General features: G+C 63.7%; 49 protein-coding genes (1 of these 49 only partly in view). 30 read left to right on the top strand and 19 right to left on the bottom strand.

What is annotated here, in order from left to right:
- Positions 1-375: the 3' portion of a ferric iron uptake transcriptional regulator gene (gene fur / locus J9889_RS00245; RefSeq protein ID WP_010674102.1), read on the top strand. The gene continues 54 nt to the left of window position 1, outside the view; 375 of the gene's 429 nt are visible here — the last part of the coding sequence; its start codon lies off the left edge, out of view; its stop codon occupies positions 373-375.
- Between the two features lie 99 nt (positions 376-474).
- On the opposite strand, the gene glnS is transcribed toward fur, so the two are convergent.
- Entirely contained in the window at positions 475-2,136 is a 1,662-nt protein-coding gene (gene glnS, locus J9889_RS00240) for a glutamine--tRNA ligase (RefSeq protein ID WP_041215537.1), read from the bottom strand.
- Between glnS and J9889_RS00235 the strand changes: the two genes are divergently transcribed.
- On the top strand, positions 2,053-2,352 hold the full coding sequence (locus J9889_RS00235) for a hypothetical protein (protein WP_201873064.1): 300 nt from the start codon (positions 2,053-2,055) through the stop codon (positions 2,350-2,352). The genes glnS and J9889_RS00235 overlap by 84 nt on opposite strands.
- 344 nt (positions 2,353-2,696) lie before the next feature.
- On the opposite strand, the gene J9889_RS00230 is transcribed toward J9889_RS00235, so the two are convergent.
- On the bottom strand, positions 2,697-5,360 hold the full coding sequence (locus J9889_RS00230) for a beta-N-acetylhexosaminidase (protein ID WP_113977974.1): 2,664 nt from the start codon (positions 5,358-5,360) through the stop codon (positions 2,697-2,699).
- Between the two features lie 122 nt (positions 5,361-5,482).
- Entirely contained in the window at positions 5,483-6,937 is a 1,455-nt protein-coding gene (nagE, locus tag J9889_RS00225) for an N-acetylglucosamine-specific PTS transporter subunit IIBC (protein ID WP_039039841.1), read from the bottom strand.
- Positions 6,938-7,209: 272 nt separating this feature from the next.
- Here nagE and nagB point away from each other — a divergent pair, with 272 nt between their 5' ends.
- The 3 genes from nagB to J9889_RS00210 are packed head-to-tail and all read left to right on the top strand — an operon-like array spanning position 7,210 to position 10,384.
- Positions 7,210-8,010 carry a glucosamine-6-phosphate deaminase gene (gene nagB, locus J9889_RS00220; RefSeq protein WP_010674098.1) on the top strand — a complete coding sequence of 267 codons (801 nt, stop codon included), beginning with the start codon at positions 7,210-7,212 and terminating at the stop codon, positions 8,008-8,010.
- Between the two features lie 9 nt (positions 8,011-8,019).
- Positions 8,020-9,165, top strand: a complete 1,146-nt coding sequence (gene nagA, locus J9889_RS00215) for an N-acetylglucosamine-6-phosphate deacetylase (RefSeq protein WP_039039842.1) — start codon at positions 8,020-8,022, stop codon at positions 9,163-9,165.
- Between the two features lie 4 nt (positions 9,166-9,169).
- Positions 9,170-10,384 carry an ROK family protein gene (locus tag J9889_RS00210; protein ID WP_010674096.1) on the top strand — a complete coding sequence of 405 codons (1,215 nt, stop codon included), beginning with the start codon at positions 9,170-9,172 and terminating at the stop codon, positions 10,382-10,384.
- A gap of 69 nt (positions 10,385-10,453) precedes the next feature.
- Here J9889_RS00210 and J9889_RS00205 read toward each other — a convergent pair whose 3' ends face one another.
- From J9889_RS00205 to aspS, 4 genes are all read right to left on the bottom strand, one after another.
- Positions 10,454-10,609 (bottom strand): hypothetical protein, encoded by a 156-nt coding sequence (locus J9889_RS00205; protein WP_193550722.1) that lies wholly within the window; start codon positions 10,607-10,609, stop codon positions 10,454-10,456.
- An 80-nt stretch (positions 10,610-10,689) separates the two neighbouring features.
- Positions 10,690-12,315, bottom strand: coding sequence for a phosphoethanolamine--lipid A transferase (locus J9889_RS00200; protein ID WP_113977973.1), 1,626 nt, complete (start codon positions 12,313-12,315; stop codon positions 10,690-10,692).
- A gap of 444 nt (positions 12,316-12,759) precedes the next feature.
- Positions 12,760-13,500: a YebC/PmpR family DNA-binding transcriptional regulator gene (locus J9889_RS00195; protein WP_010674094.1), complete on the bottom strand. Its 741-nt coding sequence runs from the start codon at positions 13,498-13,500 to the stop codon at positions 12,760-12,762.
- 100 nt (positions 13,501-13,600) lie between these two features.
- Positions 13,601-15,367: an aspartate--tRNA ligase gene (aspS, locus tag J9889_RS00190; protein ID WP_043155207.1), complete on the bottom strand. Its 1,767-nt coding sequence runs from the start codon at positions 15,365-15,367 to the stop codon at positions 13,601-13,603.
- 428 nt (positions 15,368-15,795) lie between these two features.
- On the opposite strand from aspS, the gene J9889_RS00185 reads away from it, so the two are divergent.
- The 8 genes from J9889_RS00185 (at position 15,796) to J9889_RS00150 (ending at position 23,816) form a co-directional block, all read left to right on the top strand.
- Entirely contained in the window at positions 15,796-16,644 is an 849-nt protein-coding gene (locus J9889_RS00185; protein ID WP_113977971.1) for a DUF72 domain-containing protein, read from the top strand.
- A 333-nt stretch (positions 16,645-16,977) separates the two neighbouring features.
- Positions 16,978-17,715, top strand: coding sequence for a carboxy-S-adenosyl-L-methionine synthase CmoA (cmoA, locus tag J9889_RS00180; RefSeq protein WP_042882621.1), 738 nt, complete (start codon positions 16,978-16,980; stop codon positions 17,713-17,715).
- A 3-nt stretch (positions 17,716-17,718) separates the two neighbouring features.
- Positions 17,719-18,696 (top strand): tRNA 5-methoxyuridine(34)/uridine 5-oxyacetic acid(34) synthase CmoB, encoded by a 978-nt coding sequence (gene cmoB, locus J9889_RS00175; protein ID WP_053288620.1) that lies wholly within the window; start codon positions 17,719-17,721, stop codon positions 18,694-18,696.
- A gap of 82 nt (positions 18,697-18,778) precedes the next feature.
- Positions 18,779-19,537, top strand: a complete 759-nt coding sequence (locus J9889_RS00170) for an ATP-dependent zinc protease (protein ID WP_010674089.1) — start codon at positions 18,779-18,781, stop codon at positions 19,535-19,537.
- Between the two features lie 3 nt (positions 19,538-19,540).
- Complete coding sequence (locus J9889_RS00165) at positions 19,541-21,079, top strand: inactive transglutaminase family protein (protein ID WP_041215543.1); 1,539 nt, start codon at positions 19,541-19,543, stop codon at positions 21,077-21,079.
- A 3-nt stretch (positions 21,080-21,082) separates the two neighbouring features.
- Positions 21,083-22,048 carry an alpha-L-glutamate ligase-like protein gene (locus J9889_RS00160; RefSeq protein WP_039039849.1) on the top strand — a complete coding sequence of 322 codons (966 nt, stop codon included), beginning with the start codon at positions 21,083-21,085 and terminating at the stop codon, positions 22,046-22,048.
- Between the two features lie 297 nt (positions 22,049-22,345).
- Entirely contained in the window at positions 22,346-23,260 is a 915-nt protein-coding gene (locus J9889_RS00155) for a hydrogen peroxide-inducible genes activator (protein WP_128274259.1), read from the top strand.
- 106 nt (positions 23,261-23,366) lie between these two features.
- Entirely contained in the window at positions 23,367-23,816 is a 450-nt protein-coding gene (locus tag J9889_RS00150; protein ID WP_210555797.1) for an NlpC/P60 family protein, read from the top strand.
- A gap of 54 nt (positions 23,817-23,870) precedes the next feature.
- Here the strand turns inward: J9889_RS00150 and J9889_RS00145 are convergent, their stop codons facing one another.
- Positions 23,871-24,164: a hypothetical protein gene (locus J9889_RS00145; protein WP_041212706.1), complete on the bottom strand. Its 294-nt coding sequence runs from the start codon at positions 24,162-24,164 to the stop codon at positions 23,871-23,873.
- Between the two features lie 212 nt (positions 24,165-24,376).
- Between J9889_RS00145 and J9889_RS00140 the strand changes: the two genes are divergently transcribed.
- From J9889_RS00140 to J9889_RS00125, 4 genes are read left to right on the top strand one after another with little or no spacing between them, the layout of a single operon-like run.
- Positions 24,377-25,807 (top strand): coniferyl aldehyde dehydrogenase, encoded by a 1,431-nt coding sequence (locus J9889_RS00140; RefSeq protein WP_113977968.1) that lies wholly within the window; start codon positions 24,377-24,379, stop codon positions 25,805-25,807.
- 8 nt (positions 25,808-25,815) lie between these two features.
- Positions 25,816-26,406, top strand: coding sequence for a TetR/AcrR family transcriptional regulator (locus J9889_RS00135; RefSeq protein WP_039039851.1), 591 nt, complete (start codon positions 25,816-25,818; stop codon positions 26,404-26,406).
- Positions 26,396-26,923, top strand: coding sequence for a hypothetical protein (locus J9889_RS00130; protein ID WP_113977966.1), 528 nt, complete (start codon positions 26,396-26,398; stop codon positions 26,921-26,923). The genes J9889_RS00135 and J9889_RS00130 overlap by 11 nt, the downstream gene beginning before the upstream one ends.
- A gap of 16 nt (positions 26,924-26,939) precedes the next feature.
- On the top strand, positions 26,940-28,124 hold the full coding sequence (locus tag J9889_RS00125) for an iron-containing alcohol dehydrogenase (protein WP_210555796.1): 1,185 nt from the start codon (positions 26,940-26,942) through the stop codon (positions 28,122-28,124).
- A gap of 15 nt (positions 28,125-28,139) precedes the next feature.
- Here the strand turns inward: J9889_RS00125 and cysM are convergent, their stop codons facing one another.
- The gene (gene cysM / locus J9889_RS00120; RefSeq protein WP_210555795.1) at positions 28,140-29,030 is read right to left on the bottom strand and encodes a cysteine synthase CysM; all 891 of its coding nucleotides are present in this window, start codon (positions 29,028-29,030) and stop codon (positions 28,140-28,142) included.
- Between the two features lie 154 nt (positions 29,031-29,184).
- Here cysM and J9889_RS00115 point away from each other — a divergent pair, with 154 nt between their 5' ends.
- The 6 genes from J9889_RS00115 (at position 29,185) to J9889_RS00090 (ending at position 34,473) form a co-directional block, all read left to right on the top strand.
- Positions 29,185-29,442, top strand: coding sequence for a GNAT family N-acetyltransferase (locus J9889_RS00115; RefSeq protein ID WP_041212700.1), 258 nt, complete (start codon positions 29,185-29,187; stop codon positions 29,440-29,442).
- The gene (locus tag J9889_RS00110) at positions 29,432-30,016 is read left to right on the top strand and encodes a nucleotidyltransferase family protein (RefSeq protein WP_042865187.1); all 585 of its coding nucleotides are present in this window, start codon (positions 29,432-29,434) and stop codon (positions 30,014-30,016) included. Before J9889_RS00115 ends, J9889_RS00110 begins: the two co-directional genes overlap by 11 nt.
- 70 nt (positions 30,017-30,086) lie before the next feature.
- A complete protein-coding gene (locus tag J9889_RS00105; RefSeq protein WP_182976443.1) occupies positions 30,087-31,910 on the top strand; it encodes a SulP family inorganic anion transporter in 1,824 nt (607 codons plus the stop codon).
- 122 nt (positions 31,911-32,032) lie between these two features.
- Complete coding sequence (locus tag J9889_RS00100) at positions 32,033-33,379, top strand: MATE family efflux transporter (RefSeq protein WP_045525276.1); 1,347 nt, start codon at positions 32,033-32,035, stop codon at positions 33,377-33,379.
- Between the two features lie 11 nt (positions 33,380-33,390).
- Entirely contained in the window at positions 33,391-33,981 is a 591-nt protein-coding gene (locus J9889_RS00095; RefSeq protein ID WP_210555794.1) for a hypothetical protein, read from the top strand.
- A gap of 276 nt (positions 33,982-34,257) precedes the next feature.
- Positions 34,258-34,473, top strand: coding sequence for a DUF465 domain-containing protein (locus J9889_RS00090; protein ID WP_005313020.1), 216 nt, complete (start codon positions 34,258-34,260; stop codon positions 34,471-34,473).
- 161 nt (positions 34,474-34,634) lie between these two features.
- On the opposite strand, the gene nifJ is transcribed toward J9889_RS00090, so the two are convergent.
- Together nifJ and J9889_RS00080 are read right to left on the bottom strand one after the other, a co-directional pair.
- Positions 34,635-38,210 (bottom strand): pyruvate:ferredoxin (flavodoxin) oxidoreductase, encoded by a 3,576-nt coding sequence (nifJ, locus tag J9889_RS00085; RefSeq protein ID WP_210555793.1) that lies wholly within the window; start codon positions 38,208-38,210, stop codon positions 34,635-34,637.
- Positions 38,207-39,868, bottom strand: a complete 1,662-nt coding sequence (locus J9889_RS00080; protein ID WP_210555792.1) for an NAD(P)-binding protein — start codon at positions 39,866-39,868, stop codon at positions 38,207-38,209. The genes nifJ and J9889_RS00080 overlap by 4 nt, the downstream gene beginning before the upstream one ends.
- Before the next feature lie 350 nt (positions 39,869-40,218).
- Here J9889_RS00080 and J9889_RS00075 point away from each other — a divergent pair, with 350 nt between their 5' ends.
- Positions 40,219-42,021, top strand: coding sequence for a hybrid-cluster NAD(P)-dependent oxidoreductase (locus J9889_RS00075; RefSeq protein WP_210555791.1), 1,803 nt, complete (start codon positions 40,219-40,221; stop codon positions 42,019-42,021).
- Between the two features lie 80 nt (positions 42,022-42,101).
- Here the strand turns inward: J9889_RS00075 and htpX are convergent, their stop codons facing one another.
- The 5 genes from htpX to bioB form a co-directional block, all read right to left on the bottom strand.
- Positions 42,102-42,974: a protease HtpX gene (gene htpX / locus J9889_RS00070; RefSeq protein ID WP_010674070.1), complete on the bottom strand. Its 873-nt coding sequence runs from the start codon at positions 42,972-42,974 to the stop codon at positions 42,102-42,104.
- A gap of 113 nt (positions 42,975-43,087) precedes the next feature.
- Positions 43,088-43,768 (bottom strand): dethiobiotin synthase, encoded by a 681-nt coding sequence (gene bioD, locus J9889_RS00065; protein ID WP_210555790.1) that lies wholly within the window; start codon positions 43,766-43,768, stop codon positions 43,088-43,090.
- A gap of 108 nt (positions 43,769-43,876) precedes the next feature.
- On the bottom strand, positions 43,877-44,680 hold the full coding sequence (gene bioC / locus J9889_RS00060; protein WP_041212694.1) for a malonyl-ACP O-methyltransferase BioC: 804 nt from the start codon (positions 44,678-44,680) through the stop codon (positions 43,877-43,879).
- Positions 44,670-45,866: an 8-amino-7-oxononanoate synthase gene (gene bioF, locus J9889_RS00055; protein ID WP_210555789.1), complete on the bottom strand. Its 1,197-nt coding sequence runs from the start codon at positions 45,864-45,866 to the stop codon at positions 44,670-44,672. Before bioF ends, bioC begins: the two co-directional genes overlap by 11 nt.
- Positions 45,863-46,951 carry a biotin synthase BioB gene (gene bioB / locus J9889_RS00050; protein WP_210555788.1) on the bottom strand — a complete coding sequence of 363 codons (1,089 nt, stop codon included), beginning with the start codon at positions 46,949-46,951 and terminating at the stop codon, positions 45,863-45,865. Before bioB ends, bioF begins: the two co-directional genes overlap by 4 nt.
- A gap of 193 nt (positions 46,952-47,144) precedes the next feature.
- Between bioB and bioA the strand changes: the two genes are divergently transcribed.
- Together bioA and J9889_RS00040 are read left to right on the top strand one after the other, a co-directional pair.
- A complete protein-coding gene (gene bioA / locus J9889_RS00045) occupies positions 47,145-48,419 on the top strand; it encodes an adenosylmethionine--8-amino-7-oxononanoate transaminase (RefSeq protein ID WP_210555787.1) in 1,275 nt (424 codons plus the stop codon).
- Positions 48,420-48,554: 135 nt separating this feature from the next.
- The gene (locus tag J9889_RS00040; protein WP_210555786.1) at positions 48,555-49,376 is read left to right on the top strand and encodes a HAMP domain-containing protein; all 822 of its coding nucleotides are present in this window, start codon (positions 48,555-48,557) and stop codon (positions 49,374-49,376) included.
- Here the strand turns inward: J9889_RS00040 and J9889_RS00035 are convergent.
- Entirely contained in the window at positions 49,364-49,738 is a 375-nt protein-coding gene (locus J9889_RS00035) for a hypothetical protein (RefSeq protein WP_223915971.1), read from the bottom strand. The genes J9889_RS00040 and J9889_RS00035 overlap by 13 nt on opposite strands.
- A 168-nt stretch (positions 49,739-49,906) precedes the next feature.
- On the opposite strand from J9889_RS00035, the gene asnS reads away from it, so the two are divergent.
- The 3 genes from asnS to J9889_RS00020 all read left to right on the top strand — a co-directional run bounded on the left by asnS (position 49,907) and on the right by J9889_RS00020 (position 53,787).
- Positions 49,907-51,307, top strand: coding sequence for an asparagine--tRNA ligase (gene asnS / locus J9889_RS00030; protein ID WP_039039869.1), 1,401 nt, complete (start codon positions 49,907-49,909; stop codon positions 51,305-51,307).
- A 352-nt stretch (positions 51,308-51,659) separates the two neighbouring features.
- Complete coding sequence (locus J9889_RS00025) at positions 51,660-53,003, top strand: anaerobic C4-dicarboxylate transporter (RefSeq protein ID WP_039039870.1); 1,344 nt, start codon at positions 51,660-51,662, stop codon at positions 53,001-53,003.
- Between the two features lie 127 nt (positions 53,004-53,130).
- Positions 53,131-53,787: an adenine nucleotide alpha hydrolase gene (locus J9889_RS00020; protein ID WP_210555785.1), complete on the top strand. Its 657-nt coding sequence runs from the start codon at positions 53,131-53,133 to the stop codon at positions 53,785-53,787.
- Between the two features lie 70 nt (positions 53,788-53,857).
- On the opposite strand, the gene J9889_RS00015 is transcribed toward J9889_RS00020, so the two are convergent.
- Positions 53,858-54,997 (bottom strand): M20 family metallopeptidase, encoded by a 1,140-nt coding sequence (locus tag J9889_RS00015; RefSeq protein WP_210555784.1) that lies wholly within the window; start codon positions 54,995-54,997, stop codon positions 53,858-53,860.
- A gap of 137 nt (positions 54,998-55,134) precedes the next feature.
- Positions 55,135-56,517, bottom strand: a complete 1,383-nt coding sequence (dcuC, locus tag J9889_RS00010) for a C4-dicarboxylate transporter DcuC (RefSeq protein WP_210555783.1) — start codon at positions 56,515-56,517, stop codon at positions 55,135-55,137.
- 285 nt (positions 56,518-56,802) lie between these two features.
- Here dcuC and J9889_RS00005 point away from each other — a divergent pair, with 285 nt between their 5' ends.
- Positions 56,803-57,117 (top strand): hypothetical protein, encoded by a 315-nt coding sequence (locus tag J9889_RS00005; RefSeq protein WP_010674057.1) that lies wholly within the window; start codon positions 56,803-56,805, stop codon positions 57,115-57,117.
- Positions 57,118-57,516: the final 399 nt, after the last annotated feature.

Here is a 57,516-nt window from a genome sequence, read left to right as displayed (position 1 = left end):
CGTGTCAAGATCCTGGAAATCCTGCAACAGCCGGACTGCCAGCACACCAGTGCGGAAGATCTGTACAAACGGCTGATCGATCAGGGCGAGGAGATTGGTCTCGCTACCGTTTATCGCGTTCTCAACCAGTTTGATGATGCCGGTATCGTCACCCGTCACCATTTCGAAGGGGGCAAGTCGGTGTTCGAGCTCGCCACCCAGGAGCACCACGACCACCTGGTCTGCCTCGACTGCGGCAAGGTGATCGAGTTCTCCGACGAGGTGATCGAACAGCGCCAGCGCGACATCGCCAAGGCGCACAACATCCGCCTGACCAACCACAGCCTTTACCTGTATGGCCACTGCGCCAACGGTGACTGCAAGCACGACGATTGATTCGGCCGGGTCGGCGCAATAAAAAAGCCAGCATGATGCTGGCTTTTTTGTGTCCGCAATCCGGACCAGAAGCGGCAGGGTCTCCCCTGCCCTCTTCTATCAGGCCTCGGCCTTGCCCCAGACGTCACGCAGGGCCACGGTGCGGTTGAACACCAGGTGCTCGGCGCTGGAGAGCTTGTTGTCGGCGCAGAAGTAACCTTCACGCTCGAACTGGTAGGCAAACTCCGGCTTGGCATCCTTCAGGGAAGCCTCCACCCGGGCCCCTTCGATGATCACCAGGGATTCCGGATTCAGGGCCGCTTCGAAGTCATCCTCGGCGCCCGGGTTCGGCACCTTGAACAGACGGTCATAGAGACGCACTTCGGCCGGCAGGGAGTGAGTGGCGCTGACCCAGTGGATCACCCCTTTCACCTTGCGACCGTCCGCCGGATCCTTGCCCAGGGTCTCGGGGTCGTAAGAGCAGTAGATGCAGGTGACCTTGCCGTCCGCATCCTTCTCGACCCGCTCGGCCTTGATGACGTAGGCGTTGCGCAGGCGCACTTCCTTGCCCAGCACCAGCCGCTTGAACTGCTTGTTGGCTTCCTCTTTGAAGTCAGCCTCGTCGATGAAGATTTCGCGGGAGAAATGCAGCTCACGGGTCCCCATCTCCGGCTTGTTCGGGTGCGCTGGCGCCGTCAGCACCTCGTCCGCCGCCAGGTTCTCGATCACCACCTTCACCGGGTGCAGCACGGCCATGGCGCGCGGGGCGTTCTCGTTGAGATCGTCGCGGATGCAGGCTTCCAGCATGCTCATCTCAACGATGTTGTCCTGCTTGGTCACACCGATGCGCTTGCAGAACTCGCGGATGGAGGCCGGGGTGTAACCACGGCGGCGCAGACCGGAGACGGTCAGCATGCGCGGATCGTCCCAGCCGTTCACGTGCCCCTCGGTCACCAGCAGGTTCAGCTTGCGCTTGGACATGACGGTGTATTCGAGGTTCAGACGGGAAAACTCGTACTGACGGGGGTGACAGTCGATGCTGATGTTGTCCAGCACCCAGTCATACAGGCGACGGTTGTCCTGGAACTCCAGGGTACACAGGGAGTGGGTGATCCCCTCCAGGGCGTCCGAGATGCAGTGGGTGAAGTCATACATCGGGTAGATGCACCACTCGTCACCGGTCTGGTGGTGGTGGGCAAACTTGATGCGATAGATGACGGGATCGCGCATCACCATGAAGGGGGATGCCATGTCGATCTTGGCGCGCAGGCAGGCGGAGCCTTCGGCCATCTCACCGTTTTTCATCTTGGCGAACAGGGCCAGGTTCTCTTCCACGCTGCGATCGCGGAACGGGCTGTTCTTGCCAGGAGCGGTCAGGGTGCCGCGGTATTCGCGCATCTGCTCCGGGGAGAGCTCGTCCACATAGGCCAGTCCCTTCTCGATGAGCTCGATGGCGTAGCCGTGCAGCTTGTGGAAATAGTCGGAGGAGTAGCAGATCTCGCCGCTCCACTGGAAGCCCAGCCACTGGACGTCCTGCTTGATGGACTCCACGAACTCGATGTCTTCCTTCGCCGGGTTGGTGTCATCGAAACGCAGGTTGCACTGACCCTGATAGTCGCGGGCGATGCCGAAGTTCAGGCAGATGGATTTGGCGTGGCCGATATGGAGATAACCGTTCGGCTCCGGCGGGAAACGGGTATGCACGCTGCTGTGCTTACCGCTGGCCAGATCTTCATCAATGATCTGACGAATAAAGTTAGTTGGGCTGTTCGCCTGACTCATGGCTCACCTCAAAAATGCGTCACTGGCGGACGTTGTGCCGGCTGGCACCCTCATACCCCCGCCGTCAAGCCGGGTATGATCCCTCATTACGCGCCCTGCCTCAACCTGAATTTGGCCAATTCGGGTCATTGGCGCACCAAAAACGGCGAAACGGGAGAAATTGCAGAGATCCTGGTCAAAAAAAGCCCCGCACGGGGCGCAATGCTGTTCACTTAAGAGAATTTGAGTTCCAGTCCACGTAGTATCAGGACAAAAAAGCGAGGGAGGCATGATGCCTCCCTCTTTCTATTGCAAGCCCCGCTGGATAAAGGCTGGAGGAAGATCGACTGGACACAGCCTTGCCCCCTCAACTCAAATCCAATTTATGAATAATCAGTCAAAAAAGTGCTTATCTGAACAGCATTGCCGCACGGGGCGGGGTCTCAAGTGATGAAAAACAGACAAAACACACACAACAAAGGTTCACACGCAGAGTCAACCTTTCCCAAACCCGATGGCCATCGATCTTGGGAAAGGCGGGTCTTGCGACCCACCTTGCGTTATGGATTGAAGGCTAGCTATCAGTTCAGCTCGGTGACGCGGCTGGTGCGCTTGCCATCGAAGCTGGTGGTACGCAGGTAGACCTTGCCATCCACGGTCGGCTTGGCGGCAGCGTCGTAGGCGCTCCAGCTCTTGCCATCCAGGCTGTACTGGATGGGCAGACCCGGCAGATCCACGTTCGCTTCCAGCACACCGTTCACCACCTTGGCACCCGGTACGGAGAGGCGATATTCCACCCCGGCCTGGTCCAGTTTGGGCAGCACGCGCTGGCCCAGCACGTTGGCCAACTGGTTCCACTCCTTGTTCAGGGTGGCCTTGTTGACATGCTTGGTGGTGCCGGAGAACTCGCGACCCTTCACGTAATCGAGCTCGAAGCCGGCCTTGTGCCAGGCGCGCTCGGCCACGGAGAAGATACGCGGATAGACCATGTACTCGTACTGGGCATCGGTGCGCACGGTTTCACTCCACTGCTGACCGGAGATCCCCTTGAACTTGACCGGATCCTGGTCACCCTTGGCCACGAAGGCGTTGCCGTCGCGGTCAACCGAGGTCTCGGCGTTCTGCGGCAGGTTTTCCGGGGCGAAGGCGAACACCTTGCGGGTGTCGTTGAAGCGGGTTGCCCAGTAGTAGCCGCGCTCGGCCGGGTGTACCTCGTTCGGGAAGTCGAAGTAGAGGTAATCCGGGTTGGAGAGCACCACGTCATAGCCCTTGTGCGCCCACTTCATCGCCTCGTTGAAACCACCCCAGTAGAGGGTTTCCCAGAAGTTGACCCGGGTCTTGTCGGTGGCGAATACGCTGGCATCCGTGGCGTACTTCAGGCCATCTTCCCACGCCTGCAGGGTGGAGAAGCCATGGCCCTTGACCATCTCGCTCACTTCCTTGGCAAAGTAGACCGGCAGCTCGGCCACGTCCTTGATCTTGCCATCGTCGATCATCTTCTGGCACATGGGGGACTTGCCGAACGGCTTGTCCTGCTTGCTGGAGTCGACGTTGCCCTTCCAGGCCACCAGATCTTCTTTCTTGGTGACGGCCGGATCCTGGTAACCACCGCCCTGCATGATGTTCTTCGCCTCGTCACCACCGTAGTGCCAGGCGGTCAGCGGCTGGCCGGCGGCCTGGTGCATCTGGGCCACTTCGTCCATCACCTTGGCCACGAAGGTGGCGGCACCCGGCTGGCAGGGGTTGATGAAGGACATCTTGTCGTAGAACTGCACCGAGGTGACGTTGGAGGTATCGGCCGGGTCAGTCAGACGGAACTGGTTGGCCTCGGCCTCTTTGCCCTCGCTCATCAGACGCTTGTAGCGCGCCTCCATGGAGACCACGGCGGCACGGGCGTGGGCCGGCATGTTGATCTCGGGGATCACGGTCACACCGCGCGCCTTGGCATAGCGTACCAGGTCGATGTAGTCCGCCTTGCTGTAGAAACCGGAGCCCTGGTTGTCGTTGGTCGGACCGGAGCCAAGCTGCGGCATCAGGCACTTGGTTTCGGACTCGTCGTGGCAACGCTGGCTGCCGACGTCGGTCAGCTCCGGCAGGCCCGGGATCTCCAGACGCCAGCCTTCATCGTTGGTCAGCCCCAGGTGCAGCACGTTGAGCTTCATGGCGGACATCTGGTCAACCAGCTTCTTCATGGTCTCCGGGCTTCTGAAGTGACGGGCCACGTCGGTCTGCATGCCACGGTATTCAAAGCGCGGCGCATCCTCGACGCTCATCTGGCTCACCAGCTTGTCGTCAACCCCCAGCAGAGAGATCAGGGACTGGGCGCCCCAGAAGGCGCCGTCAACGTCGTGCCCCTGAATGACGGTGCCCTTCTTGCCGATGGTCATGTCGTAGCCTTCGGCCTGCTTGAGCTTGCTGCCGAGCTTGATGGTGACCGGGTAGCCGGTGTCGGAGAGGGTAACACCCAGCTTGGTCAGTTGCGCCTTCAGGGCCTCGGCGCGATCGCTCGGCAGGTCAAGGGCATTGAGCTTGATGGTGGAGAAGTCGATTTGCGGGCCGGCCTTGACCACCTGCTTCATGGGGCTTGGCAGGATGCGGTCGTCAATCTTGCCGGCAGGCAGCAGGGTGCTGGTCTGGTTCGCGGCGAAACGGGTCTCGCTGTTCATCAGGATGTTGTTGTCATCCTTGGTGCGCTTCCAGCCATCGGCAGGCATCGGCTTCTCGTAGGTGCTGGCATCGTCGATGTTGCTCATGCTGGCCAGCACTTTCGGCTCGGCCCCTTCACTGGCGACATACCAGTTCGGCATGATGTCAGATTCGAACAATACCCAGTATTCCACCACCAGGGGCACCTCGACCGTGGCGTCCTTGGCAAAGCCCTGGAACTTCTCGGTCGGCGTCAAACGATAGAGGTCGCCGGTCAGGTGGGTGATGGTGAACTGGTCGTTGTCCACCCGCTGGATGCGGCGGATGGAGGAGACATAGATGCTCCAGTCCTTGGAGGTGACGTCGGCACCGGTATTGGTCAGGTGCAGCTTGGCAACGCCGCAGCTCGCCCACTCGGAGCCCAGCGCCTGGCAGTCAAGACCGGCGCCGGCACCGTCATTGGTGACGACTTCGTACTTGACGACGAGGTTGCTGGCGAGGGCGTCGACCACCGCTTGCCTGGCAGCATCGGCTGCAAGTGCGGGACCGGCGAAAACGGTAGACATGGCAATGGCTAACAGAGAATGTTTCAAGTTCATAACTGCTGCTCTCATTTGAAGTAAAGGTTGGATTTTCTTGGCTTTTTTTATATGGGGCCCCGAGGCGGGGCCCTTAGTTATGTCAACAATGGACTTAGACTTGAGGTGAGCGAGTCGCTCGATTAACGCAGGGCTTTCATCTCACCGGCGATGATCTCGGCCAATGGGCCCAGAATCACCTGCAGGTTCTGCTCACCGAGCTTGACCACACCGGCCGCGCCCAGAGCTTTGAGCTTGCGCTCGTCAACGATGCTGCGGTCTTTCAGGGTCAGACGCAGACGGGTGATGCAGGCATCGATGGTCACCAGGTTCTCCTGACCACCCAGCACTTCCAGATACTGCTTGGCCAGCTCGGTGCGGTCGGTGGTTTGAGCCTGTACCGGCACGGCTTCGTCATCTTCACGACCCGGGGTTTTCAGGTTGAACTTGGCGATCACGGCGCGGAAGACCACGTAGTAGAGGCCGAAGAAGACCAGACCCTGTACCAGCAGCATGTACCACTGGGTCGCCAGCGGGTTGCGGCTGGAGAGCACCATATCCACCAGACCGGCGCTGAAGCCGAAACCGGCGATCCAGTGCATGGAGGCTGCGATGAACACGGAGATACCGGTCAGCAGGGCATGGATGACGTACAGTACCGGCGCCACGAACATGAAGGAGAACTCGAGCGGCTCGGTCACCCCGGTGAAGAAGGCGGCAAAGGCGGCAGCGATCATGATGGACGCAACTTTCTCTTTGTTCTCTTTCTTCGCGCTGTGGTAGATGGCCAGTGCGGCACCCGGCAGACCGAACATCATGATGGGGAAGAAGCCGGCCTGATACATGCCGGTCACGCCCACGACAGCCTTGCCGGCGTCGATGGAGGACTGGCCACCCAGGAAGTTCGGGATGTCGTTGATGCCGGCCACGTCGAACCAGAACACGGAGTTCAGGGCGTGGTGCAGACCGACCGGGATCAGCAGACGGTTGAAGAAGGCATAGATGCCGGCACCGGTGGAGCCCATGCTGACGATGGATTCACCGAAGCTCACCAGGCCACCGTAGATGACCGGCCAGACGGCCATCAGGATGAAGGAGACGACGATCATCACCACGGAGGTCACGATCGGCACCAGACGACGACCGGAGAAGAAAGCCAGCGCCTTGTGCAGCTCCACGCTGCTGAAGCGGTTGTAGAGCTCGGCAGCGATGACACCACACAGGATGCCGACGAACTGGTTGCTGATCTTGGCAAAGGCTGCCGGCACCTGGTCGGCCGGGATACCCTTGATCTGGGCCACGGCGCCCGGGCTCAGCAGGGTGGTGACCACCAGGAAGCCGACCAGACCGGCCAGCGCGGCGGAACCGTCTTTATCCTTGGACATGCCGTAAGCGACGCCGACGGCGAACAGAATGGGCATACTGTCGATGATGGCGGCGCCCGCCTTGATCAGAAACGCAGCCAGAGGGCTTCCGCCACCCCAACCGTTCGGGTCAATCCAGTAGCCAATCCCCATCAGGATCGCGGCGGCAGGCAATACCGCTACCGGCACCATCAGGGCACGGCCGATCTTTTGCAAATAACCGAGAATGTTCACGGTTCCTCTCCTTAGTTGGTGTTTTTCTAGAAATTAAGTGCTTATCACGTTCGACGCATAAGCCATCAAGGCTTGATTGGCAGTCTATGTGTTTTATTTCGCTGCGCAAATTAATAAACCAGCTTTCGTGATCATTATCACTCAACAGAGATAAAGGTAGCCGATAGATGTGGCTTAGTTCGCAATCTTTATTTACGCTATAAAACAACTTGAATCCGTGTCTGGTCCCTTGCCGTCACTCCCTGTGCGGCAACCGTACTGAGGTATATAGAATGCGCCTGATCCCGTTGAAGTCTGCCAGCCAGGTGGGTCTCTGGTCTGCCCGTTACATCGTTGACCGCATCAATGCGTTCAAACCCACTGCCGAGCGCCCCTTCGTGCTGGGTCTGCCCACTGGCGGCACCCCGCTCAACACCTACAAGCGCCTGATTGAGCTGCATAAAGCCGGCGAGGTGAGCTTCCAGAACGTGGTCACCTTCAACATGGACGAGTACGTGGGGCTGCCCAAGGAACACCCGGAGAGCTACCACAGCTTCATGCACAACAACTTCTTCAATCACGTGGACATTCGCCCGGAAAACATCAACATCCTCAATGGCAACGCCGAGGATCTGGTGGCCGAGTGCCAGCGCTACGAAGACAAGATCAAGTCCTACGGCAAGATCCACCTGTTCATGGGCGGCGTCGGCAATGACGGCCACATCGCCTTCAACGAACCAGCCTCTTCCCTGGCTTCCCGTACCCGGGTCAAGACCCTGACCGAAGACACCCGCATCGCCAACTCCCGCTTCTTTGGCGGCGACATGGAGCAGGTGCCCAAGCTGGCTCTGACCGTGGGTGTCGGCACCCTGATGGACGCCGAAGAGATCCTGATCCTGGTGGTCGGTCACGCCAAGGCCCAGGCCCTGCAGGCCACCGTGGAGGGCAGCGTCAACCACATGTGGACCATCTCCACCCTGCAACTGCATCCGAAAGGGATTGTGGTGTGCGACGAACCTTCCACCATGGAGTTGAAGGTCAAGACGGTGCGCTACTTCCAGCAACTGGAAGCCGACAATATCAAGCACCTCTGAGGAGCTCCCATGTACGCTCTGACTAATTGCACTCTCTACACCGGCAGCTGCGTGCTGACCGGTTATGGCGTGGTCATCGATGGCGACAAGATTGTAGCCATCTCCCGCCAGGCAGAACTGCCCGCCGGCATCGAGCAGATTGACCTCCAGGGCGCCAACCTCAGCGCCGGCTTCATCGACGTCCAGCTCAACGGCTGCGGTGGCGTCATGTTCAACGGTCACATCACCACGGACACCCTGGCCACCATGCAGGCGGCCAACCTGAAATCCGGGACCACCAGCTTCCTGCCGACCCTGATCACCAGCCCGGATGCGGACATGAAGCAGGCCGTTGCCGTCACCCGCGACTACATGGCCGCCCACCCCAACGAGGTGCTTGGCGTCCATCTGGAAGGGCCCTATACCAACCTCAAGCGCAAAGGGATCCACCCGGCCGAACAGATCCGCCAGCCCGCCGACGAGATGATCGACTTCTTCTGCGACAACGCGGACGCCATCGCCAAGATCACCCTGGCGCCGGAGCGCAACAAGCCCGAGCACATCCGCCGTCTGGTGGAGGCCGGCATCCTGGTCTCCGCCGGCCACACCGCCGCCAACTACGACCAGGCCATGGCGGGCTTTGACAACGGCATGCGCTTTGCCACCCACCTCTACAACGCCATGACCCCGACCCTGAATGGTCGCGAGCCCGGCGTGGTCGGTGCCATCTACGATCGCAAGGATGTCTATGCGGGCATCATCGTCGACGGCCACCACGTACACTGGGCCAACGTGCGCCTGGCGCACAGGATGCTGGGGGAGCGGCTGGTGCTGGTCACCGATGCCACCGCGGCGGCGGGCGCACCGGAAGGCTTTGAGAAATTTGATTTTTGCGGCGCAACCGTCTATTTCCGCGATGGTCAGTGCGTCGATGAGAATGGTACACTCGGCGGCTCCGCCCTCACCATGATCGAAGGGGTGGAAAATCTGGTCAAACAGGTCGGATTGCCGCTCGACGAAGCACTGAGAATGGCCACCCTTTACCCCGCTCGCGCCATTGGATGGGACTCGCGTCTCGGTAGTATCCAGGTCGGAAAAATTGCCAACCTCACCGTCTTTGATCAGGCCTTCGCGGTCTGCGGGACCGTGGTTAACGGACACTACACAACACAGTGACACTATGACTGGCGGACAAATAGCAAACGTAGATCTTATCAAGCAGGTAAACAGTGCGGTCGTCTATCGCCTCATTGACCTGCAGGGGCCCATCTCGCGGGTCAAAATTGCCGAGTTGAGTCAGCTGGCCCCGGCCAGCGTGACCAAGATAACCCGGCAACTGATCGAGCACGGCCTCATCAGGGAAACCTCGCCGCAAGCCTCCACTGGCGGGCGCCGCGCCATCTCCCTGACCACCATCAAGCATCGCTTCCAGTTTGTGTCCGCCAAGCTGGGTCGCGGCTACCTGCAGCTCTCCCTGTATGACCTCGACGGCAAGGAGCTCGATCAGCACATCACCCAGGTGACCGAGATCGAGCAGCAACCGGTTGTGGACATGCTGCTGCGGGAGATTGGCGCCTTCATCGACGCCAATCAGGATCGCAGCCGCAACCTCATCAGTATCGCGCTGACCATGCCGGGTCTGGTCAACCCGGAATCCGGCATGGTCATCTACACCCCCACCTACCAGATCCGCAACCTGGGGCTCGCCAAGCTCCTGGAGCACCACTTCAACCTCCCCTGCTACGTGGGCAACGACACCCGTTCGCTGGCGCTGGCCGAGCACTTCTTCGGCGAGTCCCGCGACTGCATGGACTCCATCCTGGTGAGTGTCCACCAGGGGACGGGCTCGGGCATCATCACCAAAGGCAAGGTGTTTCTTGGCCAGAACCGCAACGTCGGCGAAATAGGCCACATCCAGGTCGAACCCCTTGGCAAGCGCTGCCACTGCGGCAACTTCGGCTGCCTCGAGACCATCGCCTCCAACGAGGCCATCGTCGACAAGGTGAAGGAGCTCATCAGCCGCGGTCACCTGAGTTCGCTGCAAGAGAAGCACATCACCATTCAGGAGGTGTGCAAGGCGGCGGTGGCCGGTGACGAGCTGGCCCGCAGCGTGATCGAGAACGTGGGGGAGCACCTGGGGCGCGCCATCGCCATCACGGTCAACCTGTTCAACCCCCAGAAGGTGCTCATCGCCGGTGAAATCACCGCCGCCGAAGAGATCCTGATCCCGGCCATCCGCCGCTGTGTCGAGCACCAGTCTCTGCCAAGTTTCCATCGCGGCCTGCCCATCGTGAAGGCGCGCTTCCAGAACCAGCCCACCATCGGCGGCTTCGCCCTGGTCAAGCGCTCCCTGCTGGAAGGGGATCTGCTGCAGATCATCATGGAGCAAAAGTAAGCTCCACCCCTTCGGACACGAAAACGGCAGCCAGTGGCTGCCGTTTTTTTATGGTCTGTTTTCGCCGGTTCACCCCGCCCGGCACGGTTTGAACAGATCCAGCTTGCCGTCATAGACCTGGGTCTGCACATCCATGGTGCGGGGCAACAGGTTGTCGTGCCGCTCAACCGTTCTGGCCCATTCACCCCGCCCGGCACGGCTTGAACAGATCCAGCTTGCCGTCATAGACCTGGGTCTGCACATCCATGATACCGAGCATGGTGCGGGGCAACAGGTTGCCGTGCCGCTCAACCGCTCGGGCCCATTCACCCCGCCCGGCACGGCTTGAAGAGATCCAGCTTGCCGTCATAGACCTGGGTCTGCACGTCCATGATACCGAGCATGGAGTGGAACAGGTTGTCGTGGGAGAAGCGCTTGCTGGCTGCCTCCTGTTGCAGGCAATCCAGATTGAGCTGACGGTCTGCCTGCAACTGGGGAGAGAACCAGGTCAGGAGCGGCACCCGGGTCTGATCGTCCGGTGCGAACTTGTAGGGGGTGCCGTGCAGATAGAGCCCCATGGCACCGAGGGATTCACCGTGATCCGACAGATAGACCAGCCCCACGTTGTACTGGCTCTCCAGGCTCTTGAGCTTGTCGATGAGCTGGGCCAGCACCTTGTCGGTGTAGCGGATGGTGTTGTCATAGGTGTTCACCAGCTCTTCGTTGCTGCAGTTCTCGATGTCGCTGCGCGGGCAGTCCGGCAGGAAGACGCGATCGGCGGCCGGGTAGCGGCGATAGTAGGTCGGACCGTGGCTGCCCATCAGGTGGAAGGCCACCAGCTTGCTGCCCTGCTTGCCCTGCATGTCGGCGATCTGCTGATCCAGCCCCTGCAACAGCACCTCGTCATGACAGGCATTGCCGGAGCAGTATGCGGGGAATGCCTTGGGCTCAATCTCGATGGTGGGAACGTTTTTGCACACCCCCTTGCAGCCGCCGTCGTTTTCCTTCCAGAGCACCGAGATCCCGGCATGTTGCAGCACGTCCAGCAAGCCATCCTGGGACTGGGCCCTGGCCTCGTCATAGCCGCGCCGGGTCATGTTCGAGAACATGCAGGGCACGGAGAGCGCCGTGGCGGTGCCGCAGGAGCGCACGTTCCTGAACGAGACGACATTGGCCTCCTTCTCGGTGAAGCCGTTGGTCTCCTTCTTGTAGCCGTTGAGGGAGTAGTTCTGGCTGCGGGCCGTCTCCCCCACCACCAGGAACATCAGGGTCGGCTTCTGATGCTGGCCGATCACCCTGGCATCGGTGCCGATCTGCTTGTAGGGAATGGGAGTGGCGAAGACCACATCCCGGGCGTACTTGTAGAGCCCATGCACATAGTTGGCGGGCACTATCTCCTTACCGAGAGACTTGTTGTTGCGCCCGACCGAGGCGTAATCCTGGTAATAGAGGGCGGCAGCCCCCACCAGAAACAGCAAGGAGAGGGCGATGGAACCGAGGCGCAGACCCAGTCCCTTGTACCAGGGACGGGGATACTCAATCTTCACCCACAGCAGGACCAGCACCGGCAGCAGGCCGGTCAGCAGGAACCAGAGCACCACGGAGCCGTTGAGGTAGGAGCCCGCCTCCCCGCTGTTGGTCTCGATGATGTTCTGCATCATGCCCATGTCGAAGATCACCCCGTACTTGAGCATGGCGTAGCTGACGAGGGAGCCGGTCATGATGAGCAAGGCGAAGAAGGGCTTGAGCAGATAACGGAAGGTAAAGGGCAGGAACACCGCGTTGAGGGCCGCCACCAGTACCAGGGGAATGGAAAGGACAAACCCCGCCTTGACGTGTTCAAGGGCGCTGAGAATGCGATAAAAGTGCAGGAAAATGGGCCAGTTGAAGACCAGTGCAAACAGCAGCACCAGCAACAGATTGACCTTCATCACTCCCAGAGTGAGACGCATAGAGAGACTCCGACAAACCAGTGGAACTAACAACCTGCCAGCAGGCTTCGTGGTGACCATCCCGACACTCGGCCCTGAAAAACAGGAAAAGAGCCAGGGAGGTCCAGATACGGGGTCATCCTAGGACGGCAAACTTAAGCGAACATTAAGAGAGGAAATCGAACCACAAGGGGAGGTGCGCGGTCTGGCACATAAAAAAACGGCAGCCCGGGCTGCCGTTTTTGCGAAGGTGAACAAGGTGTTGCACCTGTGTGTTCGCGAACCTGAACAGGGTCGCGAGCGGCCGGCGATCTCGCCGGAGCCGGGGAAGAGGGCCGTTGTGGTCGCCCTCCCCTTGCCCTGGGGGATCACAGCGCTCCCGAGAGGCAATCACAGGGTCGCGGCAATCTCGTCGGAGCCGGGGAAGAGGACCGTTGTGGTCGCCCTCCCCTTTGCTCTGGGGGATCACAGGGTCGCGGCGATCTCGTCGGAGATGGAGCCGTTGTGGTACACCTCCTGCACGTCGTCCAGATCTTCCAGCATGTCGATGAGGCGCATCAGCTTGGGCGCGGTCTCGGCATCCAGTTCCGCCTCGGTGGAGGGGATCATGGTCACTTCGGCGCTCTCGGGCTTGAAGCCGGCGGCTTCCAGACCGTCCAGCACGGTGCCGAAGTCGTTCGGAGTGGTGTAGACCTCGATGGTGCCATCTTCTTCGGTCACTACGTCGTCGGCACCGGCTTCCAGCGCGGCGTCCATCAGGGCGTCTTCATCGGCGCCCACGAAGGTCAGCACCCCCTTCTTGGTGAACAGATAGGCCACGGAGCCGTCGGTCCCCAGGTTGCCGCCGCACTTGCTGAAGGCGTGACGCACTTCGGCCACGGTACGGTTGCGGTTGTCGGTCAGGCACTCCACCATGACGGCGGAACCGGCCGGGCCGTACCCTTCGTACACGATGGTCTCGAGCTGCTCGCCGTCACCGCCGCCGGCCCCACGGGCGATGGCGCGGTTGATGGTGTCGCGGGTCATGTTGCTGGTCAGGGCTGCCGCCACCGCCGCACGCAGGCGGGGGTTGTTGGCAGGATCGGCATCACCCAGACGCGCGGAGGTGGTGATTTCGCGGATCAGCTTGGTGAAGATCTTGCCGCGCTTGGCGTCTTGCGCCGCCTTGCGGTGTTTGATGTTGGCCCATTTACTGTGACCTGCCATAGGGACTCTCCGTTATAGTTGGAAATTTCAGTAACACTGGTTGCGCCCAGAGGGAAACGGGAAAGGCCGCATCGCTGCGGCCTTTGTTGCCGATAACGGCTTATTCGTCACCCTTGACGGTGGTCGCAATCGCCAGCTCGCCCAGTTGGGCCGGGTTGGCAAAGCTCGGGGCGTCTGTCATCAGACAGGCGGCCGCCGTGGTTTTCGGGAAGGCGATGACATCCCGGATGTTGTCGGTGCCGGTCAGCAGCATGCTGAGGCGGTCCAGACCGAAGGCCAGGCCAGCGTGGGGCGGGGTGCCGTATTTCAGGGCATCCAGCAGGAAGCCGAACTTCAGGCGCTGCTCGTCCGGGGTGATCCCCAGGATGTCGAACACGGTGGACTGCATCTCGCTGTTGTGGATACGGACAGAGCCGCCACCCACTTCGTAGCCGTTGATCACCATGTCGTAGGCGTTGGCGTAAGCGCCCACCGGGTTCGCTTTCAGCTCGGCCGGGCCCAGGTTGCTCGGGGCGGTGAAGGGGTGGTGCATGGCCGCCAGGCCGCCTTCGCCATCTTCTTCGAACATGGGGAAGTCGATGACCCACAGGGGCTTCCAGACGTTCTCCACCAGGCCCAGATCGCGGCCCACCTTCAGGCGCAGGGCGCCCATGGCATCGCACACCACTTTCTTGGAGTCGGCGCCGAAGAAGATGATGTCGCCATCCATCGCGCCGGTGCGGGCCAGGATCTCGCGCACGATGGCGTCAGAGAGGAACTTGGCCACCGGGGACTGCACCCCTTCGAGGCCGTTGGCTGCTTCGTTGACCTTCATCCAGGCCAGGCCCTTGGCACCGTAGATGCCGACGAACTTGGTGTACTCGTCGATCTGCTTGCGAGACAGCTCCGCGCCGCCCGGTACCTTCAGGGCCGCCACACGGCCTTTCGGATCCTTGGCAGGACCGGCGAACACGGCGAACTCCACCTCGGTCAAGAGATCTGCCACGTCCACCAGCTCCATCGGCAGGCGCAGGTCCGGCTTGTCGGAGCCGAAGCGGCGCATGGCTTCGTCGAAGGTCATGATGGGGAAGTCACCCAGGTCCACGTTCAGGATGTGCAGCCAGAGCTTGCGGATCATCTCTTCCATGATTTCACGCACCTGGGGCGCGGTCATGAAGGAGGTCTCCACGTCGATCTGGGTGAATTCCGGCTGGCGGTCGGCACGCAGGTCTTCGTCGCGGAAGCACTTGACGATCTGGTAGTAGCGGTCGAAGCCGGACATCATCAGCAACTGCTTGAACAGCTGGGGGGACTGCGGCAGGGCGTAGAACTTGCCCTTGTGCACGCGGCTCGGCACCAGATAGTCACGGGCCCCTTCCGGGGTCGCCTTGGTCAGCATCGGGGTCTCGATGTCGAGGAAGCCGTGCTCGTCCATGAAGCGGCGCACGAAGGCACTGGCCTTGGCACGGGTCTTCAGGTACTTGGCCATCTCGGGACGACGCAGGTCCAGGTAGCGGTACTTGAGGCTCACCTCTTCGCTGTTGACCTGGTTGAAGTCAAGGGGCAGCGGCTCGGCACGGTTGATGATGGTGAGCTCGTGGGCGAACACCTCGATGGCACCGGTGGCCATGTCGCTGTTGCGCTGGGAGTCGGGGCGGGTACGCACCACACCGGTCACCTGGATGCAGAACTCGCCGCGCAGCTCGGAGGCCAGGGCAAAGGCGTCCGGCTTGTCCGGATCGAAGAACACCTGCACGATGCCCTCGCGGTCGCGCATGTCGATAAAGATGAGGCCGCCGAGATCACGACGACGATGGACCCAACCGCACAATGTAATGGTCTGCCCGGCATGGGCCTCATTGACCTGTCCGCAATAGATAGAGCGCATGGACTTCTTCCTTCGAAATGGTAGAGAGACGGTTCATCCTGGGTCGCCGGGCACGACTGGCAAGCACCGTCTGTCTCACAGCTGGCCAGATCCTGCTTCTTGCCCGGTTTGAAATCTGTCTCGGGTCATCCGGCTCCCCGAGCCGGATTCTTACCGCCGCCCCAGGCAGGCCCCCGCTCCCGACCGGGATGACGAGTGGGCGCCGGGGTATCGGCTGGCGTCGTTGTCTGGCCACTGCCGGGCCGCGATCATCGTCACCCGGGGGCTCGGTCGCGCGCATTACGACAATGTGGCAAACAAAAGGGTTGGCATTATAGAGGAAAACCTCCATTTGGGTAAAATGGCCCGCAGCCCCCTTTACCCTGTTTTTTGTTGTTCTGGCGCAAAAAGGAGGGCAAAAGTGCGCCAACCTGCCGACAGGAACCATCATGAGCCTCTATTTGGGCCTGCCCCAGTGGTCACACCCGGCCTGGCCCGGCCAGTTGCTGGGGATGAATGCCAGGCCCGCCGAGCACCTCGCTGACTATGCCAGGGTGTTCAACTCCGTGGAGGGCAACACCACCTTCTACGCCTCACCGACCCCGGAGACGGTGCAGCGCTGGGCTGATGCGGTCCCCGACCACTTTCGCTTCAGCTTCAAGTTTCCCAAGGAGATCAGTCACCAGAGCGATCTGGTGAGCGCGGACAAACAGGTGACGGCCTTCATCCGCCTGCTGGCCCCCCTGCATGACAAGCTGGGGCTGCTCAAGCTGCAACTGCCCGCCCGCTTCGGGCCAGAGGGGCTGGCCCGTCTGGATGCCTTCTTCGCGCGGCTGCCCCAGGATTTCACCTATGCCCTCGAGGTGCGCCACCCCGATTTCTTCGCCAAGGGGGAGGCGGAACGGGCCCTCAACCGGATGCTGATGGCGCGGAGCATCAATCGCATCATGCTCGACAGCCGCCCGCTCTTCTCGGTGCCCGCCACCACGGCCGCCATGATCGATGCCCAGGGCAAGAAACCCAGGTTGCCGGTCCATCTGCTGGCCACGGGAGGTGCCCCGGTGGTGCGCCTGATTGGTTTGCCTCAAATCGAGGACAATCACCCATTTTTGCCACCATGGTTGCCACATTGGAAACAATGGCTCCAGGAGGGCAAGGATCTCTACCTCTTTGTCCACACCGCTGACAATGCCCGGGCCCCCGAACTCGCACGGCAGATCAGCCGCCTGCTCGGCCAGGAGATGGCCCCCTGGCCGGGAGAAAACGATCGCGCCCGCCAGGGGGTGCTGCCCTTTTGAGCGGCCCCCTCCCCGCCCCTTCTCCGTCCCCAAAAAAAGCCGCTTTTTTTGTGGTCCCACCGGGGTTGGCGTCAAGACAAACGCCCGCCTTTCCTCTACACTAGCGCCCCAAGTAAGGTCCCGGGCCTGGGTGCATGGCAATGCGTTGCCCACCCCAGCCCGGCACCCTGAGGGCCCGGACCATGGCCCGTTGCGAACAGGGGCAGCCCGACGGATCCCGGAGCAAGCAACCCCGTTCGTCAACCGGTGACGACGCCATTTCGATGCCCGTCCACCCAAGATTCAATTGAATAAAACAGCCGCCCACCACACCGGCTGTCAGGTTGCGTCAGCATGCACGATCAGATTTTTGCCGCCCCTATCGCCCGTCTGGGAGACTTCTGCTTTGACGAGCAGGTCGTCGACGTCTTCCCCGACATGATCCAGCGCTCGGTGCCCGGTTACAGCAACATCATCTCCGCCATCGGCATGATGGCCGCCCGCTACGCCCAGCCCCAGAGCCGCCTCTACGATCTCGGCTGCTCCCTCGGCGCCGCGACCCAGGCCATGCGCCGCCACGTCACCCAGCCCGGCTGCCAGATCACGGCGGTGGATCTCTCCCACCCCATGATCGAGCGGGCCCGCGCTCACCTCTCGGGCTTCAAGTCCGAGGTACCGGTGGATCTGGTGGAGGCGGACATCTGCGACATCCCCATCGAGAACGCCTCCGTGGTGGTGCTCAACTTCACCCTGCAGTTCGTCGCCCCCGAGAAGCGGGCCGCCCTCATCGCGCGCATCTTTGACGGCCTGCGCCCCGGCGGCATCCTCATCCTGAGCGAGAAGTTCCGCTTCGATGACGAGCAGGTCAACGAGCTGCTCATCGACTTGCACCTCGACTTCAAGCGGGCCAACGGCTACAGCGAGCTGGAAATCAGCCAGAAGCGCACCGCCCTTGAGAACGTGATGCGCACCGACACCCTGGCGGTCCATCAGGCGCGCCTGCGGGACGCAGGCTTCACCCACCTGGACCTCTGGTTCCAGTGCTTCAACTTCGGCTCCATGATTGCCATCAAAGCCAGCGACACCAACTAAGCCATGATCGATTTCGCCCATTTTTATCAACTGATCGCCAAGAACCGGTTGAGCCACTGGCTGCATACCCTGCCCGCCCAGCTGCACGCCTGGCAGCACGACAACCTGCACGGGGATCTGCCGCGCTGGAACCGCGCCCTCGCCAAGCTGCCCGTCGTGGCCCCCGGCCGGATCGAGCTCAAAGAGCGGGTCGCCATCGGCGGCCCCGATAGCCTGGGAGAGGGTGAGCGCAAGAAGACCGAGAGCCTGTTGCGCCAGCTCATGCCCTGGCGCAAGGGCCCCTTCCATGTGCACGGCATCCACATCGACACCGAGTGGCGCTCCGACTGGAAGTGGGATCGGGTGCTGCCCCACATCAGCCCGCTCCAGGGCCGCTACGTGCTGGACGTGGGCTGCGGCAGCGGCTACCACCTCTGGCGCATGGTGGGGGAAGGGGCGAAACTGGCGGTCGGCATCGACCCGAGCCCGCTGTTCCTCTGCCAGTTCGAAGCCATTCGCCACTTCGCAGGCAACGACCAGCGCGCCCACCTGCTGCCCCTCGGTATCCAGGAGCTGCCGGCGCTGCGGGCCTTTGACACCGTCTTCTCCATGGGAGTGCTCTATCATCGCAAGTCTCCCATCGAGCACATCGAGCAGTTGCGCAACCAGCTCAAAGACGATGGGGAGCTGGTGCTCGAGACCCTGGTGGTGGACGGCGACGAAAACCAGGTGCTGATGCCCTCCGATCGCTACGGCAAGATGCGCAACGTCTGGTTCCTCCCCTCGAGCGCGGCCCTCACACGCTGGGTCGAGCGCTGCGGGTTCACCGATGTGCGCATCGTCGACGAGAATATGACCAGCACCGACGAACAGCGTCGTACCGACTGGATGATTAACGAGTCCCTGAGTGACTATCTGGATCCACACAATCCTGCACTCACGGTCGAAGGATACCCGGCACCCAAACGTGCCGTACTGATCGCCAGAAAGGCCAAAGACTAGCCGATGGCGGCTGTGGAAGTTACACTGACCCAATTCCAGGAAGCACAGTTAAATGAATGACATGAAAAGCAAATTAAAAGGAATGACCCTGCTCTCCCTGCTCAGTCTCGGCGGGTGTGTCAGTATGGAAAAAGCCCCCCCGGCCCCGACCCTGACGCTGGCCGAGCTGCGCAACGAGATCTCGTTGAGCGAGCAACGTCTGCAAACATCCATGGAACAGCAACAGAAGCAGTATGTGCAGCAACAGCACCTGCTGGTTCAGCTCAACACCGATGTCACCAACATGAAAGAGTCCGTGAAGAAAGTCGACAGCAAGCTGGCTACCCTGCCTCCCGAGCCGCCCAAGGCCATGCCCATTCCCACCGAGAAGTGCCCGGCGCCGAGCCAGGGCCACACCGTCGATGGCAAGCTGCTGGTGGGTGAAGCGGAGTGGATCTGGGTTGACGCCGCCAACGACGCCTTCCAGGCCCGGGTCGACACCGGCGCCACTACCTCCTCCATCAGCGCCCAGGAGATCACCATCTTCGAGCGCAACGGCAAGAACTGGGTGCGCTTCTTCCTGAGCCACCAGGAGATGGACGACAAGATCCAGATTGAAGCGCCCCTGGTGCGTCACGTGCGGGTCCGTCAGGCTTCCGCCGACGATCTCGACCGTCGCCCCGTGGTCCGCCTTGCCGTGCGCATCGGCGACATGACCGAGAAGGCCGAATTTACCCTGAAGGACCGCAGCGACATGACCTTCCCCGTGCTGCTGGGCCGTGAATTCCTCAAAGACATCGCCGTGGTCGACGTGGCCCGCGAATATATCCAACCCAAACCCAAGCTCAAGGATGTGAAATAATCCATGGTTTCCCGTAAGCCGTTCTATCTGCTGGTCGCCCTGCTCTACATCGTCGGCCTGGGGATGACCTTCTATCATCACATCGCGCTGGACGTCCCGCTCACGCCGGGTGAAAAGCGCCAGATCTGGTCCATCGAAGCCAAACTCGAATTCGAGGCCACCGGCGAGCCGGTGATCGCCTCCCTGGCCATTCCGGGCACCCAGCCCGGCTTCACCCTGATGAACGAGAACGCCGCGAGCCCGGGCTATGGCCTGTCGTTCGTGGAAAAAGACGGGGATGCCCGCGCCGAGTGGTCCATCCGCGCCGCCTCCGGCCGTCAGGAGCTCTACTACCGGGTCGACATGATGGCCGATGCCCATGCCAAGCCCGCCGCCAACCCGCAGCCGCCCGCCATCGAGAAGCAGATCGAGAGCGAGCCCTACGCCACGGCCATGAAGCAGATCCTGGAGCGCGCCCAGGAGCGCTCCGCCGACGGGTACACCCTGACCCGCGAGATCATCAAGGAGATCGAGAAGCAGGAACAGAACGCCGAGCTGCTCAAGTCCCACAAGAGCCGCGCCAATCTGATTGCCGAGCTGCTCAACAACGCGGACGTCCCGGCGCGCGTGGTGCACGCCCTCAGCCTGGAAGATGGCCGTCGCCGTCAGGAGCTGGTGGATTACCTGCAGGTCTTCAACAGCCCGACTGACTACAAGCTGTTCAACCCGCAAAGCGGTGAACAGGGTCAACCGGCCAACCTGCTGCTGTGGGAGTACAACTCCGGCGCCCTCCTGGACGTCACCGGCGGTCACAACTCCCGCGTCACCTTCTCGATGATCGAGCAGGAGCAACCGGTCAACGTGGCCCTGGCCCAGAAGTTCGAAAAATCGGAGATGATGAACTTCTCCATCCACAGCCTGCCCCTGGAAGAGCAAGCCCTGTTCAAGGGTCTGCTGCTCATCCCCATCGGCGTGCTGATGGTGGTGTTCCTGCGGGTCATCGTGGGGATCAAGACCTCCGGCACCTTCATGCCGGTGCTGATCGCGGTCGCCTTCATCCAGACCTCGCTGGTCACCGGCCTCATCGGCTTCCTGCTGATCGTCGGCACCGGCCTGGTGATCCGTTCCTACCTCTCGAGGCTGAACCTGCTGCTGGTCGCCCGAATATCGGCGATCATCATCATGGTGATCTCGATGATCGGCATCTTCTCGGCGTTCGCCTTCAAGCTGGGGCTGACCGACGGCATGAAGATCACCTTCTTCCCGATGATCATCCTCTCCTGGACCATCGAGCGCATGTCCATCCTGTGGGAAGAAGAGGGTCCCAAAGAGGTGTTCCGCCAGGGCGGCGGTTCCCTGCTGGTGGCGGTCATCGCCTACCTGGCCATGGACAACGAGCTCATTCGTCACCTCACCTTCAACTTCCTCGGCCTGCAGCTGGTGCTGATGGCGACCGTGCTGTTGATGGGTAACTACACCGGCTACAAGCTGAGCGAGCTCAAGCGCTTCAAGCCGCTGGTGGACGAGATGAAGTCTGGTGCCACCCCGGGTAAGGACAAGTAACAGATGTGGTTCTGGCAGAAATACACCAGTCCGTGGAGCCTGTCCCAAGCAGGCATCCTCGGCATGAACAAGCGCAACCACTCCTACATCAGCCGCTACAACCCGCGCCGCCTCTATCCGCTGGTGGATGACAAGCTCAAGACCAAGCGCATCGCGCTGGATGCGGGGGTGACGGTGCCTGAACTCATCGGCACCATCCGCGAGCAGCACGACGTGACTCGCATCACCGAGCTGGTGAAGGACTGGCCGGGCTTCTGCATCAAGCCGGCCCGCGGCTCCGGCGGCAAGGGGATCCTGGTGATCCTGCGCCAGGAGGACGGCCTCTTCTACAAGCCCAACGGCAGCGCCGCCAACGGCCAGGATCTGGAGCGCCATGTCTCCAACATCCTGGCAGGGCTCTATTCCCTCGGCGGCAAGCCCGACGTGGCGCTGGTGGAAGGGCTCATCAACTTCGACGACGTGTTCGACGGCTACTCCTTCGAAGGGGTCCCCGATGCCCGGGTGATCATCTTCAAGGGGTTCCCGGTGATGGCCATGATGCGCCTCTCCACCTCGGCTTCCGATGGCAAGGCGAACCTGCACCAGGGCGCCGTGGGGGTAGGCCTGTGCCTGCGCACCGGCCGCGCCCTGCGGGCGGTGCAGTTTGGCAACCCGCTGCGCCACCACCCGGACACCGGCCTGGATCTCTACGATCTGAAGGTGCCCCACTGGGACACCCTGCTCAACCTGGCGGCCTCCTGCTACGAGATGTCCGGTCTTGGCTACATCGGGACCGACATGGTGCTGGACAAGTTCCGCGGCCCCATGCTGCTGGAGCTCAACGCCCGTCCGGGCCTTGCCATCCAGATCGCAAACGGTCGCGGCCTGGTGCCCAACCTCAAGACCATCGAGAAGCTGGGTCAGGTCAAGATGAACGTGGAGCAGCGGGTCAACTTCGCCAAGGATCACTTCGGTATCTTCGACGAATAGTCCGCCCCCCTTCTGCAAAAACGCGCCCACCGGCGCGTTTTTTTATGGCCGCTCCTGCGCGCAGGGCGCCCCGCCCGAAGGCCGATCCCCGTCACATCCCATGGCGGCCCCCCTTCAATGGCGCGGCACAAGGGGATAAGCTCCTGACCAATGAGGGGTGGCCAGCCCATCGGCGCAGGCCACCCCATGTGCGTGAGGCAGTGCGCCTGCCAGGGGGCACCGATTTGTCGGCGACAACGGGGCTTCTCGATGGTAGATTAATCAAATCAAATAGATAGCATCGATCGGGTTTCTCCTATGCAACGTTGGCCCAGCCTGAAGCAGCTCCAGTATCTGGTCGCTCTGGACGAGCACAAGAATTTCAACCGCGCAGCCAAGGCCTGCCATGTCAGCCAGTCGACCCTGAGTACCGGGATCCAGACCCTGGAGGACATGATGAACCTGCAACTGGTGGAGCGGGATCACAAGAGCTTCATCATGACGCCGGTCGGCATGGAAATCGTGGCGCGGGCGCGCAACCTGCTCTCCGACGCCCGGGATTTGATGGAGCTGGGGCAGCAGCAGGGGGGCGTCATGCACGGCACGGTGCGCCTGGGCTGCATCCCCACCATCGCCCCCTTCCTGCTGAGCAAGCTGCTGCAGGTGTGCGGCAAGGCCTATCCAGATCTGGAGCTGCTGCTGCGGGAAGACACCACCACCAATCTGCTCAAGCAGCTGGAGCAGGGGCAGCTCGATCTGCTGATCCTGGCGCTGCCGGTGGAGATCGGCGGCTTCCACAGCAAGACCGTCGGCCAGGATCCCTTCCACATGGTGATGCCCTCCCACATGGCGGCGGGCCTGCACATGCCGTTCGACTACAAGGAGCTGCCCAACCAGAGCATCTTCCTGCTGGAGCGGGAGCACTGCCTGACGGAGCACGCGGTGAGCGCCTGTCGGCTGCGGGACAAGAGCAAGATCAACCCGTTCGCCGCCACCAGTCTGCACACCCTGGTGCAGATGGTAGGGGCCGGTCTTGGCACCACCTTCCTGCCCCAGATGGCCATAGATGCGGGCATCCTCGACAACACGAACCTGGTGGCCATTCCCCTGCCCGGGGAGAAACCCTATCGGGAGATAGGCCTGGTGTGGCGCCCCAGCACCACCCGAGTACAGACCTTCTACAAGATTGCCGAGCTGCTGACGCCGCTCATTACCCCCAAACCGGCGGGGTGATCCGGTGGCTGCCCCCACAGGCGGCCACTCCTCAATGCCGTTGTCATTCAGGTTCCAGGCAGGATCATCGTCTATGATGAACCCCGTGCCCTATCAAGGAGTTGAGATGTTTCGCACCTTGCTGCTGCCCCTGCTGGCCCTGCTTCTCGCCGCCTGCTCCAGTACGCCGGAGCCTCCCCCTCCCGTGCGCCAGAGCGGCGCATTCGACAACTTCTATCAGCAGTGGCGCGGCGTGCCCTATCGCATGGGCGGTACCAGCCGCGCCGGTCTCGACTGCTCCGCCTTCACCCAGCTCGCCTACAGCCAGGTGCTGGGCTTCACCCTGCCCCGCACCACGGAATCCCAGGCGAGCCTAGGCAGCCCGGTGGACAGATACCGTCTCCAGCACGGGGACCTGGTATTCTTCAAGACCGGCTGGCAGCAGTACCACGTCGGGGTCTACACCGGGGCAGGTGAGTTCATCCACGCCTCCACCAGCAAGGGCGTGATCCGCTCGCGCCTCGACAACGTCTACTGGAACAGCCGCTACTGGCAGGCCCGCAGGCTGGTCCAGTAGGTGCGACCCCAAACATGAAAAGGCCCCGAGGGGCCTTTTCATGTTGTTGCCGGGTCAGTGCTTGCGGTGCCAGCGGGGCGAGGTGGCGCGCTCTCCCCAGGGGGTCATGCAGGGCAGCAGGGCCCCCTCGATGACGTCCTCATGGCTCGCCAGCGCCAGGGCAATCTTCTCGTGGAGCAGGCGCAGCAGGTTCTTCTCCTGGCCCGCCAGGGAGTGGCCCGCGGCGAAATACTCCTGCTGATGTTGCAGCGCCAGCTTCTGGGCAAACTCATAGGTGTTGAAACTGTCCGGCATGCGCGCGATCACGTCATCCAGCCGGGCCAGCAGGCTATGCAATTCCCTGGTCATGTGCGGTTCTCCCTCCAAGTTGGTGACCCACAATTACCCCTTATTGGATAGAAGACCAATCCGAATGCCTCAAAAATGGGAGCCCGGACACAGTTCCGGACAACGCTCCCCACTGGTAGCCACCCTCTGCCCTCGCCCGGTTTACAAGTCGGCAACGAATCGCTAGATTTGGACCGACTAATCAGTCGGTCACTTTTCGTGCGGAGCATGCCATGGACACCACCGTCACCCCCGCCTCACCGGACAAGTTCTCCCTCCCCGAGCAACTGCATCGGCTCAGGCAGGCCAGCCAGGCCACCCCCATGCCGGATCTGGCGTCCCGCCGCGCCAGACTTGACGCCCTCAAGCAGGGGTTGCTGCGCCACAAGCAGGCACTGTGTCAGGCCCTGGCCCGGGACTACGGCCAGCGCAGCGATTACGACAGCCTGATCGCCGATGTGCTCCCCTGCGTCATGCAGATCAACTACACCCTGAAACGGCTCAAGGGGTGGATGAAACCGGAGCGCCGTCATTCCGGCCTGCTGCTGGCACCCGCCAGGGTCGAGGTGCACTATCAGCCCCTCGGCGTGGTCGGCATCATGGTGCCCTGGAATTTCCCGGTGATGCTGAGCCTCGGGCCCCTCATCGGCGCCCTCGCTGCCGGCAACCGCGCCATGATCAAGCTCTCCGAGTTCACCCCTCACACCAACGCCGTGCTGCGCACCCTGCTCGATGAGGCCCTCGGCGGTGACGAGGTGGTGGTCATCGAGGGGGATGCGGGGATCGCGGCCACCTTCAGCGCCCTCCCCTTCGACCATCTCATCTTCACCGGCTCCACGGCGGTGGGTCGACTGGTGATGGCCGCGGCCGCCCCCCAGCTCACCCCCCTCACCCTGGAGCTCGGCGGCAAGAGCCCCTGTCTCATCGCCCCCGACATGCCCCTGGCCCTGGCGGTGGAGCGGATGATCTTCGGCAAGAGCCTCAACGCCGGCCAGATCTGCGTGGCCCCCGACTACGTGCTGCTGCCGAGGGGGCAGGAGCAGGCCTTTATCGAGGCCTATCAGGCCCATTTTCGCCGCCTCTACCCCAAAGGGCTCGAGAGCCCGGATTATGGCGCCATCATCAACGCCCCCCAGTACGAGCGGCTCACCGCCTGGCTGGAGGAGGCGAGGCAGGCCGGTGCCCAGATCCACCCCTGCGTCACGCCCGCCCAGGATGACGCCACCCGCAAACTGGTGCCCCACCTGCTGACCGAGGTACCCGGCCACTGCCAGGTGATGCAGCAGGAGATCTTCGGCCCCCTGCTGCCCCTGGTGCCCTATGACGACATCGAGGAGGCCCTGGCCTATGTGGCGGCCCGCCCCCGCCCCCTGGCGCTCTATCTCATGAGCCTGGACGAGACGCTGCAGCGCCGCCTCATTCGGGAGACCCACGCCGGGGGCATGGCCATCAACGAGAGTCTGTTCCAGGTGGCTGCGGACGATGCCCCCTTCGGCGGCATCGGTCCCTCCGGCATGGGCCACTATCACGGCCGCGAGGGGTTTCTCACCTTCTCCAAGGCGAAAACCGTGCTGCGCCGCGGACGCTTCAGCACAGGCTCCCTCATTCACCCCCCCTATCGGCGCTGGTACCAGCGGCTGATGATGGCCCTATTCCTGCGCTAGGAGGCGAGATGCGAGAAACCATGACCGACAAACGCCGCCAGATCCTGGATGCCGCCCTGGCCCTGTGCGCCGAGGATGGCCTGCAGGGCGCCGCCACCGCCCGCATCGCCAAGGCGGCCGGGGTGGCCAATGGCACCCTGTTTCATCACTTTCCCAGCAAGGAGGTGCTGATCCAGAGCCTCTACCAGGACATCAAGCTGCGCCTTGGCGCCGCCATCACCGAGGCCGATGCCGCCCTGCCGCTCCAGGAGCAGGCCCGCCACTACTGGCACCAGGCCATGGGCTGGATGCAGGCCCACCCCCGTGAGCTCAGGTTCGTGCTGGGCTTTTTCCACTCCCCCCTGCTGGCCCGCTCCCTGCGCAGCCAGATCCTGGCGGAGACCCTGCATTTTCTGCCGAGCCTGCTCGCCCGGGGCCAGGCCAGCGGCGAGCTGATGTCGGCCCCGCCGGCCCTGATGCTGGAGGTGTGCCAGGGCCAGTTTCTGGCCTGCGCCTCCCTCTTTGTCGATCAGCCTGAACTGGGAGAAGACCCCCACTGGCAGGAGAGCGCCTTCACCCTCTTCTGGTCCGCCATCAGCGGAGGTTCTCATGCGCCCTGACGCCCTGCTTGCCACCGGCAGGCGCCTCTGGATTGGCAGCCTGCTCTGGATCATCGGCCGCACCCTGTGCCGCGCCGCCCGGGTCGACGAGGCGGTGCGCCGCGAGCTTGCCCCCCTGCCGGATGGCCTCACCATCAGGCTGGAGGTAAACGGCATGACCCGGGGGCTGAGTCTCTACAAGTTCGCGGGGCGCTGGCACTGCGGTGAGGAGGCTGGCAGGGCGCATTCGACCTGTGCCCATAACGGCCCCCACCCCCTGCGGGTGCGCTTCAAGCACCCCGCCGTCGCCTTTCGCGCCCTCAGCTTTCGCCTCGGCATCAACCAGGCCTTTTGCGAAAACCGGCTGCTGGTGGAGGGGGATCTCGACGCGGCCATGCACCTGGTGCGAGCGCTTGAGCAGTTGCAGAGCCTGATCCTGCCCGCCTTCATCGCGCGGCCCCTGCTTCGCCACTACCCGGACCCGCATCGCAAGCTCGCGCGGGCCTGCCACATCTATCTGGGTCTTCTGACCGGTTGAACACGAGGAGAACGGGATGAGCCGTTATTACGATTTTTTCTGCCCGGTCAAGCTGATGGCGGGGGAGCAGGCACTGGAACAGTTGCCGGATGCCTTGAGGGGATTGAGAGCTGGCCGCCCGCTGCTGCTCACCGACAAGGGGGTCAGCGGCAGCGGGCTCGCCACCCTGCTGGCCGATGTGATGGCCGAAGGGGCCTTGCCGGTCGCCGCCATCTGGGACGAGATCCCGGCGGACTCCTCCACCGCCGTGGTGGAGCGGATCGCTCGCCACTACCGGGAGCTGGGCTGTGACAGCCTGCTCGCCCTTGGCGGCGGCTCCGTCATCGACACCGCCAAGGCGGTGAACATACTGGCGACTCTGGGGGGCGAGCAGCTGCTCGATTATGCCGGAGCGGATTGCCTGACCCGTCCCCTCAACCCCCTGGCGGTGGTCCCCACCACGGCGGGGACCGGCTCCGAAGTGACCCTGGTGGCGGTGATCAAGGACGAAGGGAGCGGGCGCAAGGTGCCCTTCACCTCCCCCTTCCTGCTGCCCCGGCTGGCGGTGCTGGATCCCCGCTTCACCCTGGGGCTGCCGCTGCCCATCACCGCCGCCACCGCCATGGATGCCATGACCCACGCCATCGAGGCCTTCATCGGCAACGGCAAGAACCCGGTCAGTGACGCCCTGGCCCTGATGGCGGTGGAGAAGATTGCCACCGCCCTGCCCAGGGTGCTGGCCCACCCGACAGACAAGGGCCTGCGGCTGCAACTGGCGGAGGGCTCCACCCTGGCGGGCATGGCGTTTTCCAACTCCATGGTGGGGCTGGTGCACGCCCTCGGCCACAGTCTGGGGGCGCGCTGCCACCTGCCCCATGGCCTCTGTATGAACCTCTTCCTGCCCACCGTGCTCGACTACAACCGGCCCGGCATCGACCCCGAGCTCGCCCGCCTGCTGCTGCCCCTGGTGGGGCCGGAGCGCTTTGCCGCGACCCCGGCCGAGGGGAGACCCCAGGCCACCATCGAGGCGTTGCAGGCACTGCGCGATACCCTGTGGCAGACGGTCAAGCTGCCCCGCACCCTGCGGGAGGCGGGCCTCACCGACAAGGCGCTGCTGCCCGGGATCCGGGATCTCGCCATCAACGACGGCGCCCTGCTCTACAACCGCAAGGATGCGGACAGGGAACAGTTGCTGGCCCTGCTGGAGCGGGCCTGGGAGTAGCAGGCCCCTTGCCCGTCAGGCATCGGGGGTGAAGACCCCGGTGGAGAGATAGCGATCCCCCCGATCGCAGATGATCGCCACCACCACCCCCTGCCCGATCTCCGCCGCCACCCGCAAGGCCCCGGCCACGGCGCCACCCGAGCTGACGCCGCAGCAGATCCCCTCTTCCCGCGCCAGCCGGCGCATCATGGCGAGGGACTCGTCGAGCGTCACATCCAGCACCCCATCGACCCGCGCAGGCTCGAAGATGGCGGGCCGGTAGGCCTCGGGCCAGCGACGAATGCCGGGGATCTGGCTCCCCTCGGCCGGTTGCAGGCCGATCACCGCCACCGCCGGGTTCTGCTCCTTGAGGTAGCGGGAGACCCCCATGATGGTGCCCGTGGTGCCCATGGCCGAGACGAAGTGAGTGACAGCCCCGCCGCTCTGGCGCCAGATCTCGGGGCCGGTGGAGCGGTAGTGGGCATCCGGGTTGGCGGGGTTGTTGAACTGATCGAGCACCAGCCCCTCCCCCCGCGCCTGCATGGCCAGGGCGAGGTCTCGCGCCGCTTCCATGCCCTCTTCCACCAGCACCAGCTCGGCGCCGTAGGCCTCCATGGCGTCGCGCCGCTCCTGGCTCATGTTGCTCGGCATGATGAGCCGCATCCGGTAACCCCGGGACGCCGCCACCATGGCCAGCGCGATGCCGGTATTGCCGGAGGTGGCCTCGATGAGCCGGGCCCCTGGCGCTAAGTGACCACTCGCCTCTGCCTGCCTGATGAGGTTCAGCGCCGCCCTGTCCTTGACGGAGCCGGCGGGGTTGTTGCCCTCCAGCTTCACCAGCAGGGTGACGCCGGGGTGCGGATTGATGCGGCGCAGCGCCAGCAGCGGGGTATTGCCTATCAGCTCGTCCAGGGTGGCGAAGGCCATGACGGATCCATCCTCTCTCAATGTTCTATACCTTGCCTTGCGACCATTCGCAGGCCGGCCAGTGTAAGCGAGCCCGCCATGGGCGCAAAGAATGGCGTTGGCAAACCCTGTCCGCCATGTTCTGATCTTCCCATTCACCCAGAGAGGACCCCCGATGAGCGACATCCTTCACCAGGCCGATCAGCAGCAGTTTGTCTGCACCGTGGACGGCAAGCTCTCCCGCCTTGCCTATCGCAGGCTGGACGCCACCACGGTGGACGCCTACAGCACCCAGGTTCCCCCCGAGCTGCGCGGACAGGGGATTGCCGACAAGCTGGCCCGCCGCTTCTACGACTGGACCCTCTCTGAGGGGCTCACCATAGTGCCGAGCTGCAGCTACATCGACGTCTGGTTGCGCCGCAATGCCGGTTGAAGCCGGGGCGCTGCGGGAGGCGCACTTGCGGGCCTGCACCGAGGCCCTGCTGCGGGCCGATCACCCGCGCATGGATTGCCTCCGGGCTGCGCGGGAGCTGGCCCTGCCCGACTGGGCCCTGGGGGCGGGGTTTGTGCGCAACCTCATCTGGGATCACCTCCATGACAAGGCCGAACCCACCCCGCTCAACGACATCGATCTTATCTATCTGGACAGCGCTGATCCGACTGGATTGAAGGAGGCCGATCACGAAGCCTGGCTCGCCGCCAGGATGCCGGGCCAGTTGTGGGAGGTGCGCAACCAGGCCCGCATGCATCTGCGCCAGCAGGTGCCTCCTTTTGCCAGCTCGCTCTCGGCCCTCAGCCACTGGGTGGAGATACCCACCTGCATCGGGGTCCGCCTGCTGGCAGATGATGCGTTCGAGTGGCTGGCCCCCTACGGCTTTGCCCCCAACTGGTCCCTGGTGGTGAGCCCCAATCCGCGCTGTCGCCAGGAGAGCCGTATCTTTAGCGAACGGGTCAGGGCCAAGGGGTGGCAACGCATCTGGCCTGACCTTGTGGTGAACTGGCCATGAGCGGATTGCAAAGGGCCGACAACCTTGGGCACACTAAGAAAAAGATGTTTGTAACTCAATGGGTTAAATAATGCGCGACTTCTTCTCTCTCGAGCGCTGGCTGCCGGGGCTCGCCGCCTTGCTGCAATACCAGCGGGCCTGGCTGATGCCGGATCTTCGCGCTGGCCTCTCGGTCGCGGCCGTGGCCCTGCCCGTGGCCATCGCCTATTCGGAGCTCGCCGGGGTAGGCGCCATCGTCGGCCTCTACTCCTGCATCCTGCCCATGGTGGTGTACGCCCTCTTTGGCACCTCCCGTCAGCTCATCGTCGGTCCGGATGCCGCCACCTGCGCGGTGATCGCCGCCGTGGTAACGCCGCTCGCCGCCGGGGATCCCACCCGTCACTGGCAACTGGTGATGACCATGACCGCCATGACCGGCTTCTGGTGCCTCATCGCCAGCCGCTTCAAACTGGGGGTGCTGGCAGACTTTCTCTCCCGCCCCATCCTGATGGGGCTGCTCAACGGGGTGGCCATCACCATCATGGTGGGCCAGCTCTCCAAGATCTTCGGCTTCACCTTCAGCGAGCGCTACCTGATAGAGCGGATCCTGAACGGCACCAGCTACATTACCCAGACCCATCTGCCCACCCTGGCCATGAGCCTGACCGCTCTGCTCACCCTGCTGCTGGCCAAGCGCTACAGACCGGCCTGGCCCTCCTCCATGGTGGCCATGGTGGTGACGGCGGCCCTGGTGTGGCTGTTCAATCTCGGCCGCGTCGACATCGCCACCCTGGGGACCATCGGCTCGGGGCTGCCCGCCTTCCAGATGCCGGACTTTCCCCCCGGGCTTATCCGTGAGCTGGTGCTGCCCGCCCTCAACCTCGCCATGGTGAGCTTCGTCTCCATGATGCTCACCGCCCGCAGCTTTGCCGCCAAGAACGGCTACGAGATTGATGCGGACAAGGAGTTTAGGGCGCTGGGCATGGCCAACCTGGCCGCCGCCGCCTCCCAGGGGTTTGCCATCAGCGGGGCGGATTCGCGCACCGCTGTCAACGATGCCAACGGCGGCAAAAGCCAGCTGGTCTCCATCATCGCCGCCGCCGTCATCGCCCTGGTCACCTTCTACCTGACGGCGCCGCTGCAGTACATTCCCACCGCCGCCCTCGGGGTGGTGCTGGTGATGGCCTCCCTGTCGCTCACGGATTTTCGCGGCCTCTGGGCCCTGCGCGAATCGGACCGCGCCGCCTTCTGGCTCGCCCTGGTGACCTTTGTCAGCGTGCTCACCATGGGGGTCATTCCGGGCATCACCCTCGCGGTGCTGCTGGGGCTGTTCCAGTTCCTGCGCAACGTGATGCGCCCCACCGACCAGCTGCTCGGCATGGACGACGAGGGCGTGGTGCGCACCCTGGGGGACAACGAGCAGGCCAAGGCGATTCCCGGCATCCTGGTCTACCGCTTCAACTCCCCGCTCACCTACTTCAACGCCCCCTACTTCAAGCGGCGGGTGCTGGCACTGCTGGTGCAGGATCCCCACAATCCCAGGTGCCTGGTGGTGGATGCGGTGGCCTGTTTTACCCATCAGGACATCAGCGTGATGAGCATGGTGGGAGAGCTGCACAAGGAGCTCAAGCGGCGCGGCATCCACATGGTGATGGCCGGTCGTCACGGCCAGATGAGCCAGTGGTTCAAACAGGCGGGGATTCGGGTCGGCGAGGATGGCATCATCCTCTGCCCCGACATGTATCAGGCCCTGCGCATGACCCGCTGCTACCGGGAGCCGGTGTTCCGGGACGACGAGGGGGTGGAGAGCACCACGGATGCCCTGCTCACCCGCTGGCCGCACGATGACGACCTGCCCGACTCGGCGCGCCTCACCCGCCCCAGCGAGCAGGAGGCCGGCGCCACGCCGGTCTGAGACACATCCCCTGGTCGCAGGCCCCCTCCTCCTGCGACCAGGATTGCACCCCGCCCCCGCTTGGTGTTAAATGCCCCTCCAGTTGGCCCTGACGAGGGCCATCGCCAGCACCTGGATATCCCATGCAGACTCAATCCCACGCGGGCCCGGGCTCCCTCTTCGCCCTGACCTGGCCACTGTTCATCGATCTGGCCCTCCACTTTCTGACCGGGGCCCTCAACACCTTCATGGTGGGCCACGTCTCCTATCAGGGGGTGGCGGCCCTCGCAGTGGGCAACCAGGTCTTCGATCTCGCCATCACCCTGTTCAGCTTCGTCAGCATCGGCACCAGCGTGGTGATCACCCAGTATCTGGGGGCGGGAGACAAGGAAAAAGCCCGCGTCGTCATCCACACCGCCATCGGCTTCAACCTGCTGGTGGGACTGGTGGCCGCGGTCGGCGTCATGGCGGGGGCCAGCACCATGCTGGCGCTGATGAACCTGCCTGCCCACCTGATGAGCGACGGCAGCCTCTACCTGCAGATCATCGGGCTTTGCCTGCTGCCGGAGGCGGCGGCCCTCTGTCTGGCCGCCACCCTGCGTGCCCACGGCCACACCCGCCAGGCCATGTACGTGACCCTCATCGTCAACCTCATCACCTTCGTCGGCAACCTGCTGCTGCTCTATGGCTGGTTCGGCCTGCCCCAGCTCGGGGTCGCCGGGGTCGCCATCAGCACGGTGGCGGGGCGCATCGTCGGGGTGGTGCTGCTGGTATGGCTGGTGGCGCGCAAGACCGGCATCCGGCTGCGTCTGCCGGAAATCGTCCGCCCAAGCCGCGCCATGCTGGACAAGGTGCTGCACATCGGTCTGCCGGCGGCAGGGGAGAACCTCTCCTGGATGCTGCAGTTCATGGTGGTGACCGCCTTCGTCGGCCTGCTCGGCGACAAGGCGCTGGCGACCCAGTCCTACTTCTTCCAGATCTGCCTGTTCATCCTGCTGTTCGGCCTCTCCATCGGCCTTGGCAACGAGATCATCATCGGCCACCTGGCGGGGGCCCGACGCTTCGATCAGGCCTATCGCCAACTGATGAAGAGCCTGAAACTCGGCCTCATCGTCACCGCCGCCATCGCCATCGCCGCCGCCCTCAACGGCCGCGCCATCATCAGCCTGTTCACCGACGACGCCGACATCATCACCCAGGTGGCGCAGCTCTTCCTCATCAGCCTCATCCTCGAACCCGGTCGCACCTTCAATCTGGTGGTGATCAACGCCCTGCGCGCCACCGGGGATGCCCGTTTCCCGCTCTACATGGCGCTCGTCTCCATGTGGGGCATTGCCGTTCCCCTGGCCTATTTCCTTGGTATCATGCAGGGCTATGGCCTGGTAGGCATCTGGCTGGCCCTCGCCTGCGACGAGTGGGTGCGCGGTCTGGCCATGTTCTGGCGCTGGCGCAGTCGTCGCTGGCAAAACAAAATTCTTGTCGAAACATAAGCGGAATCACCATGAAGAAAATCGGACTCTTGTTGACGGCCATCCTGCTCAGCCCGCTCGCCATGGCGCAAACCGCCCCGGCGACCCGCAAGGCGCAGGCTCCCCAGACCTGGTATGTGGCCCCCATCGTCATCGACGAGACCAGCGAAGCCCAGAAGGCCCTGACCAAGGAGTTCACGGCCCAGATGATCAAGACCATCAAGATCAACGAGTACCAGACCGGCAAGGCGGTGGGCAAGACCAAATCGCCCAAGTGGCTGATCCGCACCAAGCTGATGCCCGCAAGCCAAGAGCCCCTGGTCGGCAAGAAGCACCCGCAGGGCCTCACCTACGGCAAGGGCATCCCCACCCAGGAGATCGTCGGCGAGCTCATCATGAACGGCACCCTGGTGGCCCACATCGGTCAGGGCTGGCGCGAACCCATCGTGCCGGGCACACCGGTGGCGGAGAAGATCTCCATCGCCAACTACCAGTACGCCATCGGCAACGAGGCCAAGGCGCCGGATCTGGAAGAGCTGGCGGCGCAGATCGGTTTCGAGGCAGGCAAGGTGATTGCCAGAGACGGCAAGCCCCTGCCCGAGAAGAAAAAGAAAAAAGAGTAAACGGCTCACCCGTTTCCAGTCAGGGGCCTCGCGCCCCTTTCTGTTGCCCGCCCCGTTGCAGACCCCCTCTCCCGAATGTGAAGCGGATCCCGCTTCTTTCCTCTGCTGCCCCTGGGTCAGCAGGCAATCATCATGTAATTCAAACAGTTAAAAATAACCCTTCCCATGCAGCAAATCCGTGGCCCCGAATTGGATCGGGATCACGTTTCTCCCCGGCAGTAAGGGGTACTTTGGTCTTGCAGGCACAATCAAACGACAACAAGGAGGCTTCATTACATGTTTCCGGAGTACAGAGATCTCATCTCGAAACTGAAGAGCAGTGATGTCCATTTCCAGAAGAAGTTTGACTTGCACAACGACCTGGATGCGGAGATCAGAAAGCTGGAGAAACACCACGCCAGCGACTACAGCTCCGAGGTGAAGGATCTGAAAAAACAGAAACTTAAACTGAAAGAGGAGATATACGACATCCTCAAACAACATCCACACTAGACGCCTCGACGAATACCTGGATAAGCAACTTATCCTGCCAGCCCGGCCCGACGCCGGGCTTTTTGTTGGCCGCCCCAAGGCGCGGCAACGGCCACTTCCCTTGGCACCGGAAAACGAAGCGGGCCAATGGCCCGCTTTGTCTTACCTGTTTCATCCCATGATCACACCGGCGGATGGAACTGGCTGGCCTCGCGGGTGGCCATTTCCTCGTAGGTGGCCCACTTCTGCCACGCCACTTGTTGCGCCACCTGCATCAACCGCTCGGCCTCCTGTGGATGGCTCTGGGCCAGCACCCGATAACGGGTCTCCTCCTGCCGGTATTCGGCAAGGGGGATGGAGGGGCGCAGGCTGTCGAGGCTGAAGGGGTTCTGCCCGGCGCTGCGCAGTACCGGGTTGTAGCGCATCAGCGGCCAGTGGCCCGAATCGACCGCACGCTTCTGTTGGGCCAATCCCTGCTCCATGTCGATGCCGTGGGCGATGCAGTGGCTGTAGGCGATGATAAGGGACGGGCCCGGATAGGCTTCCGCTTCCCGCAAGGCCTGTAGCGCCTGCTGCGGGTTGGCACCAAAGGCGATGCGGGCGACATAGACGTTGCCGTAGGAGATGGCCTGCAACGCCACATCCTTCTTGGCCAGCGTCTTGCCTCCCGCCGCGAACTTGGCGACAGCGCCGAGCGGGGTCGATTTCGACATCTGACCGCCGGTGTTGGAGTAGACCTCGGTATCCATCACCAGCACGTTCACATCGCGGCCGGAGGCGAGCACATGGTCGAGCCCCGCCGAGCCGATGTCATAGGCCCAGCCATCGCCGCCCACTATCCAGACCGAGCGGCGCACCAGCTGATCAATCAAGGAGAGCAGCTCGCGAGCCTTGCCGGATTTCACCTCTTCCAGCCGCTCCCGCACTTGCGCGACCCGGGTACGCTGGGCGCGGATCTCAGACTCCAGCCGCTGCGGGGCGCTGATCAGCGACTCGACTAGCTCTGCGCCCAACTCCCCCTTCATCGCCTGCAAAGCCGCCATCGCCTGACCGTGATGCTGATCGGCGGTGAGGCGAAAACCAAAGCCAAACTCGGCGTTGTCCTCAAACAATGAGTTCGACCAGGCCGGCCCCTTCCCTTCGCCGTTCTTGGCCCACGGCGTGGTCGGCAGGTTGCCGCCGTAGATGGAGGAGCAACCGGTGGCGTTGGCCACCAGCATGCGATCACCAAACAGCTGGGTCAGCAACTTGAGATAGGGGGTCTCGCCACAGCCGGCGCAAGCACCGGAGAACTCGAACAGGGGTTCGAGGAACTGGGTGCCGCGCACGGTGGAGAAGTCCACCCGCTCGCGGGCAGGCCAGGGCAGGCTTTCGAACCAGCGCAGCGCCTGCTTCTGGCCAGCCAGATGGGGCGCCTTGTCCATCATGGCGATGGCGCGCTCGCCTTGATGGCGGGCATCCGCTCCGGCCCGCACCGGACAGGCCTGCACGCACTGGCCGCAGCCGGTGCAATCTTCCGGATAGAGCTGCAAGGTGTAGCGACTGTCGGGGAAGCCCTTGGCGGTGACGGGCACCGACTGCGCTGCCTCGGGGGCGGTCGCCAGCCAGTCCTGATGGTAGAACTTGGCCCGCAGCGCCCCATGGGGGCAGACAAAGACGCAGTTGCCGCACTGGATACAGATATAGGAGTGCCAGATGGGGATCTCGCGGGCGATATCCCGCTTCTCGAAGCGGCTGGTGGCGGTGGGGTAAGTGCCATCCACCGGCAGCATGGAGACCGGGATACGATCGCCACGCCCCGCCAGCATCTCGCCTGTGACCCGCTGGACAAACTCGCTGCCGCCGGGTGCCAGTGGCAGCGGATAGTCGCTGATCGGCTCCTCACCGGCCGGGATGGCCACCTGATGGAGATGAGCCAGGGTGTCGTCCACTGCCGCGAAGTTGCGCTCGACCACTTCGGGCCCCTTGCGGGCATAGCTCTTCTCGATGCTCTCCTTGATCAGCGCAATCGCCTCGTCCCGCGGCAAGATACCGGCCAGCGCGAAGAAGCAGGTCTGCATGATGGTGTTGATGCGATTGCCCATGCCGTTGCGCTCGGCCACCCGATCGCCGTCGATGCAATGGAGCTGAATATTGAGGGAGCGAATGCGGGCGCGCAGCCGCTCGGGCAGCTCGGCCCAGACACGGTCAGGCTCATGGGGAGCATTAAGCAGCAGGGTAGCCCCTTCCGCGGCATGTTCCAGCAGGTCTACCGACAGGGCAAAGCCCCACTGGTGGCAGCCGATAAAGCTCGCCTGCTCGATAAGCCAGGGGGCATCGATGGGCTCGGGGCCAAAGCGCAGGTGGGAGACGGTGCGCGAGCCCGACTTCTTGGAGTCGTAGACGAAGTAGCCCTGAGCGTGGAAGCCCTCCAGCTCGCCGATGATCTTGATGCTGTTCTTGTTGGCGCCGACTGTGCCGTCGGCACCGAGGCCGAAGAAGAGCGCCCGCACCCGACTGGCGGGCTCCAGATCGCCGATGGGGTGCCAGGCCAGACTGAGGCCCGACACATCATCGACAATCCCCACCGTAAAGCGCGGTCGCGGCGCATCGGATGCCAGCTCCTCGAACACAGCCGCGCACATGGCAGGGGTGAACTCTTTGGAAGAGAGGCCGTAGCGGCCGCCGCTCAGCCACGGCAACCGCTTGATAAGGCCGCGCTGCAAACCGTCGATCAGCGCGCTCTGCACATCCAGCAGCAGCGGCTCGCCACCGGCCCCCGGCTCCTTGGTGCGATCCAGCACCGCCATGCGCCGCACGCTCGCGGGCAGCGCATCGAGCAGCGCCTGTACCGGGAAGGGGCGATAGAGGCGAATGACCAGCACCCCGGTCTTACGATCCTGCTGGTTGAGCCAATCCACCGTCGTGCGGGCGGTGGCGGCCCCCGAGCCCATCAGCACGATGACGTCGGTGGCATCCGGGGCGCCGTGATACTCCACCAGCCGGTAGTGGCGGCCGGTCAGCTCACCGAGGCTCTCCATGCACTGCTGCACCCGGGCCGGCACCGCCTCGTAGAAGGGGTTGACGCTCTCGCGGGACTGGAAATAGGTATCCGGGTTCTGGGCGGTGCCACGCATAACCGGATGATCCGGGTTGAGCGCCCGGGCACGGTGGGCCCGCACCCAGTCGTTGTCGATAAGGGCCCGGATCTCATCTTTGTGCAGCGCGGTGATCTTGTTCACCTCGTGGGAGGTACGGAACCCGTCGAAGAAGTGGATAAAGGGCACCCGGCACTGCAAGGTGACACTGTGGGCGACCAGGGCCAGGTCCTGCGCCTCCTGCACCGAGCCGGAGGCGAGCATGGCAAAGCCGGTGCTGCGCGCCGCCATCACGTCCTGATGGTCGCCAAAGATCGACAGCCCCTGCGCCGCCAAGGATCGGGCCGCCACATGGAACACCGCCGAAGTCAGTTCACCGGCGATCTTGTACATGTTGGGCAGCATCAGCATCAGTCCCTGACTGGCGGTGAAGGTGGTGGCGAGCGCCCCCGCCTGCAGGGCGCCGTGTACCGTGCCAGCCGCTCCTCCTTCGCTCTGCATCTCTACCACGGTGGGGATGTTGCCCCAGAGGTTGGTCTGCCCTTGTGCCGCCCAGGCATCGGCCAGTTCGGCCATGGTCGAGCTCGGGGTAATAGGGTAGATGGCACACACTTCGCTCAGCTGGTACGCCACCCGGGCCGCGGCTTCGTTGCCGTCGACCATGATCAATTCATGTTTCATTGGGACTCCTCCGGTTGGCGAAGCTCGATGGCGTGGCAGGGACACTGGTCGTGGCAGGCACCGCAGCCGGTGCAACGCTCGGCATCCACCTGATACCCCAGACCCGGCCCCAGCTTGGCGATGGCCTGCTCGGGGCAACTGCCATAGCAGCCGTCGCACTCGAAGCAATTGCCGCAGGAGTAACAACGCGCCGCCTCGTAACGGGCGGCCACCTCATCCAGCCCGCCGATGATCTCGCCAAAGTCGTCCCGCGCCCACGCCGGTTTGACCGGCTGACTGCTGGCCGGCGCATGGGTCTGGAACCAGAGTTGCAACTGCTCGGGCCCTACCAGCGGCTTCCCTGCCTGCAAATGGGAGAGCGGTTTGTGATAGTGGCGACCACGCAGCCAGGCATCCATATGGCGTGCCGCCTTCTTGCCGTGACCGGTGGCGATGGTGACGGTGCGCTCGGAGGGCACCATGTCGCCACCGGCAAAGAGGCCCGGCACATCCGTCATCAGGTTCTCGCCAACCTGTACTACTCCCTCCTTGCTGACCCGCACGCCGGGAATGCTCTCCAGCACGCTCAAGTCCACCTCCTGACCGAGCGCCAGAATGAGGGAGTCCGCTTCGAGGGTTTCAAACTTGCCGGTGGGCACCGGTTTGCCCTCGGCATCCAGCGCCATCACCTCCACCTCGATGTTGGTGTTGTCGAGCTGGCGGATGGTGCGCAGCCAGTTGATCTTGATCCCCTCCTCCTCGGCCTCATCGGCTTCAAAGGCGTGAGCCGGCATATGGTCCCGGTCGCGGCGGTAGATGATCATCGCCTCTTCCACACCGAGGCGGCGGGCGGTGCGAGCCGCATCCATGGCGGTGTTGCCGCCACCGTAGATGGCCACCCGCCGCCCCAGTTTGGGTGGCGGCAAGCCCTGCTCTTCGGCAAGACTGGCCTGCTCGAGGAAACTCACCGCATCGAGGATCTTGCCCGCCTCCCGGGCCGGAATGTTGACCCGCTTGGCCAGATGGGCACCGATGGCCATGAAGACGGCGTCAAAGCCCCCCTCGTCGCGCTCGCACAGCACATCCTCCACCTTGTGGTTCAGGGTCAGCGTCACCCCGGCCGCCACGATGCGGGCCACCTCCCGATCCAGCACGTCGCGGGGCAGACGATAAGCGGGAATACCGAAACGCAGCATGCCGCCCGCCAGCGGCCCCGCTTCGCGGATCTCCACCTGATGGCCGAGCCGATTGAGGTGCCAGGCGCAGGAGAGGCCGGAGGGACCGGCACCGATCACCAGCACCTTCTTGCCGCTGGCGGGTGCGGGGGGCGCTGGCAGCCAGCCGCGGGCCAGCGCCTCGTCGCCGAGGAAACGCTCGATGGCGTGGATGGAGACGGCCTCGTCCACCTGGGCGCGGTTGCAGGCCGTTTCGCAGGGGTGATAACAGACCCGCCCGTGGACCGCAGGCAGGGGATTTTCTTCGATGAGGCGTTGCCAGGCCGCCTCAAAGCGGCCCGCTTCGGCCAGGGCAAGCCAGGCCTGGATGTTCTCGCCAGCCGGGCAGGCATGGTTGCAAGGTGGCAGGGCCGGCCGCCAGACGGGCAGCCGGGTGCGGACCGGGCCTGTTCCCGTTTTCTGGGAGAGATCCGGCTGCGGGGTCATATCCAGTTGTTTGCTCATACATTGCTTTCTTCTTTTTGTGTGACAGGCCCCATCCGAATGCGCTTGATACCGTTTTGCCTGGGCAGACGGTGGCCGGAGAGGGAAGAAGCGAAAGCGTCAGAAACTGGAAGCTGGCCCGATGATGGGCCTTTTTTTGTACGACATGGTGGATCAGGATCAATAAATGTTGCGCTTTATGGGTCGCCCCCTTCACAACCGGATCCCCGTCACACCCCGCAGCCATTCGGGCCTGTCGCCCGAGCCCCCTCGCCGCCCTCGACATGGGCAGCAGGAGAAGATTGCCGCCCGGGGCAGGAATCGTTATCTTCCCCTCTTCACAGGAATCCCCACAGCACAAGGACCAGGACATGCCGACCCTCGCCAGCATACATCTCTACCCCATCAAATCGACGGCAGGCATGCCGCTGGAGCGCGCCCGGGTGACCCAGGAGGGACTTGCCGGGGATCGCCGCTACATGGTGGTCAAACCGGATGGCACCTTTATCACCGCCCGCACCCATCCCCAGTTGCAGCAGGTGGTGGCCACCCCCGTCGAGGGGGGGCTGCAACTGCGCTATCCGGGTCTGCCCCCCCTTGCCCTCATGGAGGCGGCGTTCAGTCGCGCCCCTCAGCACACCGGTGTCTGGGGGGATCGCTTTACCGCCCTGCACACCGGGCCCGACGCCGATGAGTGGCTGAGCCGGGTGGCGAGGGAGCCGGTGCGCCTGCTCTGGCTCGGGGAGGCATCCGATCGTTTTCGGGAGAAGACCGGCACCCGGGTGAGCTTTGCGGACGGCTACCCCTTGCTGCTCATCAGCCAGGCTTCCCTTGAGGATCTCAACCTGAGATCCGATGCCTTGCACCAGATGAGCCAGTTTCGTACCAACCTGGTGGCGAGCGGCACCCGCCCCTTCGAAGAGGATGGTTGGAAGCGGATCCGCATCGGCGAGGTGGAGTTTCGGGTGGACAAGCCGTGCAGCCGCTGCATCATGACCACGGTGGAGGCAGGCACGGAGCGCTTCAATGCCCTGAAAGAGCCGCTGGCCACCCTCACCCGCTACCGCCGTGGCGAAGATGGTGAGGTCTATTTCGGCCAGAATCTGGTGGCCCTGAACGAGGGGTGGATTGAAGCGGGCAGCGAGATCGAGGTGCTGGAGCGGGCCCGGGCGCCGGTCTACCCCAACGCGGCCCCGAAAAAGCGGGAGCTGGTGTGCGTCGCCCGGGAACCCCTGGCCCGGGATCTGGAAACCTTCTGGTTCGAGGCCGCCGACGGCGAGCCCCTGCCCGACTACCTGCCTGGCCAGCACCTGCCCATCAGCCTCGATATCAAAAACACACGGGTTCAACGCCGCTACACCCTGAGCTCCACGCCGGAGCGGCCCGAGCGTTACAGCATCAGCGTCAAGAAGCTGGCCGATGGCCGCCTCTCCCCCTGGCTGCACCATGAGCTGCGCGTGGGCGATCACCTGCTGGCCGCCCCCCCGGCCGGCGAGTTTCACCTAGGGGCCGAGCGCAGGCTGCTGCTGCTCTCTGCAGGCTCGGGGGTCACTCCCATGCTCTCCATCGCCCGCACTCTGGCACTACGGGGGGAGCTCGATGACGTCCACTTCATGCACCTGTGTCGCAGCGAGGCAGACATTCCTGCCGCCAGCGAGCTGCACGCCATGGCGCAGCAGGGAATGACCCTCACCCTGATCCTGAGCCAGCCTGACAAACACTGGCAGGGGCTCAGCGGCCGTCTGAATGACGATCACCTGGGCCGGATCCGGGGTTTGCAGGAGCGGGAGGTGTTCATCTGCGGCCCCCACGGCTTCATGGCCGATGCAGCCAACCGGTTGAGCGCCCTCGGCGTACCGGCCGGGCGCATCCGCCAGGAGAGCTTTGGCGGGGCCCTGCTCTCGGTGGCACGCCCCCATCAGGCGGTGCAACTGCGTATCGGCGAGCGGGAGTTTGCGGGCAACAACCAGGGCACCGTGCTGGATCAGGCCAACAAGCAGGGGGTAGAGCTGCCCTGGAGCTGCCGTGCCGGCATCTGCGGCAGTTGCAAGCAGACCCTGGTCTCGGGCGAGGTGGATCACCCCGATGCCCCCGCCATCAGCGCCGCCGAGCGGGCCGAGGGCAAGATCCTCGCCTGCTGCGCCGTGCCCCTGACGGATCTGGTGATCAAATAGGGTGATCGGGGGGCAAAACCCCGTCCCCGGAATGCAAAACGGCTGCCCGAGGGCAGCCGTTTTCTTTAGATGACTGGCTATCAGCCACGCAGGGCGGCGATGCGCTGCTCGATGGGCGGGTGGCTCATGAACAGCTCGCTCATGGAGCGCTTGCCGTTGATGCCGAACGCCATCATGGAACCCTCCATCTGCGGCTCGGCACCGCGGGCGAGACGCTGGAGCGCGGCAATCATCTTGTCGCGGCCGGCCAGCTTGGCAGCACCGGCGTCGGCACGGAACTCGCGCTGACGGCTGAACCACATGACGATGATGGAGGCGAGCACGCCGAACACCATCTCCAGCACGAACACGGTGATCATGTAGGCGAAACCGCCGGTGCTGCTGCTCTCTTCCTCGTTGTTGGAGCTGAAGAAGTTGCTGATGACGCCGGCCACGATGCGGGCGAAGAACATCACGAAGGTGTTCACCACCCCCTGGATCAGGGTCAGGGTCACCATGTCGCCGTTGGCCACGTGGCTCACCTCGTGGGCCAGCACGGCTTCCGCCTCGTCGCGGCTCATGCTGTAGAGCAGACCGGAGGAGACGGCGACGAGGGAGTCGTCACGGCGGGCGCCGGTGGCAAAGGCGTTCATCTCGGGGGAGTCGTAGATCCCCACTTCCGGCATCTTGATGCCAGCCTCACGGGCTTGACGGGCAACAGTGCTCACCAGCCAGTGCTCGGTCTCGTTGCGGGGCTGCTCGATGACCTGGACGCCATAGCTGCGCTTGGCCATCCACTTGGACATCAGCAAGGAGATAAAGGAACCCCCAAAACCGAACACGGCGCAGAACACCAACAGACCGGAAATGCTGGACTTGTTGATCCCCAGAACCGAGAACAGGATATTGAGTACCACCCCCAGCACCAGCATGACGGCCAGGTTGGTCACCAGGAATAGCATAATTCGCTTCATATTGACTCCTTGTGAGATATGGATGCATGGTTCGGGGCGCCCCAGGGGCGACCGATGCCAGACTTGCCCCAGATAATAGACAGACTCGATGAATGTTTGCTGAATGTCTGGCCTCAGAGCAAGGGCGACACATCGAGACAGTGGTGCAAATCCACCTCATTCACCGCGTCCACGAAGGGGAGTTCCCCCAGAAATGGGGCCGGCAACATGGCTTTCAAGGTGTCCAGGTTCTCCACGTAGCGGCTCATGTGCGGATCCACCCGGTTGATGACCCAGCCCGCCAGGGTCAACCCCTGCTGGCAAATGGCGCTGACGGTGAGCAGGGCATGGTTGAGGCAGCCCAGCCTGGCCCCCACCACCAGGATCACCGGCAGCCGCTCCTGGGCGACCCACTCCGAGAGCAGACGCTGATGATCCAGCGGCAGGAACCAGCCCCCCGCCCCCTCGACGATCACGAGTTCGGCCCCAGCTCCCTCAATCTCCCGCAAGCCGGCGGACAGCCCCTCGAAGGGGATGCTCACCCCCCGCTCACGGGCGGCGATATGGGGGGCGATGGGCGGCTCGAAGGCATAGGGATTGACCTGCTCGTAGGGCAGCGCAACCGTGGCCGCCTGCTGCAACAGCAAGGCATCCAGATTGCGAAGCCCCTCCGGGGTGCGGGTGCAGCCCGCCGACACCGGTTTGTACCCGGCGCAGCGAATGCCTCTGGCGGCAAGCGCCAGCAACAGGGTGCGGGCCACCAGGGTTTTGCCCACGTCGGTGTCCGTGCCCGTGATGAAATAGGATGTCCCCATGATGATTCCTCGATGCAGTGCAGGGGCGCAGAGGCGCCCCGATATCCATGGTGAAAGGCAGGCGCGCGTCCTGCCGCTGAAGGGGTGGGTGCGCCGGGTCTTTTTGTGTCAGCGCCGCACCAGGCGCCCGAGGCAGACCTCGTAGCTGGCGGCCAGCAGGCCGTCCGGTTGACGGTGGCGCTCGTAGGCCTCCCCCAGTCGCACCAGGCGCTGGCGATGACCCAGGCCCGCAGACCGCTCGTCGTTGACCTGGCTCGCGCCTATCCCCTTGAGGTCGCGCAGCAGTCCGCTGAGCGCCGGGTAGGCGAGGGACCAGGTCAGCGGGCAGAGTGCCGGGGCCTCGAAGCCCCCGTCACGGGCCGCCTGCTGCAACTGAGGCAACGTCAGGAAGCGATTGACATGGTCACGACCATCCACGGCCCGCCAGGCCTCCCGCAGTTGCCACAGTGACCCCGAAAGCAGGGTCGAGAAGAAGACCTGTCCACCGGGTTTGAGCACCCGGTTGAGCTCGGCAAAGGCCTGGGCCGGCCGCTCGCACCACTGCAGGGCCAGGCTGGAGAAAACCCAGTCCAGGCTCTGGTCGGCAAAGGGCAGCCCCTCCGCATCGCCGCACACCAGGCGGGCTCCGCTGCCGCGAAGGGCCGCCTGGGCCAGCATGCCGGGAGCGAGATCCAGCCCGGTCAGCGTCTCGCAGCGCGGGGCCAGGGCAGGCAGGAAGAAACCGGTGCCGCAGCCCAGATCCAGCCCGGCCCCTGAGCGCACCTCTTTCACGCCCCCCTCGTCCATGCGCGCCAGCAGCGACTGCCCCACCTCCTGCTGGAAGCGGGCGTGGGCGTCGTAGTGGCGGGCCGCCGCCCCGAAGCGGCGGGCGAGCTGCGCCTTGTCCACCGACTGGAAACGCTCATGCACCATGGGCGCCCCCTCTCTCGTCGGTGGATGGGCGGGGTCCCAGGGCCTCGAGCAGGCGATCCACGTCATCTTCGCCATGGGCGGCGCACAGGGTGATGCGAAGGCGCGCCGTGCCGACCGGCACCGTGGGTGGGCGGATGGCGCCGGCCCAGACACCGCACTCCCGCAGCCGCTCAGCCAGTTGCAGGGCAGCGACGCTCTCCCCCACCAGCAGCGGCTGGATGGGGGTATCGCTTGCCCCAAGCCGCCAGCCGAGCGCCTGCGCCCCCTGCCGGAACCGGGCGACAAGGCGAGCCAGGTGGGCACGGGCCTCGTCGGCTACGCGTACCAGCTCGATGCTCTGGCGCACGGCGCACGCCTGGGCGGGGGGCATATGGGTGCTGTAGACATAGTGGCGGGCAAAATTGACCAGGTACTCCACCAGCTCGCGACTGCCACCCACAAAGGCACCGGCCACCCCGAGCGCCTTGCCGAAGGTCCCCATCTGGATGTGCACGCCGGCCGGGTTCACCCCCTGGGCCGCCAGGGTGCCGCGCCCCTCGGCACCCAGCACGCCGAGGCCGTGGGCATCGTCAATCATCAGCCAGTTGCCGCTTCGGGATGCGAGTGTGGCCAGCTCAGCCCAGGGGGCCTGATCCCCGTCCATGCTGAAGACCCCTTCCGAGACGATCAGGCCCCGGTTTGGCTCAAGCAGCCGCTCAAGGGCCGCCATGTCGTTGTGGCAAAAGCGCTTCATCTTGCAAGGTAGCTGGCTCCCCATCTCCTGCAGGGAGGCGTGGTTGAGCCTGTCCTGCCACAGCAGGTGATCCTTGCCGAGCAGGGCCTTGAGCACCGCCTGATTGGCGGAGAAGCCGCAGTTGAACAGCAGCACCGCCTCCACCCCGAGCCAGTCGGCAAGCGTCTCTTCCAGCTCCTGGTGAGCGCGGCTGTAGCCGGTCACCAGGGGCGAGGCACCTGCCCCCGCGCCATATTGCGCCACCCCCGCCGTGAAGGCGGCCTTGACGGCGGGGTGACCCGCAAGGCCCAGGTAGTCGTTGCCAGAGACGTTGAGGTAATCACGCCCCCCGACCCGGATCCGCCCGCCGCTCGCCACATCCACCGGGGTGCGTCGGCGCAGCAGGGTGGCCTGTTCACGCTCGGCCAGCGCCTCCCCCAGGGCAAAGGGGCCGGTAACAACGGGCGTCATCATGGACGGAGGACATCTGCGCGGGAACGGGTGGCATCGTAGAAGAGTTCGCTCGGCTCGCTCTGGCGGTTCACCTCGGCCAGCAGCTCCTCCTCTTGAACCTGATCCGGCTTCTGGGCCCGCTGGGCGGGGCGAATGCCAAGGCGCTTGAAGAGCTGCATGTCGCTGTTCTCGTCCGGATTGGGGGTGGTCAGCAGCTTGCAGCCGTAGAAGATGGAGTTGGCCCCGGCCATAAAGCACATGGCCTGCATCTGCTCGTTCATCTTCTCCCGCCCGGCGGAGAGGCGCACGTGGGAGGCCGGCATCATGATGCGCGCCACGGCGATGGTGCGGATAAATTCGAACGGGTCCAGGTTCTCCTGGTTCTCCAGGGGCGTCCCCTTCACCTTGACCAGCATGTTGATGGGCACGCTCTCCGGGTGGCGCGGCAGATTGGCGAGCGCCATCAGGAGGCCCGCCCGATCTTTCGCCTGCTCCCCCATGCCGACGATGCCGCCGGAGCAGACCTTCATGCCGGCGCCGCGCACATGCTCCAGGGTGTCGAGCCTGTCCTGATAGGTGCGGGTGGTGATGATGTCGCCGTAGAACTCCGGCGAGGTGTCGAGGTTGTGGTTGTAGTAATCGAGCCCCGCCGCCCCGAGACGCGCCGCCTGATCGGCGGTCAGCATCCCCAGCGTCATGCAGGTCTCCATGCCGAGCCCGCGCACCTCTTTAATCATGCGCAGGATGTAGGGCATGTCCTTCTCTTTCGGATTGCGCCAGGCCGCCCCCATGCAGAAACGGGACGAGCCGTTGGCCTTGGCCTCCCGGGCCCGCTCCAGCACTTTTTCCACCTCCATCAGCCGCTCGGTCTCGAGCCCGGTGTGGTAGCGAGCGCTCTGGGGACAATATTTGCAATCTTCCGGGCAGGCCCCGGTCTTGATGGAGAGCAGGGTGCTCACCTGCACCTCGTTCGGGTCGAAATGGGCGCGGTGCACCGTCTGGGCCTGGAACAGCAGATCGTTGAATGGCAGGGCAAAGAGATCCTGAACCTCGGACAGGGTCCAGTCGTGACGAAGGGCGTGGGCACCCGCGGTGAGAGCATTCATACATGGCTTCCGGTTGTTATTGGTGGGATCCTGCGCCGCGCTCAAGAGAGCGTTCGCCGCAAGACCCGCCAGCTGGACAGCGCGACACCAGGGCGTGCGCGAAGCCAAGTGGCTGAAATTGTTGGCTAGTGTAGAGAGCACGCGTAGACTGTCAACACCGACCAGATCAAATCAATTGACAACAGAACACAAAATGACCAACCAAGAATTCGACCTGCACCACGTCTGGCACCCCTATACCTCCCTCACCCATCCCCTGCCCTGCTATGAAGTGGCCAGCGCCAAAGGGGTGACCCTCACCCTGACGGACGGGCGCGAGCTGGTGGATGGCATGAGCTCCTGGTGGGCCTGCGTTCACGGCTATCAGGTGCCGGAACTGGACGCGGCCGCCACCGCCCAGCTCGGCAAGATGTCCCACGTGATGTTTGGCGGCCTGACCCATGCCCCGGCGGTCGAGCTCTGCCGCAAACTGGTGGAGATCACCCCGAAGGGGCTGGATCGGGTCTTTCTGGCGGATTCCGGCTCGGTGGCGGTGGAGGTGGCCCTCAAGATGGCCCAGCAGTACTGGCATGCCAAAGGGACGCCCCGCGCCAAATTCGTTGCCCTTCGGGGCGGCTATCACGGCGACACCTTCGGCGCCATGAGCGTGTGCGACCCGGATGGCGGCATGCACGAGCTCTACCAGGGCTTCCTGCCCGAACACCATTTCGTCGAAGCGCCAAGCTGCCGCTTCCACGCCCAGTGGGACGAGCAGAGCGTGGTGGAGCTGGCCACCCTGGTGGCGGATCATCACGAGGAAATTGCCGCCATCGTGCTCGAACCCATCGTCCAGGGGGCGGGCGGCATGCGCTTCTACCACCCCCGCTACCTGCAGTGGGTGCGCGCCCTGTGCGACGAGTTCGGCGTGCTGCTTATAGCAGATGAAATCGCCACCGGCTTTGGCCGCACCGGCCAGCTCTTTGCCTGCGACTGGGCAGGGATCAGCCCCGACATCATGTGCCTGGGCAAGGCGCTTACCGGCGGCTACCTGACGCTGTCGGCCACGCTCACTACCGAGCATGTGGCTCGCACCGTGTGTGACGGCAAGGCGGGCGTCTTCATGCACGGCCCCACCTTCATGGGCAACCCGCTCGCCTGCGCGGTGGCCAACGCCTCCATCGAGTTGCTGCTCGCCTCACCTTGGCAGGAGCGGGTTCGCGTCATCGAACACCAACTCAAAACCGAACTGGTGGAGCTGACCCTGCACCCGGCGGTGGCGGATGTACGGGTGCTCGGCGCCATCGGGGTGGTGGAGATGAAGGAGCGGGTGGACGTGGCGCGCATCCAGCGCAAGTTCGTGGAGCTGGGCGCCTGGATCCGTCCCTTTGGCAAGCTCATCTACCTGATGCCCCCCTTCGTCATCCCCCCTGAAGAGCTGCGGGTATTGACCGGCGCCATCCACGAGGCCATCACCAGCGGCGAATATTGAGTCCGGTTGAACGGGCCCTGCATGAGAACGCAGGGCCTTTTGGCGCTTTTTCATCAGAATGTGAGCAAGACACCAAAACCCGTCCGGCGAGGAGAGTAGACTGCGCGGGTTTTACCCAACAGATGTACCAGTCCCATGCGCCTCTCCATTGCTGCCAAGATCAACTTCTTCCTGCTCTTCATCTTCTCCATGGTGTTGGTGTTTTCTGCGGCCTATCAGGCGGTGCGCGAGCGTGACCTCATCCTGACCCTTATCAAGGAGCAGAGCCGCGAGCAGACCGAGGCCTACTTCGACGGCCTCAACATGCTGATGCTGACCGGCAAGATGGACGCCCGCGACACCCTGCGCGCCAAGTTTCTCGATCACGCCCACGTGGAAGATGCCCGCATCGTGCGCGGGGCGGCGGTCAACAAGCAGTACGGGCCGGGCCGTGACGACGAGGCCCCGAAGGACAGGTACGATGCCCTGGCGCTGGCGGGCAAGGGGAGCCTGGAGGTAGAGCATGAGGGCATGCACAGCCGGCTGGTGGTGACCCGCCCGCTGCTGGCCAGAAAGGATTTTCGCGGTACCGACTGCACCAGCTGCCACCAGGTGCCGGAAAACACCGTGCTGGGGGCGGTGCGTTTTGACTACTCCCTCGACACCCTGTTTACCCGGGTGGAGCAGAACATCCTCACCTCGGCCCTGAGCCTCACCCTCATCTTCGGGCTGGGACTCCTGCTCACCCTCTGGGTCATCCGCACCTGGATAGTCCGCCCCCTCAACCAGCTCACCCGCTCCATGGAGGAGGCCACCGATCGCAACGACTTCGGCCACAGGCTGGAGGGGGATGAAGGGGACGAGATTGGCCGGGTGGCGCTCGCCTACAACCAGATGCTCGACAGCGTGGAGCGCCAGATAGGCAAGCGCCCCGCCTCTCAGGGGCTGGATGACGGCGACGGCCCTCAGCCCCGGTAGTAAAGCAGCAGGCAGGCCACCAGGATCAGCAGCAGGATGAAGAGATTGACGTGGCGGGCATCTTCCTGCCGACGGCTGCGGCCACGGGCCAGCACCAGCACCACCAGGGTCAGCAGGCAGCAACCCCAGAGCCCGCGCTCCAGCCAGGGGGTGAGCAGGGGGTCCCAGCTCTGGCGCACCTTGACGCCCCCATAGACCAGAAAGCCGTAAGCCACCTCTGGCCGGGCGAAGTGATAGAGGGAGAGCAGGGCGACAAAGCCGCCCCAGCAGAGGATCACCAGCCCCTGCAACACCCGTATCCAGCCATCCGGCCCCCGCCTGCGCTCCTTCACCTTCACCCCCGTCCAGCCGCCATGATCCATGCACGATGCATGGGGAAATCCCCGCAAGGGTCCGACATTTTTGCTTGTTTATCAAACCTGCGCGGGTAAGATGAACGGCTTAGTCTGCCATGGTGGGCCAACTGCGCCCGGGCCAGACCCCTAGTGTTGCAAATAGCGCTGCAAGAACAAGCTGGAGACAATATTTCGATGACGCACGCATCCGTAGTTGATGTGCTGGCCGGTAAGTATTCGGTCGGCACCACCCTGACTGTGAAAGGGTGGATCCGGACCCGCCGCGATTCCAAGGCGGGGATCTCATTTTTGGCCGTTTCCGATGGCTCCTGCTTCCATCCGGTGCAGGCCGTCGCCCCCAATACCCTGGCCAATTACGAGAATGAAGTGCAACGTCTGACCACAGCTTGCTCCGTCGAAGTGACCGGCACCGTGGTCGAGTCCCAGGGCAGCGGCCAGGCGTTCGAACTGCAGGCCACCGAGGTCAAGGTGGTGGGCTGGGTCGAAGATCCGGACACCTACCCCATGTCTGCCAAGCGCCACAGCATCGAGTACCTGCGCGAGCAGGGCCACCTGCGTGCCCGCACCAACATCGTCGGTGCCGTGACCCGTGTGCGCAACTGCCTCTCCCAGGCCATTCACCGCTTCTTCCACGAACAGGGCTACCTCTGGATCGCGGCGCCCCTCATCACCGCCTCCGACACCGAAGGGGCCGGCGAGATGTTCCGCGTCTCCACCCTGGACATGGAAAACCTGCCGCGCACCCCCGAAGGCAAGGTGGACTACGACAAGGACTTCTTCGGCAAGGAGACCTTCCTGACCGTGTCCGGCCAGCTGAACGTCGAAACCTACGCCTGCGCCCTGTCCAAGGTCTACACCTTCGGCCCGACCTTCCGCGCCGAAAACTCCAACACCAGCCGCCACCTGGCTGAGTTCTGGATGGTGGAGCCGGAAGTGGCCTTCGCCGATCTGGAAGACAACGCCGCCCTGGCCGAAGCCATGCTGAAGTACGTCTTCAACGCCGTGCTGACCGAGCGCCGCGACGATCTGGAGTTCTTCGCCCAGCACGTGGACAAGGACGCCATCGGCCGTCTGGAGCGCTTCGTCGCCTCCGACTTCGCCCAGATTGACTACACCGACGCCATCGACGTGCTGCAAAACTGCGGCAAGAGCTTCGAGTTCCCGGTCTCCTGGGGCATCGATCTCTCCTCCGAACACGAGCGCTACCTGGCCGAGGAGCACTTCAAATCCCCGGTGGTGGTGAAGAACTACCCGAAGGACATCAAGGCCTTCTACATGCGCCTCAACGACGACGGCAAGACCGTTGCCGCCATGGACGTACTGGCCCCGGGGATCGGCGAGATCATCGGCGGCTCCCAGCGTGAAGAGCGTCTCGAGGTGCTGGATGCCCGTCTGGCCGAGATGGGCCTGAACAAGGAAGACTACTGGTGGTACCGCGATCTGCGTCGCTACGGCACCGTGCCCCACTCCGGCTTCGGTCTGGGCTTCGAGCGCCTGGTGGTCTACGTGACCGGCATGGGCAACGTGCGCGACGTGATCCCCTTCCCCCGTACTCCCCGCACCGCCGAGTTCTAAGGCGACCCGCCCACTCGCACCGTGCAAAAGCCGACCCCCGGGGTCGGCTTTTTTTATGCCCGCCTCGCTCTTCCTGCCCCCGTTATTCCCGCCTTTTGCATGCCCAACCCTGTGCGCTCCCCCATCTTTCCCGTCATTTATCTGGTGTGCGCCAGGACGCGGCCCCCTGTTCAAGGGCTGAACCGTAGTTTTTATGCACTTAAATCGGAAAAAAGCCGGTTGTTGAAGCAACGCAATTTTTTACCCCTTTAGGGGTGACAAAATATCCATTAACCCTTCAGGGGTAATTGATGACAGCGGATCCCGGGCAGCTGGCCGATGGGGACATGGATAAAACACACGAGGTAATGGAATGATCTTGATGGAATTTTTGGTGGTACTCGGCTGCTTGCTGCTGGGTACCCGCTTCGGGGGCATGGGGCTGGGTCTTATCAGCGGTATCGGTCTGTTCCTGCTGACCTTCGTCTTCGGCCTGGTGCCGGGCGAGCCGCCGGTGCAAGTGATGCTGACCATACTGGCGGTCATTGGCTGCGCCGCCACCCTGCAGACCGCCGGCGGTCTCAACCTGATGATGCAGGTGGCCGAGCGTCTGCTGCGCCGCCACCCCCAGTACATCACCCTGCTGGCGCCGCTCACGACCTGGACCCTCACCTTCCTGTGCGGCACTGGCCACGTGGTCTACACCATGTTCCCCATCATCGCCGACATCGCGCTGCAGAAGAACATCCGCCCGGAGCGCCCCATGGCAGTGGCGTCCGTTGCCTCCCAGATGGCCATCTGCGCCTCGCCGGTCTCGGTGGCCGTGGTCTCCATGGTCTCCATCCTGGCGGCGGCTCACGGCGTGGGTCAGGCCTACGGTCTGCTCGACATCCTGATGGTCGCCATCCCCTCCTCTCTCACGGGGGTCATGATGGCGGCCCTGTGGAGCCTGCGCCGCGGTAAGGATCTGGACAAGGACGAGGAGTTCCAGGCCAAGATCAAGGACCCTGCCCAGCGGGACTTCATCTACGGCGGTGGTGAAACCCTGCTCAACACCAAGTTCCCGAAAGAGGCCTACTGGTCCACCTGGATCTTCTTCGCCGCCATCGCTGCCGTGGTGCTGCTGGGGGCCGATGAGGCGCTGCGCCCCGTCTTCACCATCAAGGAGAAGACGGGCCCCCTCTCCATGAACCTGGTGATCCAGATGATGATGCTGATCGCCGGCGCCATCATCCTGATGCGCTGCAAGGTCAAGCCAGGGGAGATCGCCAACGGCGCCGTCTTCAAGGCGGGCATGGTCGCCATCTTCTCCGTGTTCGGGGTCGCCTGGATGAGCGAAACCTTCTTCCAGGCCCACATGCCGCTGCTCAAGGAGACCCTGGCCCACGTGGTACAGGCCCAGCCCTGGACCTACGCTCTGGTGCTCTTCCTCATCTCCAAGCTGGTGAACAGCCAGGCCGCGGCGCTCACCGCCATCGCCCCCATGGGGCTGGCGCTGGGGGTCGAACCCAAACTGCTCATCGCCTTCCTGCCGGCAAGCTACGGCTACTTCGTGCTGCCGACCTACCCGAGCGATCTCGCCTGTATCGGCTTCGACCGCTCCGGCACCACCCGCATTGGCAAGTTCATCATCAACCACAGCTTCATCATTCCGGGCCTCATCGGGGTGGTGACCTCCTGTACCCTGGGCTTCATCCTGACCAGCATCCTGCTGTAACAGGCATCCAGTGCGAGCGGCTCCCCCGTGGGAGCCGCTTTTTTATCCCCGCATCCCCGGCCCGCGCTTTGCCATCGCCCCCCACTCTGGGTAGCATGAGCCCTCTTTTATTCAGCGGAAATCCCCCATGTCTCGCGTCATCCTGCTCTGGAGCGGCGGCAAAGATGCCATGCAGGCCCTCTGCCACGCCCGGGAAGCGGGCCATCAGGTGGTGGCCCTGGTCACCTTTGCCCCGCCAGCGCCCCGCTTTCTCGCCCATCCCCTGTCACAGGTTCGCCGTCAGGCGGCGGCCCTCGCGCTGCCCCATCGGCTGGTCACCATCGAGGCGCCCTTCGATCTCGGTTATGAGCAGGCCCTGGCGGCATTGAAAGAGGAGTGGCAACTCGATGGGGTCGTCACCGGCGACATCGACAGCGTGGGGGGCGCGCCGAACTGGATCCGCGAGCGCTGTCGCCCCCTGGGGCTCACCGTTCACACCCCGCTCTGGCAACAATCCCGCGAGGCGTTGCTGGCGGACATGCTGACCCGCGGCATCGTCGCCCACCTCTCCTGCGTCGATACCCGGGTGCTGGCCCCCGAGTGGGTGGGGCGCAAGCTCGATGCGACCACCCAGGCCGAATTGCAGCAACTGGCAGCAACCCGGGGCTTCGATGCCTGCGGCGAGCAGGGGGAGTACCACACCATGGTGACCGACGGCCCCGGGTTTGCGGCGCCGCTGACGCTCGGCCACTGGCAGGTGGCGCGCCAGGAGCACCTCGCCTATCTGCAAGAGGACGAGGAATGACCTCTCTCGAGGGCGGCACATAAAAAACGGGAGGCGATGGCCTCCCGTTTTGCTTGTCCTTAACGTTAACCTAGTTGGCCAGCTTGCCCAACACCCGCTTAAGCAGGCGGATGCGCGGCTCGATGCTCTCCAGCAGCAGGAATTCCGCCTCCGAGTGAAAGCCGCCCCCCATGGGGCCGAAGCCATCGAGGGACGGCACGCCTGCCGCCGCGGTGAAGTTGGCATCGGAGCCGCCACCGGCCTCCAGCCAGGTGAAGGGGACTCCCTCCTCCCTGCCTGCCGCCTCCACCAGTGCCATCAGGGCCTCGGTGTCGCCGCTCGGGCGCATCGCGGGCTTGAAGCTCTGACGCGCCACCTCGACCCGGCAACCGGCGAGGAAGGGGTTGTTGGCCATGAAGGTGAGCCGGTCGTGCACCGCTGCCGCCTCTGCATTGCTCCAGAAGCGCAGATCGACGATCGCCTCGGCAAAGTCGGGTACCACGTTGACGCTGGTGCCCCCCTGCACCACCCCCACGTTCATGGTAGTGCCGGTCTCCATGTTGACCTGTTCGTTGATGGCAAGCACCCAGTGGGCCAGCTCCGTGATGGCGGAGATCCCTTGTGCCAGGGCCGAGCCCGCATGGGAGGCCTTGCCGTGGAAGGTGATGCGGTACTTGGCATTGCCCTTGCGGGCGCTGATGAGATCCCCGCTCGGGCGCGCCGCCTCGGCCACCAGCACGCAGCCGCTCTGTCTGGCTCGCTCCACCAGCCACTCCTTGGACCAGGGGGAGCCTATCTCCTCGTCGCAGTTGCAGCAGACCAGCACCTTGAGCCTGGCCAGCACGGCCGGGTCCAGCTCTTTCAAGGCATACCAGGTAGAGAGCAGGCCGCTCTTCATGTCCGACACGCCGGGGCCAAAGGCCTGATTGCCTTCGACTTTCAGCGGGCGTTTGGCCGCCGTCCCCTCGGGGAAGACGGTGTCCATGTGGCCCACCAGCATGACGTCGTAGTGATCCGCCCCCGGGGCATTGGTTGCCTCGAGGCAGGGGCCGCACTCGGCGGCGAACTGGTGGCGGGTCACCTGCCAGCCGATGGCCTCATATTTCTCGGTCATGATATCGGCGACCCGGGCCACCCCGGCCGGGGTGCGGGTGCCGCAGTCGAGGTTGATGAGCGGGGCCAGATCCGCCAGATAGGTATCGAGTGAAAACGGGCGCGTGAGGTCGTTCATTGTCTTCTCCATGGAACAATCTGCGTAAAACACAGACTGTTTTTGCAACGATAAGAGTGGGCGGGCACTCGGCGCCGCCTCGTCAACGGCGGTCGGCCAGCGTGGATCAGCTGGCCGCCGCCTCTACACCAGAGCCTTTACATGAACAGCAGATAGTTGAGGAGCAGCGCCGTCACCAGGGCCCCCGCCATGGGCACGCTGGTACGCTTGACCACCACGAAGGGAGAGACCTTGGCGATGCCCGCACAGGCGATGAGCACCGCCGCGATGGGGGAGACGGTGCGACCAATGCTGGAGGCGAGCTGCATCGGCAGCAGCATGGTTACCGCCGGCACGCCAAACTTGGCCGCCACGGCGGGGGCCAGGGAGGAGAAACTGAGGAAGGCCGCGTTGCCCGAGCCCATGATGACCGCCGCCACCATGATGAGCCCCACCATCACCAGGGTCATCAGGCCGCTGCCGATGCCGGCATTGCTGGCAGAGTGCAGCAGGGTGTCGATGGCGCCGATGGCCTTGAGGGATTCGGCGAAGAGCTCGGCACAGACGATCAGCGCCACCACGGGGCCGAACACCTTGCCCATGCCGTCGAGGAAGCTCGACAGCCCCGCGAAGGCGGTGCGCACCGAGCGGGTGCGCAGCAGCTCGCACAGCATGCCGATAAAGACCGACAGCAGCATGGCCACCTCCACGCTGACGCTGATGCTGGTCACCAGGAGCTTGGAGAAGGTCATCATCAGCACGAAGGGGATGATGGGCAGCAGGCCGTACCAGGTTGGCTCGGCCACCTCGTCCGCCCCTTTCTCGTCAAGCTCCGCGTGTTCGCCGCGATGCAGGGCCGGATCCCAGCCCTCCTGGCGGTCACAGTGCCGCTGCCAGAAGAAGTGCAGCACCATGGTCACCAGCAGCATGGGGGCCACCAGCCAGATCTGGTAGTCGACGAAGTAGCTGGTGGGATCCATGCCGGATTGACCGGCGGAGAAGATGGCGTTGGTCTGGGTCGGGCCGATTTCGAACGCCTGGGAGGTGGCGATGACGCCGCAGGCGGAAGCCGGGCTGATGCCGAGGTTGCGCATCACCGGGTACATGGTGACCATCAACAGCAGGCCGAGGCCGGTGGCAGAGGTGACGAACAGGGAGACGAAGACCGCCACCAGGTAGCAGATGGCCAGCATCAGGTAGCTGGACTGGATGCCCGCCACCGGCTTGACCACCACCCGCACCAGGGCCTGGGAGGCGCCGATGTGGGACATGTAGGTGGCAAAGCCCGCCACCGCCATGATGGTGAGGCCAAGGCCCGCCGCCCGGTAGGAGAAGATCCCCTTGAACACCTCGAACAGGTCGAACAGGGCGAAGCCGGTGCTCTTGTCGGCGGGCAGAATGGGGTGCAGTCCCAGCCAGTAGGCGACGGTGAAGAGGGCCATGCCCGCCAGCGCCAGCACCGCCTGCGGGTTGTAATCCTTGATGATGCCGTAGACCACGGCGATCAGCACGAGCAAGACGAAGACGAAGACGAGTTCCAAGGTGCACTCCTGACAAGATTATCGAGAAGCGCAATCTAGTGGGGGATCTCCCCTTTCCTCTTGATCACCATCAATAAAGATGGAAAAAGCAAACGGTTGCAGATTTTTATTCCGAAAATAAAATTAAAAACGACACTTAACATCACAGAACTGGATCTAGAATGCTCCCCAGGGTATCCCTGACCGACAACCGCCACTTTGTTTGCGTTGGATCAACATCCCGCCGGGGTGAACTGGCCAAGATGCCCGTCGACACAGAGCGACCATTTCGCACCGGAGAGAGTTATGACAAACCAAGCCACCGCAGGCACCCCGACCTGCGACTGCAAGCTGTGGGACATCCTCGTCGAGTCTGCAAAGGAACGCACCACCATTCGTTACTCCAAACTGGCCAGGCAGGCCGGACTGGAGCAGTGCCAGGATGAACTGCGCACCCTGCTGCAACGCATCCGCATGTATTGCACCGAAAATCACCTGCCCATTCTCTCCGCCATCGTGATGGATGACGTGGGCAAGTACGCCGGCCTCTCCTCCAGCCTGCCGGATGCCCCCTGGGAGCGGGCACGGGTCTTCGATCACGAGTGGACCACCCTGCACTGAGTGCCGCCCCCTGAATCCGGAACGCGCCCATACCAGCAGGCGCGTTCTGGTTTTTGGCCCCCACCGTTTCTTCCCCGGCCCCAGGCCAGGTGTGTGTCCCTGTGAGGCGCCCTGCCCCCTGTCGTCCTATCCGACCAGGCGTGCAGCATAAGGGCCTCCTCCCTCGGTCTCCCCCTTTGGCAGCGCATCCCGTCACAGACCAGCGTGTGCTGGCGCGCGGCCCCCTCCCTTCTCCACTCGGCCTGACTGGTAAAACCGACATTCCGCACCTGATTTAGGAATAAATTTGCCGATAGCGCTCACCCAATACCTCCAAAATGATCTGCTGGTCTCCTGTTAGCTCCGTTACTTGTGGCGGAGCTTCTCCCAGTCGATATTCATGGATGCCACCAAAGCGCA

This window comes from Aeromonas sp. PrichA-15 (assembly GCF_017939245.1).
Taxonomy (GTDB): Bacteria; Pseudomonadota; Gammaproteobacteria; order Enterobacterales; family Aeromonadaceae; genus Aeromonas; species Aeromonas caviae.
This window is presented reverse-complemented; position numbering and strand designations above follow the sequence as displayed.

Excerpts from the sequence above, each read along its gene's own strand:
- J9889_RS00235 (WP_201873064.1), top strand. The coding sequence starts at position 2,053 with ATGCACGCTGCTGTGCTTACCGCTGGCCAGATCTTCATCAATGATCTG.
- glnS (WP_041215537.1), bottom strand. The coding sequence starts at position 2,136 with ATGAGTCAGGCGAACAGCCCAACTAACTTTATTCGTCAGATCATTGAT.
- J9889_RS00230 (WP_113977974.1), bottom strand. The coding sequence starts at position 5,360 with ATGAACTTGAAACATTCTCTGTTAGCCATTGCCATGTCTACCGTTTTC.
- nagB (WP_010674098.1), top strand. The coding sequence starts at position 7,210 with ATGCGCCTGATCCCGTTGAAGTCTGCCAGCCAGGTGGGTCTCTGGTCT.
- nagA (WP_039039842.1), top strand. The coding sequence starts at position 8,020 with ATGTACGCTCTGACTAATTGCACTCTCTACACCGGCAGCTGCGTGCTG.
- J9889_RS00210 (WP_010674096.1), top strand. The coding sequence starts at position 9,170 with ATGACTGGCGGACAAATAGCAAACGTAGATCTTATCAAGCAGGTAAAC.
- J9889_RS00205 (WP_193550722.1), bottom strand. The coding sequence starts at position 10,609 with ATGACGGCAAGCTGGATCTGTTCAAGCCGTGCCGGGCGGGGTGAATGG.
- J9889_RS00200 (WP_113977973.1), bottom strand. The coding sequence starts at position 12,315 with ATGCGTCTCACTCTGGGAGTGATGAAGGTCAATCTGTTGCTGGTGCTG.
- J9889_RS00195 (WP_010674094.1), bottom strand. The coding sequence starts at position 13,500 with ATGGCAGGTCACAGTAAATGGGCCAACATCAAACACCGCAAGGCGGCG.
- aspS (WP_043155207.1), bottom strand. The coding sequence starts at position 15,367 with ATGCGCTCTATCTATTGCGGACAGGTCAATGAGGCCCATGCCGGGCAG.
- J9889_RS00185 (WP_113977971.1), top strand. The coding sequence starts at position 15,796 with ATGAGCCTCTATTTGGGCCTGCCCCAGTGGTCACACCCGGCCTGGCCC.
- cmoA (WP_042882621.1), top strand. The coding sequence starts at position 16,978 with ATGCACGATCAGATTTTTGCCGCCCCTATCGCCCGTCTGGGAGACTTC.
- cmoB (WP_053288620.1), top strand. The coding sequence starts at position 17,719 with ATGATCGATTTCGCCCATTTTTATCAACTGATCGCCAAGAACCGGTTG.
- J9889_RS00170 (WP_010674089.1), top strand. The coding sequence starts at position 18,779 with ATGACCCTGCTCTCCCTGCTCAGTCTCGGCGGGTGTGTCAGTATGGAA.
- J9889_RS00165 (WP_041215543.1), top strand. The coding sequence starts at position 19,541 with ATGGTTTCCCGTAAGCCGTTCTATCTGCTGGTCGCCCTGCTCTACATC.
- J9889_RS00160 (WP_039039849.1), top strand. The coding sequence starts at position 21,083 with ATGTGGTTCTGGCAGAAATACACCAGTCCGTGGAGCCTGTCCCAAGCA.
- J9889_RS00155 (WP_128274259.1), top strand. The coding sequence starts at position 22,346 with ATGCAACGTTGGCCCAGCCTGAAGCAGCTCCAGTATCTGGTCGCTCTG.
- J9889_RS00150 (WP_210555797.1), top strand. The coding sequence starts at position 23,367 with ATGTTTCGCACCTTGCTGCTGCCCCTGCTGGCCCTGCTTCTCGCCGCC.
- J9889_RS00145 (WP_041212706.1), bottom strand. The coding sequence starts at position 24,164 with ATGACCAGGGAATTGCATAGCCTGCTGGCCCGGCTGGATGACGTGATC.
- J9889_RS00140 (WP_113977968.1), top strand. The coding sequence starts at position 24,377 with ATGGACACCACCGTCACCCCCGCCTCACCGGACAAGTTCTCCCTCCCC.
- J9889_RS00135 (WP_039039851.1), top strand. The coding sequence starts at position 25,816 with ATGCGAGAAACCATGACCGACAAACGCCGCCAGATCCTGGATGCCGCC.
- J9889_RS00130 (WP_113977966.1), top strand. The coding sequence starts at position 26,396 with ATGCGCCCTGACGCCCTGCTTGCCACCGGCAGGCGCCTCTGGATTGGC.
- J9889_RS00125 (WP_210555796.1), top strand. The coding sequence starts at position 26,940 with ATGAGCCGTTATTACGATTTTTTCTGCCCGGTCAAGCTGATGGCGGGG.
- cysM (WP_210555795.1), bottom strand. The coding sequence starts at position 29,030 with ATGGCCTTCGCCACCCTGGACGAGCTGATAGGCAATACCCCGCTGCTG.
- J9889_RS00115 (WP_041212700.1), top strand. The coding sequence starts at position 29,185 with ATGAGCGACATCCTTCACCAGGCCGATCAGCAGCAGTTTGTCTGCACC.
- J9889_RS00110 (WP_042865187.1), top strand. The coding sequence starts at position 29,432 with ATGCCGGTTGAAGCCGGGGCGCTGCGGGAGGCGCACTTGCGGGCCTGC.
- J9889_RS00105 (WP_182976443.1), top strand. The coding sequence starts at position 30,087 with ATGCGCGACTTCTTCTCTCTCGAGCGCTGGCTGCCGGGGCTCGCCGCC.
- J9889_RS00100 (WP_045525276.1), top strand. The coding sequence starts at position 32,033 with ATGCAGACTCAATCCCACGCGGGCCCGGGCTCCCTCTTCGCCCTGACC.
- J9889_RS00095 (WP_210555794.1), top strand. The coding sequence starts at position 33,391 with ATGAAGAAAATCGGACTCTTGTTGACGGCCATCCTGCTCAGCCCGCTC.
- J9889_RS00090 (WP_005313020.1), top strand. The coding sequence starts at position 34,258 with ATGTTTCCGGAGTACAGAGATCTCATCTCGAAACTGAAGAGCAGTGAT.
- nifJ (WP_210555793.1), bottom strand. The coding sequence starts at position 38,210 with ATGAAACATGAATTGATCATGGTCGACGGCAACGAAGCCGCGGCCCGG.
- J9889_RS00080 (WP_210555792.1), bottom strand. The coding sequence starts at position 39,868 with ATGAGCAAACAACTGGATATGACCCCGCAGCCGGATCTCTCCCAGAAA.
- J9889_RS00075 (WP_210555791.1), top strand. The coding sequence starts at position 40,219 with ATGCCGACCCTCGCCAGCATACATCTCTACCCCATCAAATCGACGGCA.
- htpX (WP_010674070.1), bottom strand. The coding sequence starts at position 42,974 with ATGAAGCGAATTATGCTATTCCTGGTGACCAACCTGGCCGTCATGCTG.
- bioD (WP_210555790.1), bottom strand. The coding sequence starts at position 43,768 with ATGGGGACATCCTATTTCATCACGGGCACGGACACCGACGTGGGCAAA.
- bioC (WP_041212694.1), bottom strand. The coding sequence starts at position 44,680 with ATGGTGCATGAGCGTTTCCAGTCGGTGGACAAGGCGCAGCTCGCCCGC.
- bioF (WP_210555789.1), bottom strand. The coding sequence starts at position 45,866 with ATGATGACGCCCGTTGTTACCGGCCCCTTTGCCCTGGGGGAGGCGCTG.
- bioB (WP_210555788.1), bottom strand. The coding sequence starts at position 46,951 with ATGAATGCTCTCACCGCGGGTGCCCACGCCCTTCGTCACGACTGGACC.
- bioA (WP_210555787.1), top strand. The coding sequence starts at position 47,145 with ATGACCAACCAAGAATTCGACCTGCACCACGTCTGGCACCCCTATACC.
- J9889_RS00040 (WP_210555786.1), top strand. The coding sequence starts at position 48,555 with ATGCGCCTCTCCATTGCTGCCAAGATCAACTTCTTCCTGCTCTTCATC.
- J9889_RS00035 (WP_223915971.1), bottom strand. The coding sequence starts at position 49,738 with ATGGATCATGGCGGCTGGACGGGGGTGAAGGTGAAGGAGCGCAGGCGG.
- asnS (WP_039039869.1), top strand. The coding sequence starts at position 49,907 with ATGACGCACGCATCCGTAGTTGATGTGCTGGCCGGTAAGTATTCGGTC.
- J9889_RS00025 (WP_039039870.1), top strand. The coding sequence starts at position 51,660 with ATGATCTTGATGGAATTTTTGGTGGTACTCGGCTGCTTGCTGCTGGGT.
- J9889_RS00020 (WP_210555785.1), top strand. The coding sequence starts at position 53,131 with ATGTCTCGCGTCATCCTGCTCTGGAGCGGCGGCAAAGATGCCATGCAG.
- J9889_RS00015 (WP_210555784.1), bottom strand. The coding sequence starts at position 54,997 with ATGAACGACCTCACGCGCCCGTTTTCACTCGATACCTATCTGGCGGAT.
- J9889_RS00005 (WP_010674057.1), top strand. The coding sequence starts at position 56,803 with ATGACAAACCAAGCCACCGCAGGCACCCCGACCTGCGACTGCAAGCTG.